Here is a 55,065-nt window from a genome sequence, read left to right as displayed (position 1 = left end):
GGGCTTCCCGCCAGTGTCGTGCCGCCCTACTGGCACCGCCACCCCGAACTTCTCTGGGAACTGTCGGCGCTGCACCTGCACTGGCTGTGCGCATACGATCCAGAGCAGAACGGCTCGGCACCCCTCGGCTGGCACCGCGACTTCGCGGATGCTCGCGCCCGCCTTCGTGATTGGGTGGCGGCCTGCGGCACGCGGCTCGACCGGGACCGCCCGACTCGTCAGACGAGCTGGCCAGGCGAAGACCCCGCACAGCCCATCGAAGATTCACCGATCACGGATCGTGACGAGGACTTCGTGCGGTTCGTGATCGACATGGTGAACGCACGCCAGGAGGCAGAGGATGCCTTCTTCGCGGGCGTCGATCCGGAGACCGGCGAGGTGTGAGACATGGCGCGCCGCTATGAACGGAAGACGGGGCAGCGCCAGCAGAGCGAGCGCGAGCTGACGATCCGGGCCGAGTTCCACGAACCGCCTGACTTGGACAAGCTCTGCGAGCTGCTGATCCGCCTCGCCCTCCAGCAGTCGGGCTCGTGCCGCTCGCAAGCCGCGACGCGACCGAAGCGCCCTCGTGCCAGGGCGAGCGCGTCGTCGTAGAATGTAGGCATCCGTCGCGGATGGCGGATGTTGTGGTCCTAGCGCTTCGCCTCGGCGGGGCAAAGTAAACGTGGCCGATTCGGCCTAGTCATACAGCCTTCGGGCTCTTCTCACGATCAACATCCGCTCTCACAAGTCCGCGTCGGCAGGACCAGTGACTGTGGAGAAGAGCCATGACGATCATCGACGCGGACCGAACCGCGATAGACAGCCTCGTAGCGCCCACCCCGTTCCCCGGATCGTTCGCCGTCTCCTACCTGCGGGTCTCCACCAAGGAGCAGGCAGAGAAGGGCGGCCAGGCGGAGGGCTTCTCGATCCCCGCGCAGCGCGAGGCGAACCAGCGCAAGGCCGACCAGCTCGGCGCAACGATCATCGAGGAGTTCGTCGACGCGGGCGAGTCCGCGCGCAAGGCCGACCGGCCCGAGCTGATGCGGATGATCCAGTACGTCGCGAAGCACAAGACGAACTACTGCATCGTCCACAAGGTCGACCGGCTCGCCCGGAACCGTGCCGATGACGTGACCATCCACCTCGCACTCAAGGACGCCGGCGTCACGCTGGTCTCGGCCACGGAGAACATCGACGAGACCCCATCGGGGATGCTGCTGCACGGCATCATGTCCTCGATTGCCGAGTTCTACTCCCGCAACCTCGCCACTGAGGTCGTCAAGGGCCTGTCGCAGAAGGCCGCGCAGGGCGGCACCGTGACGAAGGCACCCATTGGCTACCGCAACGTCGGCGTGCGCGACGAGTTCGGGCGGGAGGTACGTACCGTCGAGATCGACGAAGAGCGTGCGCGATTGGTCCGGTGGGCGTTCCAGGTGTTCGCATCCGGTGACTGGACGACGAGCCAGCTCCACCAGGAACTCGTGGCGCGCGGCCTCACGACTGCGGCGTCGCCGCGGCGACCATCCCGACCCATCGCGAAGTCGTCGGTGCATCGGATGCTGACGAACCCGTATTACAAGGGCAGCGTCCGCTATCAGGGCGTGACCTACGCGGGAGTGCACGAGGCGATCGTCCCCAACGAGGTGTGGGATCAGGTGCAGACCGTGCTCGGCACGCATCGCTCGGCTGCGGATGCGACGCAAGTCCATGAGCACTACTTGAAGGGGACGGTGTTCTGCGGGCAGTGCGGGTCGCGGTTGCTGGTGTGCAACGCGAAGAGCAGTCAGGGCACGATCTACCCGTACTTCGTCTGCGCCAGCCGTCACGGTGGCAGAGGTACCTGCACCCGGCAGGCGATGCTGATCGAGCAGGTCGAACGACTCGTCGAGCGCTTCTACGTCAAGGTGCAGATCGACCCGGAAACGATCGAGGCGGTTTCGGGGATGATTCATGCGAGGTTCGACGAGATGATGGCCGAAGGAGCCGCCGAACTCGCCGACCTCGCGTCCCGGAGAACCCAGCTCGAAGGCGAGCAGCAGAAGCTGCTCCAAGCCCACTACGCCGGAGCCATCCCGCTCGACCTCCTCAAGAGGGAGCAGGACCGGATCACCGCGTCGCTGGAGACCATCGAGCACCGGATCACCGCGCACCACGGCCACTACGCCGACGCGAGAGCGAACCTCGACGACTCACTGAAACTGCTGTCCAACGCCGCCGACATCTACGAGCACGCCGACGACGCGAACCGTCGGCTCCTCAACCAGGCGCTGTTCAAGACGATCTACATCGACGAGGACAACGACGTGCGCGTCGGCTACCGCAACCCGTACGACGGGCTGAGCATCCCCGGCCTTCATGCCGACGCACTGAGCTGGGCCGCCGAAGCGAAGAAAATGGCCCAGGTGGGAACCGCGACCAAGGGCGGACCCTTGGTCGCAAGTTCACACCTGACCCATTTGGGGTGAGTAACGGGGCTTGAACCCGCGACCTCCTGGACCACAACCAGGCGCTCTACCAGCTGAGCTATACCCACCATGCGCCCGCCGGAACAGGCAACCCCACGAGTCTATTACATGTTCGAGGTGAACTCCGACACCGTGCGGGCGGCGATCTCCTTCGCATCATCGCTGGAAGGTCCCGGTTCGTCGACGAAGACGGCTTCGCGGTAGTAACGCAGCTCGCGGATCGACTCGAGGATGTCCGCCAGCGCGCGGTGCCCGCCGTCCTTGGCAGGTGCCTGGAAGAACACCCGCGGGTACCAGCGGCGGGAAAGCTCCTTGATGCTGGAGACGTCGACGTTCCGGTAGTGCAGCCACTGGTCGACCTGTGGCATGTACTTCGCGAGGAACATCCGGTCGGTGCCGATCGTGTTGCCGGCGAGAGGCGCGCGGCGCTCCAGCGGGACGAAGCGGCGGATGTAGGCCAGCGTCTGTTCCTCCGCCTCCTCGAGGCTGATCCCGTGCGGGATCTCCTCGATGAGCCCGGAGGTCTCGTGCATCGCGGTGACGAAGTCGTTCATGTGCGCGAGGGCGTCCGCGCTCGGACGGATGACGACCTGGAAGCCGGGGTCGAGCGGACGCAGCTCGAAGTCGGTGACCACCACCGCGATCTCGACCAGTTCATCGATGGCGAGATCGAGTCCCGTCATCTCGCAGTCGATCCAGACGAGGCGGTCGTTCTCGGAAGCAGTCACCATGTCGCCATCCTATCGACGGCCCCGACATCCGCCGGGGGAGCGCGGTACGGTAGAGATGTCCGCCTCCGTAGCTCAGGGGATAGAGCAGGAGCCTTCTAATCTCTTGGTCGCAGGTTCGAATCCTGCCGGGGGCGCCAGTGATCGCCGGTCACGTCGACCGGAGGTCAGCAGTGTCGCAGCGCGTCGACGGCGTCGTCCGCGCGCCAGAACTCGCCGATCAGCCGGAAGCCGCCCGTCGCCAGATGGAGCCGCTCCGCCCGGTACCGGAGGCCGAGAGGATCGGCCACCACGCGCAGGTGGCCGAGGACGTGCTCGCGGCTGTCCTGTACGCGCCACAGGTGATCGGCGGCACGGACGAGGTGCTCTCGCCGGGACGCGAGCGGCGGGGCTACGAGGGGGATTCCGGGAGCAGGGATCGAAGCGGTGGTGGTGGCGGTCATGGTCTCTCCTTCCATGGTTCGAACATACGACCGACCACCGACATTGGCCCGCGCATCGATATCCGGCGGTGACCTGGCTTCTTCTGCACGGATGACGGTTGCCTTAGCCCGTCCACAGATCGCGCGATCGTGCCCCTGCAACCTGCTCCGCGAGGTGCACGCTGGAGGGCATCCGGCCGCTGAGCCGGCAGCGAGAGGACGAACGCATGATCGACACCGTGACCATCGTGGGGAGAGTCGCGACGGAGCCCACCCCGGGGCGGACGAGTGCGGGGGTGCCCGTCACGAACTTCCGGCTGGCGAGCACGCACCGGCGCTTCGACGCAGCGAGCGGCTCGTGGGTGGATGCGGGGACCAACTGGTTCTCGATCGCCGCCTTCCGCCAGCTCGCGGAGCATGCGCGCGCATCGCTCAGGGTCGGCGACAGCGTCATCGTCTCGGGACGACTGCGCGTACGACCGTGGGAGAGCAATGGCAAGCAGGGGACGAGCGTCGACATCGACGCCGACACGATCGGACACGATCTGCGGTGGGGGACCACCGCGTACCGACCGAGCACCCGTCCGTCTCCCACGGATGTGGAGGTGAGCGGGGACGTCCCGACGACCGATGAGGAAGGGCGCGACGCGTGGGAGCAGCCGGCGGAGGGCGAGGCGGCCTAGACTCTGCTCGTGCTCCGATCGGTCCTGAACTCCCGCGCTGCGGCGCTCGTGCTCGTCGCCGGTCTCTCGGCAGCCGTCCTCGCCGGATGTGCCCCGGAGCCGGAGGTGACGCCGACCCCGACCGGGACGGCCAGTGCCACGCCGACACCGCCGGCCGCGCCTGCTCTGGTGCCGGGCGGGAGCGCCGCAGACAACCTTCCCGTGTTCACCGCAGTGGCCGAACAGGTGTGGGGCACGGAGCAGCGTGCGGAGGGGCGGGCATACGTCGACGGTCTCGTCGCGGCGGGATTCGATCGGGACGCCATGCAGCTCACGCCGGACCAGTCCACGGTCGGGAACCCGGCGGAGAGCATCCAGTTCTCGGTCCGCTGGGGCGAGGAGGAGTGCCTGATCGGACAGGTCGGGCCCTCCACCGGCGCCGTCGTGACCACCGTCATGCCACAGCTCGCCGGCGGGCGCTGTCTGGTGGGCGTGACGCGGCCGATCGACTGGTGACCCGCGTACACAGATAAGCCCGCTCACGGCCGGTAGGCTGGAGTGTCGATCTTCGACGCCAACAGAAGGAGCGGTTTTCGGTGGCTGAGTACATCTACTCCATGGTTCGTGCCCGCAAGGCGGTGGGTGAGAAGCTCATCCTGGACGACGTCACGATGGCGTTCCTGCCGGGCGCGAAGATCGGCATGGTCGGCCCCAACGGCGCCGGAAAGTCGACGATCCTCAAGATCATGGCGGGGCTCGACACGCCCTCCAACGGTGAGGCCAAGCTCTCGCCGGGCTATTCCGTGGGCATCCTCATGCAGGAGCCCGAGCTCGACGAGTCGAAGACGGTCCTGGAGAACATCCAGGACGGCATCGCCATCAAGGCCAAGGTCGACCGGTTCAACGAGATCTCCGCGCTGATGGCCGACCCGGACGCCGACTTCGATGCGCTGCTCGCGGAGATGGGTACGCTGCAGGAGGAGATCGACGCGGCGGACGGCTGGGACCTCGATTCCCAGCTCGAGCAGGCGATGGACGCCCTGCGCACCCCGCCCGGCGACGCGGCCATCGCTCCGCTCTCCGGTGGCGAGAAGCGCCGTGTGGCGCTGGCCAAGCTGCTGCTGCAGAAGCCCGACCTGCTGCTCCTCGACGAGCCCACCAACCACCTCGACGCGGAGAGCGTGCTCTGGCTCGAGCAGCACCTCCAGTCGTACAAGGGCGCCGTGATCGCGATCACCCACGACCGGTACTTCCTCGACCACGTGGCCGAGTGGATCGCCGAGGTCGACCGCGGTCGCCTCATCGGCTACGAGGGCAACTACTCGACGTACCTGGAGAAGAAGGCCGAGCGCCTCGACATCCAGGGCAAGAAGGACGCCAAGCTCGCGAAGCGCCTCAAGGACGAGCTCGACTGGGTCCGCTCCAGCGCGAAGGGCCGCCAGACCAAGTCGAAGGCCCGTCTCGCCCGGTACGAGGAGATGGCGGCCGAGGCGGAGCGGACGAGGAAGCTGGACTTCGAGGAGATCCAGATCCCTGCCGGTCCTCGACTCGGCAACGTGGTCATCGAGGCGAAGAACCTCAAGAAGGGCTTCGACGGGCGCTCGCTCATCGACGGCCTGAGCTTCAGCCTCCCGCCGAACGGCATCGTCGGCGTCATCGGTCCGAACGGCGTCGGAAAGACGACCCTGTTCAAGACCATCGTCGGTCTCGAGCCCCTGGACGGCGGAGACCTGAAGATCGGCGAGACCGTCAAGATCAGCTACGTCGACCAGTCGCGTTCGTCGATCGACCCGAACAAGACCCTGTGGGAGGTCGTGTCCGACGGACTCGACTTCATCACGGTCGGCAAGACCGAGATCCCGTCCCGTGCCTACGTGTCCAAGTTCGGGTTCAAGGGTCCGGACCAGCAGAAGAAGGCCGGCGTGCTCTCCGGTGGTGAGCGCAACCGTCTGAACCTCGCGCTCACCCTCAAGGAGGGCGGCAACCTGCTCCTCCTCGACGAGCCGACCAACGACCTCGACGTCGAGACCCTGAGCTCCCTGGAGAACGCGCTGCTCGAGTTCCCCGGCTGCGCCGTGGTCATCACCCACGACCGGTGGTTCCTCGACCGGATCGCGACGCACATCCTCGCGTACGAGGGCACGGACGAGAAGCCCGACCAGTGGTACTGGTTCGAGGGCAACTTCGAGGCCTACGAGCAGAACAAGATCGAGCGCCTCGGGCCGGACGCGGCCAAGCCCCACCGCTCGACCCACCGCAAGCTCACGCGCGACTGAGCCGGTCATGAGCACCGACTCGCCGGGTTCCCGCCTGCACATCCCGATCCAGCTCCGCTGGGGCGATCTGGATGCGTTCAACCACGTCAACAACACCTCGATGCTGAAGCTGCTCGAGGAGGCGCGCGTCCGCGCGTTCTGGCGGGCGGGACCCGGCGAGCAGGCGCCGTCCACGGCCGTCCTCGACTCCGGGATCGAGGAAGGCATCCTGACGCTCATCGCGCGGCAGGAGATCGAGTACCTCGCTCCGGTGCCGTATCAGCGCCGCCCGTTGGAGGTGCAGATGTGGTTCGGGAAGCTCGGTGGCTCGAGCGTCGAGGTCTGCTACGAGGTGCACAACGACCCGGCCGCCGAGCCGCGTGAACTCTACGCGCGGTCCACGGCCGTCATCGTGCTCGTCGACGCGGGCACGGGACGGCCGACACGCCTGACGGCGGAGATGCGCGAGGCATGGGAGCCGTACGTCGGCCCCTCCATCGAGTACGCCCACCGCTGAGCGCCGGTCAGCGATCCTCCGGGACGCGGATCATGATCTCCTGCGCGACGCTCGCGACCAGCGCGCCCTCACGGGTGTACACCCGCCCCGTGGCCAGACCGCGACCGCCCCGGGCGCTCGGCGACTCCTGCACGTAGAGGAGCCATTCGTCCACGCGGGCCGGACGATGCCACCACATCGCGTGGTCCAGGCTCGCGACCTTCAACCCGGGCAGCGACCATGACACTCCGTGGGCGCGAAGGATCGACTCCTGGATCGTCATGTCGCTGAGGTAGGCGAGCGCGGCCCGATGCAGCCGCTGGTCGTCGGGGAGCGGGGCACGCAGCCGCATCCACACCGCCTGCCGAGGAACGCGTTCGTCGTCGTTCGGCAGGTAGAGCGGGGAGTCGACGTGGCGGATGTCCGCGGCGCGCTCGCTCAGCATGCGCCGTGCACCGCCGGCGAGGCCCGGCACCCGGTCCTCATCGGGCACGAGGTCCTCGGGGACAGGGATACCGGCGGGCATGGGCTCGGCGTGCTCCACTCCGGGGTCGGCGTCCTGGAACGAGGCGATCATCGAGAAGATCGGGACGCCGTTCTGGTATGCCTGAGTCCGACGGGTGGAGAACGAGCGGCCGTCGTGGATGCGGTCGACGGCGATGGTGATGCCCTGGCTCGCGTCGCCGGGGCGGAGGAAGTACCCGTGCATCGAGTGGACGGCCCGGTCCTCCGGCAGCGTGCGCTCCGCGGCCACGAGGGTCTGCGCGAGCACCTGACCGCCGTAGATGCGGCCGCTCGGCATCGGGTGCGACGAACCGGTGAAGATGTCCTCGGTGGTCCGCGCCTGGGTGGCGTCGAGGTCGAGGACGTCGAGAAGACGCTCCACGGTCTGGATGGCGTGCTCGTCGGCGCTCATGTGTTCCCCTCCGCGGCCCCGGGTCGCCGCTCGTTGGTAGTTTAGAACGCGTGACCCCTCAGCTCCTGCTCGCCGATCCGGACACGGCGAAGGATGTCCTCACGTTCACGGGCCGCGCGGCCCGGGTGTCTGACGAAGGGGTTCGCCTGCAGGCCCATCACGGCGTCCTGGCGCTCACGACGGCGGTCCTCGCACCTCAGGGGCTCTTCGACCAGACGCCGACGATCCTCGCCATGCGCATCGTCCGTGCCGATCCGGAGCTCGAGTGCGACCTCGTGATCGACGCCCTGAGCCCGACGGACGACCCGCAGCGCCTCGGGCTGCCCGAGACCGCCCTCTCGCCCGCATGGGCCGGCGTCGCGCCCCCGCGGCAGGGCTGGCTCGCGGAATCCGTCCTGCCCGCCTCCATCATCGCGCAGCGTGCACAGTGGGGCATCTCCGCGGTCGCCCACGGTGCGGGACCGGGGTCGGGTGAGGAGGCCGTGCGCGCGCTTCGCGCGGCCATCTGGGGCGAGCCGGACGACGACCTCGGCGGATTGCCGCGGGGCGTGGCGTTCGCCGCGGACGCGCTGGGCTTCATCTCCGGTGAAGAGGACGTGACCGTCACGCGGTCCGGCCGCTGGACGAGGCTCGCGTTCCGCCGCGGCCACGTCCTCGCACGGGGCCCCGTCGCCACCGGACTGACGGGGGTGCGGGCCACCGGCTCCACAGCCTGACGTGACCGCAGGCAGGACCAGGGAACAGTGCCGGTTCAGCCGAGCGCAGCCGCCGCGCGTCCCGCCTGACGGCCGGAGAACAGGCACCCGCCGAGGAATGTCCCCTCCAGGGCGCGGTAGCCGTGCGCGCCCCCGCCGCCGAAGCCGCTGGCCTCACCGGCGGCGAAGAGGCCAGGAATCGGTGCGCCGCCTACGTCCAGGGCACGACCGTCGAGATCGGTGTTGATCCCGCCGAGGGACTTCCTGGTCAGCACGTGCAGCTTGACCGCGATCAGCGGTCCTGCGGAGGGATCCTGCAGCCGGTGCGGCGCCGCGGTGCGGATGAGCTTGTCCCCGCGATAGGCCCGCATCGAGCGCAGCATGCCGATCTGCGCATCCTTGCTGAAGTCGTTCGCCATCTCGCGATCGCGAGCGACCACTTCCCGGCGCACGGCATCGATGTCCAGGAGCTCGCCGCCGGGATGAGCCGCCATCTGCTCCAGCAGCGACTCCAGGTCGTTCTCGACGATGAAGTCCTCGCCCTCGTCGAGGAATGACTGCACCGGTCCCGTCGGCCCCTTCGCGAGGCGGGACTTGAGCAGCAGCGCCACATCCTTGCCGGTGAGGTCGGGGTTCTGCTCGCTGCCGGACAGCGCGAACTCCTTCTCCACGATCTGCCGCGAGGTCACGAACCAGGAGTGGTCGTGGCCCGTCCGCCGCAGGTGCTCGAGCGTGCCGAGGGTGTCGAAGCCGGGGAAGAGCGGAACGGGGAGCCGGTGTCCGGTCGCGTCGAGCCACAGCGACGACGGCCCTGGCAGGATGCGGATGCCGTGCTGCGGCCACACCGGGTTCCAGTTCGTGATGCCCTCCACGTAGTGCCACATCCGGTCGCCGTTGATGAGGCGGGCGCCGGCGGTGGCGCTCACGGCCTGCATCGAGCCGTCGACATAGGCGGGCACGCCGGAGAGCATGTGCGCCGGGGGAGTGCCGAGGCGCGGGGGCCAGGCCGCGCGGACGAGGTCATGGTTTCCGCCGATGCCCCCCGAGGCCACGATCGTCGCCGTCGCGTCGATCTCGAAGGCGCCGATGACCTCGCGCGAGGAGGGGATGCCGCGTGCGGCACCATCCGACGCCAGCACGCTCCCGCGCGCGCCGGTCACGCGTCCGTCGGTGAGGATGAGCTCCTCGACGCGGTGTCTGGCGAGGACGGTGAGTCGTCCCTCGCGCTCACCCTGCTCGACGGCGGCCGCAAACGGGGCGACGATCCCCGGCCCGGTGCCCCACGTGATGTGGAAGCGAGGGACCGAGTTGCCGGGGCCGAGGGCGCCGTAGCCGCCCCGCTCAGCCCACCCGACCACCGGGAAGAAGCCGACGCCGCGGGCACGGAGCCACGAGCGCTTCTCGCCGGCCGCGAACTGCAGATAGGCCTCGGCCCAGCGCCGTGGCCACTCGTCCTCGGGTCGGTCGAATCCCGCGGTACCGAACCAGTCCTGGGTCGCGAGCTCGAGCGAGTCGCTGATGCCGAGGCGGCGCTGCTCCGGGGAGTCCACGAGGAACAGCCCGCCGAAGGACCACCACGCCTGCCCGCCGAGGTTCGTGCGGGGCTCCTGGTCGACGATGACGACGCGGCGCCCGGCCTCGAGGGCTTCCGCGGCCGCGACGAGACCCGCCAACCCCCAACCGATCACCAGGACGTCTGCGGTCGGGGGTGTGGTCGTCATGGGTTCTCCGTTGATTCCTGACGGGAGCGGGTCTCCAGGGTCGTGCGCCCCTGGGGTGCCGTGCCGATGCCGGACGGCTCGAATGTGTTCACCATGGCATAGGCGGCGCGCTCCAGGTAGTCCCAGAGGGTGGTTTCGTGCAACGGGGACAACTGCGCCTCGTCGAGAGCCGTGCGCATGTGACGGAGCCAACGATCGCGTGCGTCGGGATCCACATGGAACGGCATGTGCCTCATCCGCAGCCGGGGGTGCCCTCGGGTCTCGCCGTAGGTGGTCGGGCCGCCCCAGTACTGCTCGAGGAACAGCAGCAGCCGCTCCTCCGCGGGACCGAGGTCTTCCTCCGGGTACATCGGCTTGAGCACGGGATCGAGGGCGACCTCGCGATAGAACACCGAGACGATCTTCGCGAACGTCTCGCGGCCGCCGACCTCGTCGTAGAACGTCACTTGTCTGCACTCCCGTCGCCGCCGGTGTTCTTCTTGCGTCGCCAGATGCCGCGGTCGGGGATGACGGGCACCCCGGTGACGGCGTTGGGGCGCGTCTTCGGCGGGTTGGCGCCCCGGACGCGGCGCGCACCCTCCAGTCCGGTGGGCACGACGTCCGCGAGACGCGGCACGTCGATCTCCTTCTCCAGCAGAGCGGCCCGGAGGCGGCGTCGGAGCTCCTGTGCCACGTCGTCCCGCGCGTTCGCCCTGGTCTTGATGACGGCCCGGACGACGAGCGCATCCCCGTCGATGGACTCGAGGCCCCACAGCTCCGGCTTCTCCACGATGCGCGTGCGCCACTTCGGGTCCTTCGCCAGTCCCTGCGCGGTCTCCAGAAGGATCTGCTCGACCTGCTCGAGGTCGGAATCCGGGGCGACACCGATGTCGACGATCGCCCGCGCCCAGCCCTGCGACATGTTCCCGATGCGGGTGACCTCGCCGTTGCGGACGTACCAGAGCGTCCCGTTCACGTCCCGCACCTGGGTCACGCGCACGCTGACGTATTCGACGACGCCGCTCGCCAGCCCGAGGTCGACGACGTCTCCGATGCCGATCTGGTCCTCGGCGACGAGGAAGATCCCGTTCAGCACGTCCTTGACGATGTTCTGGGCGCCGAAACCCAGGCCGGCGCCGACCGCTGCCGTGAGGAGGGTGAGCGATCCGAGGAGAGCGTTGTCGATCGCGTTGACGATGAGGATGATCGCGATGATGACGAGCATCACGTTCACGATGTTCTGCAGGATGGTGCCGAGCGTTCGGGTGCGCTGCACGAGGCGCATGTCCGCGAGCGGGGAGCGTTCCAGCGCCTGCGTGTCGTCGACGGCGGCCTTGTTCTTGGCGGTGTCCACGATGCGGTGCACGACGCGGGTGATCACCCGGCGCAGCACGAGCGCGATGAGGACGCAGGCGCCGATGATCATCGCGATCTTGAGGAGCTTGCCGCCGACCGTGGTCAGCACGGCGAGCATGTCCTGCACCCACGGCGGGAGTTCGGCGGGCGTCGGCGCGGGGGTCGTCTCGGCGGAAATCAGCATCGTCTCGATGGTACCGAGCGGGCCTCTGCGCCGGCTGGAAGAGCGGCGGCAGAGGCCCGTGTCGTGTCGGTGGCGGAGGGTCAGTCCTCGGCGTCGCGGGACTGCGCGGCGAGAGCGCGCTCCACGTCCGCGAGGTTCTCCAGAACGAGACGGCGCAGCGCGGGCGGCGCGTCCTGGTGCGCGGAGAGCCATCCGCGCGTCGCGTCGCGCAGGGCGACGTCCGCGAGCGCGGTGGGGAACAGCCCGACGACCAGGTACTGGGCGATCTGGTAGGTCCGCGACTCCCACACCGGCAGGAGCATGTCGAAGTACTGCGACACGAAGGCACCGAGCACCTCGGCACCCGCCGGGTGGACGAAACCGAGGGCTGCGGAGCGGACGATCGTGTTCGGGGCGTCGTCGCGCGCGATCAGCGCGTCCCAGGCCTGCTGCTTCGCTGCGGCGTCCGGAAGAGCCGCGCGCGCCTGCGCGGCGAACTCCGCGCCCTTGGCCGTGTTGTCGGCGGCCAGCGCGGCGTCGATGGCACCGGCGTCGGTCGCGCCGATCGTCGCAAGGCCGACGAGGAGCTGCCAGCTCAGGTCGGCGTCCACGTCGAGTCCGGGGAGCGTCTCCTCGCCCGAGCGCAGACGGCCGACGATGCCGGCGTGCTCCGGCGTCACCAGGTTGTTCGCGAAGGCGGTGACGAACTGGAGCTGGCTGTCGCTGCCGGCCTCCGCCGACTCGGCGAGCGCCCAGAGACCGTCGGCCACCTTCAGCCGTGCGGTTTCGCGCTCCGCCGGAGCGACGTAGAGCGTCGCGGCCGTCCGCAGCTGCGCGAGCGTGGTCCGGACCGTGGTGGACTCGGTCTCCCGACCGATGTTGCCGAGGACGAGGTCGATGTAGTCGGATGCGGGCGTCTCCGCGTCGCGGGTCTGGTCCCAGGCCGCACCCCACACGAGCGAGCGGGCGAGGGGGTCGTGGATGTCGGCGAGGTGGGCGATCGCGGTCGCGAGCGACTTCTCGTCGAGACGGATCTTCGCGTACGCGAGGTCGTCGTCGTTGAGGAGGATGAGATCGGGGCGAGCCAGGCCCTGGAGCTCGGGCACCTCGGTGCGGTCACCGTCCACGTCCACCTCGATGTGGTGGGTGCGCGTGAGCGCGCCGTCCTGCAGCGAGTAGAAGCCGATGCCGAGACGGTGCGGACGGATGGTCGGGTAGTCGGCCGGAGCCGTCTGAGTGATGGCGAAGCGCGAGATCTTCCCGTTGTCGTCCTCGGCCACGACCGGCTCGAGAGTGTTGACGCCGGCCGTCTCCAGCCACTTCTTGGACCAGGTGCCGAGGTCGCGACCGCTCGTGGCCTCCAGCTCGGACAGCAGGTCGCTGAGCTCGGTGTTACCCCAGGAGTGCTTCTGGAAGTACTGCGAGACACCGGCGAAGAACGCCTCGATGCCGACCCACGCGGCGAGCTGCTTCAGGACGGAGCCGCCCTTGGCGTAGGTGATCCCATCGAAGTTCACCTGCACGTCCTCGAGGTCGTTGATCTCGGCGACGATCGGGTGGGTCGAGGGGAGCTGGTCCTGGCGGTAGGCCCAGGTCTTCTCCATGGCGTTGAACGTGGTCCAGGCTTCGGTCCACTCGGTCGCCTCGGCGGTCGCGATGGTCGAGGCCCACTCGGCGAACGACTCGTTCAGCCAGAGGTCGTTCCACCACTTCATGGTGACGAGGTCGCCGAACCACATATGCGCGAGCTCGTGCAGGATCGTGACGACGCGACGCTCCTTGACGGCGTCCGTGACCTTGCTGCGGAAGACGTACGTCTCGGTGAACGTCACGGCGCCCGCGTTCTCCATGGCGCCGGCGTTGAACTCCGGCACGAAGAGCTGGTCGTACTTGGCGAACGGGTACGGCACGCCGAACTTCGACTCGAAGTAGGCGAAGCCCTCTCGGGTCTTGTCGAAGATGTAGTCGGCGTCGAGGTGCTGCCAGAGGCTCTTGCGGCCGTAGACGCCGAGCGGGATCACCCGGCCGGACGCGCTGGTGAGCTCCGAGAAGGTGGCCTCGTACGGTCCTGCGACGAGAGCCGTGATGTAGGAAGAGATCCGGGGCGTGGGCTCGAAGCCCCAGGTGGCCGAGACGCCGTCGTCGTGGACGATCGGCTCGGGCGTGGGGGAGTTGGAGACGACCTTCCACTCCGCGGGAGCGGTCACCGTGAACTGGAAGGTGGCCTTGAGGTCGGGCTGCTCGAAGACGGCGAACACGCGACGGGAGTCGGGCACCTCGAACTGCGAGTAGAGGTACACCTCGCCGTCCACCGGGTCGACGAAGCGGTGCAGGCCCTCGCCGGTGTTCGTGTAGAGGCAGTCGGCGTCGACGACGAGGACGTTCTCCTCCTGCAGACCGGCGAGCGCGATCCGGGAGTCTGCGAAGACCTCGCGCGGGTCGAGCTGCTCTCCGTTGAGCGAGATCTCGCGCACGTCACGGGCGATGAGGTCGATGAAGGTGAAGCTGTCGGGGGACGCGGAGAAGCGCACGACGCTCCGGGAGCCGAAGACCTCGGCGCCCTTGGTCAGATCGAGGGCGACCTCATAGGAGTGCGTGTCGACGACGTCGCGGCGCTCCTGCGCTTCGGTTCGGGTGAGGTTCTCTCCAGGCAAAGCTGTACTCCCAGGGGTGAGGGGATGTAACCGGGGTCGGCGCAGTTGGCGCCGACGGCAACCATGACAGCCTACGCCAGAGCGACGCGCGCGCCGTCGATCCTCACGGACCGGGGATAGTCACGGTCGTGCGGACGCTCGTCGTCCGCGGAGGTGGGAAGATGGAGGGGTGACCGCGATCGAGCCGAATGTCGTTCCCTTTGCCTCGCCCGCCGCTGCCGGCGGCGACCCCTATGTGACCACGCCCGTCGCCTACGACGCCATCCTCTTGGCGAGCTTCGGCGGCCCGGAGGGTCAGGAGGACGTGATCCCCTTCCTCCGGAACGTGACGCGCGGTCGGGGCATCCCGGATGAGCGTCTGGAGGAGGTCGCGCACCACTACCGTCACTTCGGCGGGGTGAGCCCGATCAACGGTCAGAACCGTGTGCTCAAGGACGCGCTGGAGAAGGCGCTCGTGGCCCGGGGGATCGACCTCCCCGTGTACTGGGGCAACCGCAACTGGGGTCCGTACCTCGAGGACGTGCTGCCCGAGGCGTCCGCGAACGGTCACACGACCCTCCTCGCCTTCGCCACGAGCGCGTACAGCTCGTTCTCCAGCTGCCGCCAGTACCGCGAGGACTTCGCTCGCGTACTGACGGACACCGGCCTCGGCGAGACGGTCACCATCGACAAGATCCGTCCCTTCTACGACCACCCCGGCTTCGTCGAGGCCTTCGAGGCGGGCGTGCGGGAGTCGGTGCAGGGCTATCTCGACCAGGGCTTCGCGCCGACCGAGATCCAGGTCCTCTTCTCCACGCACAGCATCCCGACCGCCGACGCCGAGCGCTCCGGCGCCCGCGACATCGACTGGGGCGAGGGCGGGGCCTACGCCGCGCAGCACCTCGCCGTGTCGGAGTGGACGATGGAGCAGGTGCGCGCCGCCATCCCGGGAGCCGCCGACGTGCCGTGGGAGCTCGTCTACCAGTCCCGTTCGGGCCCCGCGTCGCAGCCCTGGCTGGAGCCCGATGTCTGCGACGTGATCGCGGAGCTCCCGGTGCGCGGTCGTAAGGCGGTCATCGTGGTCCCCGTCGGCTTCATGAGCGACCACATGGAGGTCCTCTGGGATCTCGACACCGAGGCCGCCGAGGCCGCGGAGGAGGCGGGCCTCGCCTTCGTCCGCACGCCGACGCCCGGCGTCCGCGAGGCGTTCGTGGAGGGCATCGTCGATCTCATCGAGGAGCGCCTGCAGGGTCGCCCGAACGCGGAGCGTCCGCACGTCACCGATCTGCCCGGCGCGTTCGACGTCTGCCGTCCCGGGTGCTGCGAGAACGTGCGCGCGGGGTTCAAGCCCGCGGCAGCCGGCATCGCCCCCTGAGTCCCGGACACCGGATCCTAGGATGGAGACCATGCGCATCCACATCGCCACCGATCACGCCGGACTCGAGTTCTCGACGCGGCTGCAGGAGCATCTCCGCGCCGCGGGGCACGAGGTGATCGACCACGGTCCGGTGGAGTACGACGCGCTCGACGACTACCCGGCCTTCTGCATCCGGGCGGCGCAGGCCGTCGTCGTCGATCAGGCGACAGGGGTGCCGGCGCTCGGTATCGTCTTCGGCGGCTCGGGCAACGGCGAGCAGATCGCCGCGAACAAGGTCGCCGGGGTCCGCGCGGCGCTCGTCTGGAACCTCTCCACGGCCGAGCTCGCGCGGGAGCACAACGACGCGAACGTCATCTCCATCGGCGCGCGTCAGCACACCTACGACGAGGTCACGGCGTTCATCGACAGGTTCATCGCCACGCCGTTCTCCGGCGACGAGCGGCACGTCCGGCGCATCGGACAGATCGCCGACTTCGAGCGCGACGGCTCGCTCCTCCCGGACCCCCGGGCCTGACATGCCCGAGGGACATTCCGTCCACCGCATCGCGCGGCAGTTCGATCGCAACTTCGTCGGCAAGACGATGAGCGCCTCCAGCCCGCAGGGACGTTTCGCCGAGGGCGCCGCCGTGCTCGACGGGCGCCAGGCCGTGAGCGTGCAGGCCGTCGGCAAGCAGATGTTCCTCGAGGCGGAGGGCGACCTCTGGCTGCGTGTGCACCTCGGCCTCTACGGCGCGTGGGACTTCGCGGGGGAGATCCTCGTCGATCCCACCATCGCGTCGGCCAACGGACGGATGGGGCAGACCAATCAGCGCGGCACCACACTCGACGAGGCGATCCTCGACGACGCGGGGGAGAACTCCCTCGCCTCGATCGGGGCTCCGCGGCGCGCCAGGGTCCACGTGCGGATGTCCGAGCAGACCAAGGGGCTGACCGACGAGGTCGACGAATGGCCTCCGCCCGTGGTGTGTCAGGTGCGTCTCCGTCTCATGACCGACATCACCGTGGCCGACCTGCGCGGTCCCACCGCGTGCGTGCTGCAGACGCCGGAGGAGATGCTGGCGACCGTGGCCAAGCTCGGCCCCGATCCGCTCGTCGGCGATCCGGCGGAGAACGAGGAGCGGTTCGTCCGCGCCGTGCGGAAGAAGCCCACCCCGATCGCGCTGCTGCTGATGGACCAGGCGGTCGTCAGCGGCATCGGCAACGTGTACCGCGCCGAGATGCTCTACCGGCAGCGGCTGAACCCGCACACGCCGGGCCGCGACGTCCCGGAGGACGTCGTCAGGGCGCTCTGGCACGACTGGGTGCGGCTGCTGGCCATCGGTGTGGAGACCGGTCAGATGATGACCATGGACGGACTGTCTCCTGAGCAGTACCGCGCCGCGATGGCCAGCCGCGACGACCGCCACTGGGTCTACCACCGCGCCGGCCTGCCGTGCCGGGTGTGCGGGACCGAGATCGCCCTGGAGGAGATCGGCGCCCGCAAGCTGTACTGGTGCCCGCGCTGTCAGGCCTGAGGGCGGGATCCCCGGGGCTTCCGCCGCTCTAAGCTGGGATCCATGCGACAGAATCCGAGCTTCACGCTCGCCGATGTGGCCGAGATCCGCCGCGTCATCGACGCCAACCCGTGGGCGACGGTGGTGAGTGCGCCTGAGGATGGTCTGGTCGCCTCGCACTATGCCGTCCTCCTCGACGACGACCGCGATGATCTGACGGTCGTGGGGCACGTGGGCCGCCCGGACGACGCCATCCACGGTCTGGGGGACCGGGAGATCCTGCTTGCCTTCCAAGGGCCGCACGGGTACGTCTCGCCGGGCTGGTACGGCGACGTCCCCGCCGTCCCCACCTGGAACTACACCGCGGTGCACCTGTCGGGCGTTCCCGAGATCCTCAGCACCGCGGAGAATCTCCGTGTGCTCGATGCCCTCGTCGCGCGGTTCGAGTCGCGCCTGCCCGACCCGCGCCTGATGTGGGAGCGTCCGAACGACGCGGCCTTCATCGAGAGACTCGAATCCGGAACGGTCGGCTTCCGCCTCACCCCGACGAAGGTCGTCGCCAAGCGGAAGCTGAGCCAGAACAAGCCCGCGGAGACCATCGAGGCGGTGATCGCGGCGCTGCACGCCGAAGGGCCGTACGAGAACGCCGCCCTCGCCGCGGAGATGCGTCGTGCACAGGACGCACGGACGGGTGGCGGCGCGTGAGCGCCCTCGGAGTCGAGGTCGGAACGGTCCGTGCCGTCCGCCCCGTGGGTCCGGGGCGGGAGTTCCTGCTGGACGATGAGCCGGTCGACCTCCACCTCGCCGACGGGCACATCGTCGACATCGCACCGACCGGAGCGCTGCCCGCCCGTGGAGAGGTCATCGAAGCGGACGGTGCCTGGGCGGTCCCCGGGCTGTGGGACAACCACGTGCACACCGTGCAGTGGGCTCTGGCGGCGGAGCGCGTGCCCTTGGACGAGGCGGACTCGGCCGCAGCGGCCGCGAGACTGATGCGCGACGCTCCGGTCCTCCCCGATGGAAGACGGATCGGCACGGGGTTCCGGGACGCGCTGTGGCCTGACCGGCCATCCGTGTCCGCGCTCGATGCCGAAACCGGCGTCGTGCCGACCTACCTGATCAACGCGGACGTGCACAGCGTCTGGCTGAACTCGGCGGCCTTGGCGCGCGAGGGCTTCCGCGGGGACGACGGTCTGCTCCGCGAGGAGGACGCGTTCGAGATCTCCCGACGCCTGAATGCCGTCGACCCTGCCCACAGCGATGAGGCGGTCATCCGTGCGGGGGCGGCGGCCTCAGCGCGTGGCGTGACCGGTATGGTCGACTTCGACATGGCGTGGAACGCCGATGCCTGGCCGCGACGGATCCTCGCGGGCTTCGCCGCGCACCGTGTCGAGTTCGCGTTCTATCGGGCGGATCTCGATCGGGCGATCACCGCGGGCCTCCGGACGGGGGAGCGCCTCGCGGTGTCGGATCCGACCGGGCTGGTCGGATCCCTCGTGCGGGTCGGGTCGTTGAAGGTCATCAGCGACGGCTCGCTCGGCACCCGTACCGCGGCCTGCTCACATTCCTACCCCGGCGACCCCGCGAACTACGGGGTGCTGACTGTACCTCCGGACGAACTCACGGCGCTGCTGACCACGGCGGCGGGAGCCGGGATCGAGGTCGCCGTGCACGCGATCGGCGATCGCGCCGTGACGGCGGCCCTCGACGCCTTCGGCGCCTCCGGGGCCACGGGATCGATGGAGCATGCGCAACTGGTGCGGCACGCGGATCTGGCTCGATTCGCCCGGCTCGGGGTGCGTGCGAGCGTCCAACCCCAGCATGCGGTGGACGACCGCGACCTGGTCGAGCACCACTGGGCCGGTCAGACGGCCATCGGCTATCCGCTCGCTTCGCTGCGGGCGGCAGGCGCGGAGGTGCGCTTCGGGTCCGATGCGCCGGTCGCCCCCCTGGACCCCTGGCACGCGATCTCCGCGGCCGTCTGGCGGACCGACGACGACCGTGCTGCCTGGCATCCGGAGGAGCGGCTGACGCTGGAGCAGGCGCTCGAAGCGAGTGTCCGCACATCTCTCCGTCCCGGTCAGAGCGCCGACATCGTGATCCTCGGGAGGGATCCTCGCATCGCTGACGCGGCGGGGCTCCGGACGATGCCCGTCACCACGACGCTGCTCGGCGGCCGCCTCACGCACGTCGCCTGAGGCGGCGCGCACACGACGAAGGGCGGCCCCGTATCGGAGCCGCCCTTCGTCGTGAACGTGGTGTCAGGCCGCGATGTGCGACACGAGGAACCAGCGGTCCTTCTCGAGGCCGCGCTGGATCTCGATCGCCACATCCTGGCTCGTGAGGTCGACCTCGTCGAGGCCTTCCACAGCTGCCTTCACATCGACGAGGATCGCGTCGATGTCGGCGATCACGGCGCGGATCAGCTCGTCCGACTGCGCGAAGCCGGCCGGAACGCCGGTGGCGCCGGCCTTCTCGGCGACGGCGTTCACACGCGCGTCGATCGGGAGGCCCAGAGCGACGATGCGCTCGGCGGCGGTGTCGGCGAAGTCACCGGCGTGGGCGACGATCGTGTCGAGCAGCTCGTGCACGCCGACGAAGTTGGCACCGCGGACGTGCCAGTGCGCCTGCTTGCCGTTGACGGTCAGCGCCTGGAGACCGAGGACGACGGGGGAGAGGAACTGCGCCGCACCGGCGGCGACAGTCGGGTCGATGGCGGTGGTGGAAACGGTCTGGGCCTTGCTCATCTTGTGCTCCTCCGAATGAAGTTCTCTGACTGACGAGTACAACGCTACTCAGCCTCAGACATTCCGCAAGGAAGCTGAGGCTCCACTCACTTCCGCGTGATTCCGGGGGAGTGAGGGTAGTCTCGCCTCATGAGCATCGCTGCCGGAGCTTCCATCCTCGCCCTCCCGGATCGCATCCCCGAGCTCGACGACACGGCCTTCGTCGCGGACGGCGCCCGCATCGTGGGCGCGGTCTCCCTCGGACCCGGTGCGAGCGTCTGGTACAACGCCGTGCTCCGCGGTGACTCGGCGCCCATCATCATCGGTCCGGGCAGCAACGTCCAGGACAACGTGTCGATCCACGTCGACGCCGGGCATCCCGTCGTCGTCGGCTCCCAGGTGTCCATAGGCCATAACGCGGTGGTGCACGGCTGCACGATCGGTGACGGCTCTCTCATCGGCATGGGGGCCGTCGTCCTCAGCGGTGCCGTGATCGGAGAGGGCTGCCTGATCGCCGGCGGAGCCGTGGTGCTCGGCGGGACCGAGGTGCCGCCGGGTTCCCTGGTCGCCGGTGTTCCCGCGAAGGTGCGCAGGGCGCTGTCGGACGACGAGCGTGCCTCTCTGGTGGCGAACGCGGCGATCTACCTGGAGCACGCGGCGACGCACGTCCGCGCAACGGAAGCGTAAGGCCCTGCCCCGCTAGGCTGGGCGGTACGGGGCGGTGGCCAAGCTGGTTAAGGCAGTGGGCTCATAACCCAACGATCGTCGGTTCAAGTCCGACCCGCCCTACTACCCGTCTCGTCCGTCGTAATCGTCGCCGCGTTCTCCCGTCTCTCCTCTGGAGGTCTCGACGCCCGTCAGCCTCCGGATCGGAGCAGGAGCCATGACGACCACGAATGTGCCGAACGCGGAGACCCGTCGTCGGATCGAGGACGTGGGGCAGATCGCGTTGCGTCTCGCGATCGCGGCGAGTTTCGCCCTCGCCGTCGCCGACCGCTTCGGGCTCCTCGGCGGCCCGGGGGCTGATGGCGTGTCGTGGGGATCGTGGACGATCTTCCGTGCGTACACGGCGCAGCTCGTCCCTGTCCCCGTCGACCTGGTGGTGGACACGGCGGCCGTGCTGGCGACGGCTCTGGAGACCATCCTCGCTCTGCTGCTGGCCGTCGGGCTGTGGACCCGGCTCGCGGCGGGAGTCGCCGCGCTGCTCACGGTGACGTTCGGCGTGACGATGCTCGTCTTCCTCGGGCCGCTTGCGCCATTCCGATACCCGGTCTTCGTCTTCACGGCCGCCGCGATCCTGCTCGCGGGGCTGAAGCGCTACCGGTGGAGCATCGATGCGCTGCGAAAGGAGGTGCCGGGAGCGGGGAGAGACAACGATGCCCCCGGCACCAGGTAGACGGCGAATGCCTCTACAGACGGACGGACGCGTCGGAAGGGGAAGCGATCCGTCACAGGAGAGATGACGAGGTGACCGTTTCATGACGCCGTTTTCCGCAGGATCACGGCATATTGCGTGTGCCGCGAGAAACCCGTTCGGCCGAACCGCGTAACAGAACGTGCCGTTCTGCATCCCTTTCTGGGGACATCACTCGCGCGGAAGAAGCCAAATGCGCGAGTTCATCGATCATCTGGGGAGTCGAAAGTGCCAGTCATTCAGCATGCAATCAGATCGGGCGCGCGGGGAACGCGCCTGACGACGTTCGTGGGTGCTCTGCTCGCGATCTGTCTGGCGGCCCTGGCGGCCGTCATCGCGACGCCGGCCACGGCCCGCGCTGCGGAGGTCGCGGGGATCACCTCGTTGACCATCACCGAACCCACCGACCAGATCAAGGTCTGGGACCGGATCGCGTTCGAAGCGACCTGGGCAGTGCCGGACACGGCGACCGCGGGAGACACGTTCCGCCTCGCCTTTCCGACGAGCCCGAGCCTGACCGGGGTGCGGGATTCCTTCGCCCTGACGGCGCCGGATGGCCAGACCGTCGGAACGTGCGAGGTGTCGACCGGTGAGCTCGTGTGCACGCTCACGGACTACGTCGACAGCCACACCGACGTCAGCGGCACCCTGCACTTCCGTGCCAGGGCAGACGAGGAGACCACGCTGACGGAGATCCCGTTCACGACGGGCGGCGGAACCGTCGTCCCGGTCGACGTCCCCGGCGGGATCGGACCGGTCCCGGAGTTCCCGGCGCCGTCGACCCCGACCAAGTGGGGCGACGTGACGCTCGATGGTCGGAACATCGCGTGGGGCGTGAACATCCCGTCCTCCGCGCTGGCCGGGGAGGCCCCGACGCTCACCGACAGGTTCACAGCCGGCCTCGTGCTCGATCCCGCGTCCGTCACCGTGGCGTACGTGCTCGCGAAGGACTGGGCGGGAGGCAAGTACACCGTGTCGACGGCGCTGCAGTCGGGCAGCGATTTCACCGTCACGGAGGTCAGCTCCGAGTCGTTCACGGTGACGGTGGACGCGCCGATCGTCGCCGACGCGATTTACGTGCTCCGCTACAAGACGGCACTGCCCACTGACGTCCGTCCCGGTGATGCGTTCCACAACACCGTGACCGGCTCCCGGTGGGTCACCGAGAGCACACCGGTCATCTACTCCCAGGGCGGGGGAGATGGCGAAGGGGTGCTCCCGGTCGGCGGGTTCACCGTGACCAAGGAGGTCAGTGGTTCCGGCGCGGCTCTGGTGCCCGACGACCGCGAGTTCCGGGTGGCCTACTCGTATCAGCGTGCAGGACAGGCGGTGGAGGGCGAGCTCGCCTTGCGGTCCGGGCAGACCGATGGCCTGAAGGATCTGCCGGCAGGCACGGTCGTCACCCTGTCTGAGGTCACGCCTGCGGACGTCGACGGCGTGACCTGGCAGGCGCCGGTCTTCTCCGGCACCGATGTGGCGATCACCGATGGCGGCGCGACCGTCACCATCGCACGGGGCACGACAGTCGCGGTGACGCTCACCAACCCGACGACGGTCACGCCGCCGCCGGTCGGGGGCTTCACGGTGACCAAGAAGGTCACGGGGGCGGGGGCCTCCCTCGTTCCTGCGCACCAGACCTTCACCGTGGAGTACTCGTACGAGCTCGCGGGGCATTCCGTCACCGGTGAACTCGCGCTCCGTGCCGGCGAGAGCGAGGGACTCGCGGATCTGCCGGCGGGAACGGTCGTCACGCTCCGCGAGAAGGCGCCGATCGCCGTGGAGGGCGTCACGTGGAAGAGCCCGCACTTCACCGGCGCAGGAGTCGACGTCGGCGACGACGGCGCGACGCTCACGATCTCCGAAGACGCGACGCTCGGGGTGGTCCTCACCAATGGGACCGCCGTCACTCCGCCGCCCCCTCCGGGTGGTGAGCTCGCCTTGACCGGATCCGAGGGACCCGCCGGCCCGTTCGCCCTGGGAGCGCTGCTGCTGCTTGCGGGACTGACAGCGCTCGGCGTCCGCCATCGGGTGGCGGGTCGCGTCGGTGATTGAGGACTAGGAGAGGCCAGGCAGATCGATCGCGCGACGACTTCTTCGTCGTCGCGTGATCGATCGTGCCATTCGGCGTCTAGTGGTCGTCGAGGAGTTTCCCTCGACGACCACGCCGACGCCGCAGCGCGTCGGAGAAAGGCATCTCTCATGACCAAGACGCTCATTGCCCGTGCCTCTGCCGCCCTCGGCGTCGCGGCCGCTCTTTCGCTCGGTGGAGCGACGCTCGCTCCCGCCGCTCACGCGGAGGCGACACCTGCGGACCCGGCCGTGTCGAAGCCGCTGAGCACGGGCGTGCTCGCGCAGCGCGTCGGGCCTGCCTGTCTCTACTTCCAGTACACGTTCAACATGAGCCCGACCGATCCCCAGGTGGGGGACACCGTGACGTACACCATGCAGTTCCTCAACAACGGCGAGGTGGACTCCACGAAGAGCGCGCTCACGTTCCGCCTGGACGGCCTCCTCGACGACTCGACCTGGGCAGCGTCGACGCTGGAAGCGACCTCCGGCCGCCCTTCCGCGGCGGAGAACGCCGTCACGTGGAACGGGCCGCTCGACGCCGGAGACGATGTCGTGCTGCGCTTCACCGGCGTGTGGACGGGCGAAGGCGATGGACTCGCGTTCCCGCGGGTCGAGTCCTACGGCTACGTGAGGTGAAAGCGGGGCGGAGTCCTGTTTTCCACGGTATCCGCGGCGACGTGGCGCGCTCGTCGTCGAGAGGCTGAACGGACACCGACCGAAAGGCAGCCATGCAGCTCTCCACGGATTCCGAAGCCATCGTCCGCGCCACCGCCGGCGTCGTCGCCTCACACGCCGACGAGATCACCACCCTGTTCTATCGGCGCATGTTCGAGGCGCATCCGGAGCTGTTGAACGTCTTCAACCGCGCGCATCAGGCGCAGGGCGATCAGCCCAAGGCACTGGCGGCGTCCGTCGTGGCGTTCGCCGTCCACCTCATCGATCCCGACGCGCCGGACTTCTCCCCGGTGATGCGACGTATCGCCCACCGCCACGTCTCGCTGGGGGTGTCGGCCCGTCAGTACACGATCGTGGGCCGCTATCTCCTGGCCGCCGTCGATGAGGTCCTCGGCGAGGCGGTCACACCGGCGGTGCACGCCGCGTGGGATGAGGTGTACTGGCTCTTCGGCTGCTCGCTCATCGCGGAGGAGGCGCGGCTCTACGCGGAGGCGGGCACAGACCCGGACCACCCGTGGCGGCCGCACCGCGTCATCGAGCGGGTGGAGGAGGCCCGTGACGTCATCTCCCTCGTCCTGGAGCCGGTGGACGGTCAGCGGGCGCCCCATCGGACCGGGCAGTACGTGGCCGTCGCCGTCGACCTCCCGGACGGCACGCGCCAGCCCCGGCAGTACACGATCTCCTCGTCTGCACCCGGGGCAGCGCTGCGCGTCACCGTGAAGCGTGTGCGTGGTGTGGACGGCGCACCGGACGGTCAGGTGTCGACCTGGCTGCACGAGAACGCGCAGGTCGGTACGGTACTCGATGTCTCCCAGCCCGCCGGCGACCTGCTCCTCGACGACTCCGATGACGCGCTGGTCCTGATCTCGGCGGGAATCGGCATCACTCCCGTCGCGGCGATGGTGGACGACCTCGCACAGCGGCGTCCCGACCGGCCGGTGCACCTGTTCCATGTGGACCGGGAGCCGGACACGCACGCCCTCGTCTCTGCCGTGCGCGGTCGTGCGCAGCATCTGAGCGACGTCCGCGCCCTGACCTGGTACACCGCGGGCGTGGAGGAGGGGCCGTCGGTGCGGTCCGGCCGGATGGATCTCGCCGGCATCGACCTTCCGCCGACGGCACGCGTCTTCCTCTGCGGGCCGCTGTCGTTCATGCAAGCCGTTCGGGGCGCACTGACGGCCCGCGGGATCGAGCCGGACCGTATCGACTACGAGGTCTTCGGCCCTGACCTCTGGGCTCGGCGCCCGGAGTCCGGCGCGGCCTGAGAGTCCCGGAGACCTGAGCGTGGCCGTGTCAAGCCCCTCCTCGACGCCACGAGGTGCTGCCATGCTCCCCGAGAGCGGCACCGCGCCGCGGAACGGGAGAGACAATGAGCATCGGCAGCGGAATCGCGCTCTTCGTCATCGGAGCGATCCTCGTGTTCGCGATCAACGTCGACGTGCCGTGGGTCAACCTGGACATGGTCGGCTACATCCTCATGGGTGCCGGCGTGATCATCTTCCTCATCGGCATCGTGCTGCTCGCCCGCCGACGTCGCACGGAGACCGTGTCGCGCACGTACGTCGACCCGGCGACGGGGGAGCCCACGACCCGGCGTTCGGTCAGCTCCAGTTCGGACGAGGGCCTCTGAGCTGACTCATTCGGAAACGAGAAGGGCCGCGGGGAAACCCGCGGCCCTTCTCGTCAGACGACGTCTGCGCCTTCGAGATGTTCCTCGACGAGGGTGATGCCTCCGCTCGAGTTCGCGGAGTGCGCGAGTTCCTCGATCCAGCGACGGCTCAGCTCGGGCGTCTCGGCCTCGTCGAAGACGAACCGGAGCGGGATGGACGGGTGCAGCCACAGCGTGGAGCGGCCGGGGGCGTCGCCCTCGGGGTGGCGCCAGGAGAGGGTGAAGCTCTCGTTGCGCCGCAGCTTGGTGGCGATGACGACCTTGAGGTGCGCGAGTGCGCGGTCTTCGATCTGGATCGGCGTCTGGGTGTCGCCGTAGTACAGGCTGCCCATCGTCAGCCGACCTTCGCGCGGGAGGCGGGGGTGTTCATGGCGCTCCTTCGGAACGTGCAGGGGGAAGACGGCAGACCGCTCCCGGGGATACTTGGACTCTACCCAATTTGCGCACGACATCGTGCGCATCGCCGGGACTCGCCGTCGGGCGCGAACAGAGTATGCGCGCGGTGTCAGTCCGGCGTCACAGGGCCGCCAGGACGGGCGGATTCCCGTACGCCTCGCGATAGGCGATGGCAAACCGGGAGACATTGCTGAAACCCCATCGGCGGGCGACGGCCGACACGGAGGCTCCCTTGCCCTGTCGCAGATCCCGATGCGCGCCATCGAGCCGAGCACGCCTCAGGGCCTCGTTCGGTGTGATGTCGAGTGCGCGGCGGAACGCATACTGCAGGCCACGCGTGGACATGTACGCGGCCGCGGCGACGTCGTCGACCGTGATCGGCAGATGTGCGTTGTCCTCGATGTACGCGAGGGCACGACGCACCGAGGCCGGTGCCGCAGAGCGCTGCGCGGGACGGTGCAGCGACTCGCTGAACGTGGTGGGGAACGCCGACATCGTCAGCAGGAGGGCGTGGCGTTCGAGTTCTGCGGCGATGAGAGGGGCGGCGCCGTCCGGTCCGAACGAGCCGTCGATATAGGAGAACATCTGCTCCCACCGCGCTCCGTCCTCCCGCGTATGCGGAGCGAGCCCGGTGGCCCGGAGCTCGAGGCGGTCGTCGCCGGTGATCTGCCTGATCGAGTCGCGCGCTGCGGTCCGATCGAACACGAGGGCCCGGACCCGGGCCACCTGATTCCATTTCGCTTCCACGCGGACGCCGTCCGTCAGCCACGGCTGGGCGGCGTCCAGTCCCTGCCGCCCCGACCAGATCCGGGCATCGGCGGCATCCACGCGGCACACCAACAGCTGATCCTCGGGCTCGGCGCGGGAGTGCACCTGGGCGGCGAGCTGGTAACGGACCAGCGACATCGAGGGTGCCTCCACCGAGCGCCAATCGAAGCGGAACCGGCGCGGGTCCACGTCCTGCAGGGTCGCCGAGGGCACGAATTGCTGCCAGGTGGTCTCCACCTGCTCGATGTCCGTGGATGTGAACTGCACCGACACTCCTTGCTGCGCCCTCTTCCGGGCGGCCGGGGCTTCTTGGACAGTAGCCCATGCCACTGACAGCACGGTGGGGATGCTCCGCGGGCCCGCGGGCGGGCCGCGCGGTCGGGGCCTCGTAGACTCGGATCATGAGTGTGCCTTCCCCGTATGCGGAGCGATTGAGCCGGATTCCGGTGCAGCGCCATGAGGTGGAGGTCCGCGGCGGATCGACGGCGTACTGGGCGTACGGTCCGGACGACGCCGAGACGACCGTCATCGCGGTCCACGGCTTCCGGGGCGAGCACCACGGTCTCGAGTCTGTCCTGGCGTTCCTGCCCGAACTCCGGGTGCTGGCTCCCGACCTCCCGGGATTCGGGGAGTCCGCGCCGTTGCCCGGTCGCCGCCACGATCTGGCGGAGTACGCGGGATGGCTCACCGAGTTCACGGCGGCCACGGCACCCGGTGCCGTGATCCTCGGCCATTCGTTCGGTTCCATCGTGACCGCCGCCGCCGTCGCCGGAGGGCTGAAGACCCCGCGGCTGATCCTCGTGAACCCCATCGGCGCGCCCGCGCTGGAGGGACCGAAGGGCATCATGACCCGACTGGCGGTGCTGTACTACGCTCTCGGTGCCAAGCTTCCGCCGCGGATCGGCACCGCGCTCCTGCGCAACCGGGTGATCGTCCGTGTCATGAGCGTGACCATGGCGAAGACGCGGGATCCGGAGCTGCGTCGCTTCATCCACGACCAGCACGACACCTACTTCTCGCGGTTCTCCGACCGGGAGGTCCTGCACGACGCGTTCGTCGCGAGCGTCTCCCACGACGTCAGGGAGTTCGCGCCGTCGATCGACGTTCCCACGCTCCTGATCGCCGCCCAGAAGGACGACATCACCCCGATCGAGGCGGAGCGCGCGCTGGTCACTCTCTTCCCGGACGCGTCCCTCGTCGAGATCGCGCACGTGGGTCACCTGATCCACTACGAGACCCCGGCCGAGGCAGCCGGAGCGGTCCGTCGGTTCCTCAGGATTCCCGTCGCGCGAGGCCGATGAGTCCGGCCACCCGGAACGGGATCACCTCGCCCATCGCGAGCGAGGTCTCCGTGCGCTCCACGCCCTCGATCGAGAGGATCCGGGCGTCCGTGTCGAACAGGTGACGCGCGTCGCGGCATGCCACGCGCGCCAACAGGTCGATGGAGCCGCTCAGGCCGTGCGCCTGGACGACCTCCGGGATGCGCGCGAGCTCGTTGATGATCCGGGGAAGCTCGGTCTGGCGGACGCCGATGCTGACGAACGCCTGCAGCGGGAACCCCAGGACATCGGGGGAGAAGGCGCGCTCGTAGGAGAGGAACACGCCGCTCTGCTCCAACCGCGCCATCCGCGCCTGGATGGTGTTCCGCGACAGGCTCATGCGCTCGGCGAGAGCGACGATGGTCACGCGCGGGTCGTCGGCGAGCGCGGCGAGAAGCTCCAGGTCGATCCGGTCCAGTCCAGGCATAGTGCCAAACCCTAGCAGCACGCGACCGGAGAAAAATGAGCAACATGCTCAATCCAGACTGAGTTGCTTGAGCGAGGTGTTCACCGGACGTACCCTCAGACCATGCCGGTGATGACGCCGGCACCATTGCGCGTCGCCCCACGAGGGCCGCCAGGGACGAGGAGGACGATGATGTCGCCGCAGACCACCCCCATTGCGGACACCGCCCAGGATCTGGAGCTGTCGGAGCGCATCCTCGCTCCGGACGGAACCCGTGTCGCCAACGACCGCCTCGACCCGTTCGTCACCGATGTCGACGCCGCGCAGCTGCGGGCACTGCACCGCGACATGGTCATCCTCCGCCGCATCGATGCCGAGGGCGTGGCCCTGCAGCGTCAGGGGCAGCTGGGACTCTGGGCGCCGTGCCAGGGCCAGGAAGCCACGCAGATCGGTACGGCCAGGGCGCTCGATCCGCAGGACTACGTCTTCCCGAGCTACCGGGAGACCGGCGTGATCTACGCGCGCGGCGCGCAGCCGGGGGACTACGTGCGGATGTGGCGCGGTGAAGAGGGGGCGGCCTACGATCCCGCCGCCCTCCGCGTCGCTCCGTTGCAGATCATCATCGGCGCCCAGACCCTGCACGCGGTCGGGTACGCGCTCGGCATCCAGCATGAGAAGGCATCGGAGGTCGCCGTGACCTACTTCGGTGATGGGGCGACCAGCCAGGGGGATGTGAACGAGGCGATGATCTTCGCCGCGTCGTATCAGGCGCCGGTCGTCTTCGTCTGTCAGAACAACCACTGGGCCATCTCCGAGCCGGTCGCCGTGCAGTCGCAGTATCCGATCGCCGGGCGCGCGCCCGGGTTCGGGATCCCGAGCCTCCGTGTGGACGGGAACGACGTCCTCGCCTGCCTGGCGGCGATGCGCTGGGCGTTGGACCACGCGCGCTCCGGGAAGGGCCCGGCCTACATCGAGGCCGTGACATATCGGATGGGCCCGCATACCACCGCGGACGACCCCACCCGGTACCGGGACGAGGCCGAGCTGGAGTCCTGGCGCCGCCGCGACCCCATCACGCGACTGGAGGCGTACCTCCGTGCGACCGGGGACCTCACCGAGGAGCATCTCGCCGAGACGCAGGCGGCTGCGGACGCGGTCGCCAAGGAGATGCGCGCGACCTGCCTCGGCATGGGCACCCGTCCGCCGCTGGCGGTGTTCGACGGCGTCTATGCCGAGCCGCACACGGGCCTGGAACGGCAGCGCGACGAGTACGCGGCATACCTCGCGTCGTTCGAGGGCGAGGCGTGACCATGACCGAACTCACTCTCGGCAAGGCGCTGGGCGCCGGCCTCCGTCAGGCGATGCGCGACGACGAGAAGGTGGTGCTCCTGGGCGAGGACATCGGCAAGCTCGGCGGCGTCTTCCGGATCACCGACGGCCTCCTCGACGAGTTCGGGGCGGCCAGGGTCATCGACACACCGCTCGCGGAGTCCGGGATCGTCGGCACGGCCGTCGGTCTCGCGTTCCGCGGCTACCGCCCGGTCGTCGAGATCCAGTTCGACGGGTTCGTCTACCCCGCCTTCGACCAGATCGTCTCGCAGGTCGCCAAGCTGCACTACCGCACCCAGGGGCGGGTGAAGATGCCGATCACGATCCGGATCCCGTGGGCCGGCGGAATCGGTGCCGCCGAGCATCATTCGGAGTCGCCGGAGGCCTACTTCGCCCACACGGCGGGCCTCCGTGTCGTCGCCGTCTCGAACCCGGAGGACGCCTATCGGAGCCTCCGGCAGGCGATCGCGTCGGACGACCCCGTCGTGTTCTTCGAGCCGAAGCGGCTCTATCACCACAAGGGCGAGGTCGACCTCGAGGCACCGCTCGCGGATGCGCCGCCGATGGGACTCGCCCGGGTCGTGCGCTCCGGTACGGACGTCACGGTCCTCACCTACGGAGCCATGGTGAGCACCGCGCTGCAGGCGGCGGAGGCCGCGGAAGACGAGGGCGTCGCCCTGGAGGTCATCGACCTGCGATCGCTCTCTCCGGTGGACTACGACTCCATCGCCGCCTCGGTGCGGAAGACCGGGCGTGTGATCGTGGCGCATGAGGCCTCCCGGGAAGCCGGCCTCGCCGCGGAGGTCATCGCGAGCGTGACCGAGCTCTGCTTCGAGTACCTCGAATCCCCTCCGCTGCGGGTCACCGGGCATGACGTGCCGTACCCGCCTGCCAAGCTCGAGAAGTACCACCTGCCGGATCTCGACCGGATCCTCGATGCGGTCGATCGCGTGATGGATCGCCCGCACAGCCTGACGGGAGCGGACGCATGATCGCCGAATTCCGTCTCCCCGACCTCGGCGAAGGACTCACCGAGGCGGAGGTCGTGCAGTGGCTCGTCGCGCCGGGCGACAGCGTCGCGCTGAATCAGACCCTCGCGGAGGTCGAGACGGCCAAGGCCGTCGTCGAGCTGCCGTCGCCCTATGAAGGCACGGTGTCGACCCTGCACGCGGACGCGGGAGAGACCGTCGCCGTGGGAGCACCGCTGATCGCCTTCGACATCGAGGCGGACGATCCTCCGGCGGCGCCGTCCGGTGGCGAGGAGGAGGCCTCCGCGGAGAAGGCGCAGCCGAACCTCGTGGGCTACGGAGCCGCCCCGACATCGAGTGGACGCCCCGCGCGCCGGGCGCGGCGCCGGAGTGCCGCCCAGGTGGCCTCGGCGGCCGACACCGCCGTTCTCGAGGCAGCGCCGCACGACGCGACGCCATCGGTCGCGGTCGAGCCCGTTCTGGAGCGACCACGGTCCACCCCTCCGGTGCGCGCCTACGCCAAGCGACGGGGCGTCGACCTCGTCCTCGTCGCCGCGGAAGTCGGTGACCGCGTGATCACGAGGGCAGACGTGGATGCGTACGCGGAGCGTGTCGGAGCGGAGCCGTCACGGCCCGCCGGGACGCCTGAGCGCGAGACCACCGCGGCATCCGGAACCCTTCCGCGCGCGGAGGGGAGGCCGCGGGAGACGCGCGTCCCGATCCGCGGGGTCCGCAAGCACACGGCAGCGGCGATGGTGCAGAGCGCGTTCACCGCCCCGCACGTCACGGTCTTCCACACGGTCGATGTGACCGCGACCATGGAGATGCTTGCACGTCTCCGCGAGGACCGAGCGCTTGCGGAACACCGGATCGGCCCACTCGCCGTCGTCGCGAAGGCCGTCTGTCTCGCTCTGCGCCGTGCTCCGGGCCTGAACGCGCGGTGGGACGAGGAGTCCGGGGAGATCGTCGAGTACGGCTTCGTCGACCTGGGCATCGCCGCCGCGACCGAGCGTGGTCTCATCGTGCCGATGATCCGGGACGCGGAGCGGATGAATCTGGTGGAGCTGTCCGCAGCGATCCGTGCCCTCGCGGAGACCGCGCGTGCGGGAAAGACCTCGCCGGCCGAACTCGCCGGAGGCACGTTCTCGCTGTCGAACATCGGGGTGTTCGGGGTGGACGCCGGAACACCGATCCTTCCGCCAGGGCAGTCCGGGATCCTTGCGGTCGGCGCGGTGCGGCGGCAGCCGTGGGAGTACCGCGGTGAGATCGCACTCCGTCAGCTCATGACGCTGAGTCTGTCCTTCGATCATCGCCTCGTCGACGGGGCCGAGGGCGCGACGTTCCTCAAGGACGTGGCCGACATCCTCGAGGATCCGGGACGGGCGATGCTGCTCAGCTAGCGGCGCGCAGCGCAGCCTCGGCCATCGCGACCAGCACGGTCGCGGTGGCCGTGTGCCGTCTCGTCGCGGCCCGCGTGCTGTGCGGGGTCGAGTTGATGAGACCGAAGCATGCCTGCACGCGCAACCGTAGCTCGTCGCGCTCGAGCGGCTTCGGACGCTCGAGCGCGGCGAGTGCGTCCATCCAGAGCTCGATATAGGCGCGTTGCAACCGGCGGACCTCGGCGCGATCGTCCTCGTCGAGGAAGGCGAGATCGCGATCCTGCACCTGGATGACCTCGGCGTTGCCGAGCGCGAACTCCACATGGAAGCGGATGAGCCCGCGCATGCGCTCGTCGGGTGCGCTCGTCTCCTCGGACTCGCGTCGTCCGCCCGCGACGAGGTCCTGGCTGACCTTCACCAGGACCGCTCCCAGAAGGGCCTGCTTCCCGGCGAAGTGGCGGTACACCGCGGGCCCGGACACACCGACGGCGGCGCCGATGTCCTCCAGGCTCACCCCGCTGTACCCGCGCGCGGCGAAGAGCCGGGCCGCGGCATGCAGAAGGGCGTCGGAGCGTTCTGCCTTGGCGCGGTCACGGGCGGTGGCGGGGCTTGTCATCTCAGTTAATCCTCGCTAACCTGAATCAACGGGTTAGTGAACACTAACCGAGAATGCATGCAGCGCGCCAGGTTCCCCGCCCGGCGCGACGTGGGTCGAGGAGGACGTCACGATGCCGGCAACCCAGGAAGCGCTCGCCCAGCGGCTCCGTGACCGTCTCGCGACCGCAGCGCAGGGTGGCCCCGCGGCCTCCCGCGAGCGACATGTCGCCCGCGGGAAGCTCCTCCCGCGCGACCGCGTCACCCGTCTCCTCGACGAGGACAGCCCGTTCCTCGAGATCGCCCCGCTCGCGGCCGACGGTCTGTACGGCGGGGAGGCGCCGGGGGCCGGTGTCATCGCCGGCATCGGCCTGGTCCACGGCCGGCACGTCATGGTCGTCTGCAACGACGCCACCGTGAAAGGCGGAACGTACTATCCGCTCACCGTGAAGAAGCACCTGCGGGCGCAGGAGATCGCCCTCGAGAACCGTCTGCCGTGCCTCTACCTCGTGGACTCGGGCGGCGCCTTCCTTCCTCGACAGGACGAGGTCTTCCCGGACCGCGAGCACTTCGGACGCATATTCTTCAACCAGGCCCGGCTGTCCGCGCAGGGAATACCGCAGCTCGCGGCGGTCCTCGGATCGTGTACGGCGGGTGGCGCCTACGTTCCCGCGATGAGCGACGAGACCGTCATCGTCCGCGGACAGGGCACGATCTTCCTCGGCGGGCCTCCTCTGGTGAAGGCTGCCATCGGCGAGATCGTCACGGCGGAGGAGCTCGGCGGAGGGGAGCTGCACGCCCGGCGCAGCGGCGTCGTGGATCACCTCGCCGACGACGACGAGCACGCGCTGGAGATCCTCCGCGACATCGTGGCCACGCTGCCGCCGCCGCTCGCCCCGGCCTGGAACGTCGGGGAGAGTCGCGCCCCGGCGGAGATCGGCTCCCTGTACGACGTGGTTCCCGTGGACGTCAACGCCGCGTACGACGTGCGCGAGGTGATCGCACGCCTCGTCGATGGCGACACATTCCATGAGTTCAAGGCCGAGTACGGCACCACACTGGTGACGGGTTTCGCGCGGCTGCACGGCCACCCCGTGGGCATCGTCGCGAACAACGGCGTGCTGTTCAGCGAGTCGGCGCTCAAGGGCGCGCACTTCATCGAGCTCTGCGATCAGCGCGGCATCCCACTGCTCTTCCTGCAGAACATCACCGGGTTCATGGTCGGCTCCGATGCGGAGGCGGGAGGGATCGCGAAGGACGGGGCCAAGATGGTCACGGCGGTGGCGACCACCCGGGTCCCCAAGCTCACCGTCATCATCGGCGGCTCCTTCGGGGCGGGCAACTACTCGATGTGCGGGCGCGCCTACTCGCCGCGATTCCTCTGGACCTGGCCGGCGAGCCGGATCTCGGTGATGGGCGGGCCTCAGGCCGCCTCGGTGCTCGCCACGGTGAAGGACGACCAGCTCGCGGCGCGCGGGGAGGCGTGGACCGCGGAGGAGCGTGCGGCGTTCGAAGAGCCGATCCGGGCGCAGTACGAGGAGCAGGGCGAACCTTACTACGCGACCGCGCGGCTGTGGGACGACGGCATCGTCGACCCGGAGCAGACCCGTGACCTCCTCGGTCTCGCCCTGGACGTCGTCGCCCGCAGCCCCCTGCCCGAGCCGCGCTTCGGCGTCTTCCGGATGTGAGCCCCATGTCGCACTCGCCTTCCCTCTCGTTCTCCTCGGTCCTCGTCGCGAACCGCGGCGAGATCGCGCGCCGCATCATCCGGACCCTCCGCGACCTCGGCATCCGCAGCATCGCGGTCTACAGCGATGCAGACGTCGACGCGCCGCACGTCCGCGAGGCGGACGCCGCCGTGCGGATCGGGCCGGCGCCGGCGGCGGAGTCCTACCTCGACATCGACGCCGTCATCGCCGCGGCCCGCGCTTCCGGAGCGGAGGCCGTGCATCCCGGCTACGGATTCCTCTCCGAGAGCGTCGGGCTCGCGGAGGCCTGTGCGGAGAGCGGCATCGTGTTCATCGGCCCGACGGTCGAAGCACTCCAGATCATGGGAGACAAGGCGCGAGCCCGTGAGCATGTGAGCCGCAGCGGCGTGCCGGTGGTGCCGGGGTTCGACGCCAGGGGCCTCTCGGATGCGGAGATCCGCGAGGAGGCGGAGGCGGTCGGGTTCCCGCTCCTCGTCAAGCCGAGTGCCGGCGGGGGTGGGAAGGGTATGGAGGTCGTCGTCGACAGCGCGGGTCTTCCCGGCGCGCTCAGTTCAGCCCGACGCGTCGCGGCATCCGCCTTCGGCGACGATGCGCTCATCCTGGAGCGTCTCATCCGCCGACCGCGTCACATCGAGGTGCAGGTGTTCGGCGATGCGCACGGCACCGTCGTGGCGCTCGGCGAGCGCGAGTGCACGCTCCAGCGTCGTCACCAGAAGGTGATCGAGGAGGCGCCGTCCGCCGGGATCCCGCCCGCGACCCGCGACCGGCTGCTCACGGCAGCCGTGCGCGCCGCGGAGAGCGTCGCCTACGTCGGAGCGGGTACCGTGGAGTTCCTCGTCGACGCCGATGCTCCCGACGACGTCTTCTTCATCGAGATGAACACCCGGCTGCAGGTGGAGCACCCGGTGACCGAGGAGGTCACCGGACTCGACCTCGTCGCACTCCAGCTCCGCATGGCCGACGGACAGCCGCTCGACGTCGCACCCCGGACGACCGGGCATGCCGTCGAGGCCCGTGTGTACGCCGAGTCGCCGGAGCGCGGGTTCCTGCCGTCGACCGGCACCGTGCTGCTCTTCGACCCGCCTTCCGGTGTCCGCGTGGACGCGGCCGTGGAATCCGGGAGCGTGGTGAGCGGGTTCTACGACCCGATGATCGCGAAGATCATCGCGTGGGCGGAGGACAGGGCGACAGCGCTGCAGCGACTCGACGATGCCCTCGCCCGCACCGTGGTGCTGGGAGTGGAGACGAACATCGCGTTCCTGCGCCGGCTCCTCCGGGACCGTCGCGTGCTCGAGGGCGACCTCGACACCGGTCTCATCGACACCCTGCTCCCGCTCGAGCCGATGAGCCCGTCGGCGGCGCAGGTCGCGGCAGCTGCCGGACTGGTGGACGCTCGTCGCGAGACCGCCGCATCACCGGGCGGCGCCGGATCGCTGTGGCGCTCCCTCCCCGGGTGGCGTCTGGGGGCAGCACCGCACGCGCCCGAACCCTTCACCCTGCTCACCGACGACGACGACGAGATCGTACGCACGACACCGACGCTGCCCCCGTCCGACCGGGTGTGCGCGGCCCGCGATGCCGAGGGCGCGATATGGGTCTGCGAAGGCGGGCGGACGCTGCGGCTCCGCCCCCTGGATCGCCGCGGCCGGATGCGGAGGCGACTCGCCGCCGCGGAGCGGGAGGCCCGCGCCACCGAGCCCGAGGCGCGCGCCCCCATGCCGGGCGGTGTCGTGGCGGTCCATGTCGAGGACGGGGCGGCCGTCCGCGCGGGAGAGCCTCTCGTATCGATCGAGGCGATGAAGATGGAGCACCCCGTGGTCGCGCCGCACGACGGCGTGGTGCGGATGCTGGTCGCGGTGGGCGATCAGGTGCGGCGCGATCAACCGGTCGCCCGCGTGTCGATGACGGAGGAGGACCGATGATGCACGATCTCACCGAAGAGGAGCGCGAACTCGCCGTGATGGCACGCGAATTCGCCGACACGGTGGTCGCCCCGCAGTCCTACGAGGCGGATCGCACCCACACGCTCTCGATGGACGTCGTGCGGCAGATGGGCGAGCTCGGCCTCTTCGGGCTGCCCTTCCCCGAGGAGTACGGCGGGCAGGGCGGCGACTACATGGCGCTCGGCCTCGCCATCGAGGCTCTGGGACGAGTCGACCAGTCGATCGCGATCACCCTCGAGGCCGGCGTGAGCCTCGGGGCGATGCCCGTCTTCCGCTTCGGCACCGAGGAGCAGAAGCGCGAGCTGCTGCCGGATATCCTCGCCGGTCGTGCCCTCGCCGGGTTCGGACTCACGGAACCCGAGGCGGGGAGCGATGCCGGGGCGACGCGGACGACAGCGCGGCTCGACGGCGACGAATGGGTGATCGACGGCTCCAAGCAGTTCATCACGAACTCGGGCACCCCGATCACACGGTTCGTGACGGTCACCGCCGTCACCGGTCAGAACGAGGGGCGCAAGGAGATCTCCACGATCATCGTCCCGAGCGGAACGCCGGGGTTCACGGTCGAGCCGCCCTACGACAAGGTGGGCTGGAACGCCTCGGACACGCATCCGCTGACGTTCGACGGGGCACGGGTGCCGGCGGGCAACCTCCTCGGCGAGCGGGGGAGCGGCTTCCGGAACTTCCTCAGCATCCTGGACGAGGGGCGCATCGCGATCGCCGCCCTCTCGACCGGCGCCGCGGAGGGCTGCCTGGAGGCGGCGGTCGACTACGCCAAGAGCCGCACCATCTTCGGCAGCGCCCTCAGCACGCGGCAGAACGCCCAGTTCACCCTGGCGCGCATGCGGGCCCGCGTCCACACGGCACGACTCGCCTGGCACCACGCTGCCCGCCTCCGCGACGCGGGAGAGGCGTTCGCCGAGCAGGCGGCGATCGCGAAGCTCGTCGCCGGGGAGGCCGCGATGGACAACGCTCGCGACGCCACGCAGATCTTCGGAGGCAACGGCTTCATGAACGAGTTCCCGGTGGCGCGCCACTATCGCGACTCCAAGATCCTGGAGATCGGTGAGGGGACCACTGAGGTCCAGCTTCTCGTGATCGCCAGGGCGCTCGGACTCGCCCGGTAGCGTGGAGGCATGACCATGCGCGAGATCGTGCAGCGCGGCCTGTACTACGAGGAGTTCGAGACCGACGTCCGGTACGTGCACCGCCCCGGTCGCACGGCTACGGAGGCGGACAACGTCCTCTTCACGACCCTGACGATGAACACCCAGGCGCTGCACCTGGACGCCGCGTTCGCCGATGCCCAGGAGCCCTTCCACGCGCGCCTCATGAACTCCATGTGGACGCTGTCGACGATGGTGGGCTCCTCCGTCGCCCAGCTCACGCAGGGGACGCTGGTGGCGCAGCTCGGCCTCGGCGACATCGCCTTCCCGCATCCGCTGTTCGCCGGTGACACGCTCACGACCGAGAGCGTCGTCGTCGACAAGCGGCTCTCGTCGTCCCGCCCCGGTCAGGGCGTCGTGCAGATCGCGCACACCGGCCGCAATCAGGGCGGCACGGTGGTCGCGACGGCCGTCCGCACGGTGCTCGTGCGCTGCCGACCGGAAGGGGAGGCGGTATGACCTTCGAGCTCGGTCCTGCCCTGCTTTTCTGCCCGGCGGACCGCCCCGAGCGCTTCGCGAAGGCGCAGGAGCGGGCCGATGCCGTGATCCTCGACCTGGAGGACGCCGTCCTGCCGGCTGCGAAGGCCGAGGCCCGGAAGAACGTCGTCGCCGCTGACCTCGATCCCGCGCGCGTCATCGTGCGGGTGAACGCCCCGGACTCCGCGGCCTTCGCTGACGACCTCGAGGCCCTGGCACGGTCGCCCTTCCGGACCGTGATGGTGGCGAAGACGGAGAGCGCGGAGAGTCTGGACGCCTTCGGCGCGGACTACTCGCTCCTCGCGCTGTGCGAGACGGCGCGCGGGATCCATGCGGCGCCCGACATCGCCGCGCACCCGGCAGTCGCCGGACTGATGTGGGGAGCGGAGGATCTGGTGGCCTCGCTCGGCGGCACGTCATCCCGGAACGACGAGGGCGGGTACCGGGACATCGCCCGCTACGCCCGTTCCCGGGTGCTGCTGGAGGCCGGCGCGTACGGCAAGGCGGCGATCGACGCCGTGCATGTCGACATCGCCGACACGGCAGGGCTGGAGCAGGAGGCGAGGGACGCGGCGGCCTCGGGGTTCCGTGCGACGGCCTGCATCCATCCGAGTCAGGTCGAGGTGATCCGAGCCGCGTACGCACCGGACCCCGAGATCGTGGCCTGGGCACATGCGGTCCTCGCGGCAGCGGCGGAGGAACGGGGTGTGTTCCGCTTCCAGGGGCGCATGGTGGACGAGCCCGTCCTGCGCCACGCGCGCGCCGTGGTCTCCCGCGCCGGCTGACCGTCCCGTCAGAGGACGGGCGTCTCCTCCAGCAGGCGGAGGTAGCCGGGTGCGGCGACGAACCGGTGCGCGGAGCCGTTGCGCAGCACCTCACCGTCGCGGGGGAGCGTGCCGCCGGAGACGTGGTCGATGACGGCGCGGATCACGCCCCCGTGGGTCACGACGAGCACGGACTCGGCCTGCGGCGCCGACCTCCGTCGCGCGTCCCGTGCGATCCGGTGCAGCGCGGCGATGGCACGGACGCCGACCTCGTGCAGCGATTCCGCCCCGGGCACCTCCGCGTGCCAGTCGCCGTAGGTCGAGATGTAGTCGGGAACGAGCATGCCCTCGCCGTCGCCGAACTCCCGTTCCCGGATGTCGGGGACCACGCCCGCGATCTCCAGCCCCAGGCGCTCCGCGATGATGCCGGCGGTCTCGCTCGCTCGCACGAGCGGGCTCGTGTAGACGGCATGGTGCGTCGTGCCGGCGAGCTTCTCCGCCGCCCACCGTGCGTCCTCGCGCCCCGTCTCGTTCAGCGGGATGTCGGTCGACCCCTGGATGCGGCGGGCGAGGTTCCAGTCGGTCTGACCGTGGCGGATGAGAGTGAGATAGGTCACGAGAGCATCTCCTGGAGGGCGGGGAGCACGTCGCTGGTGCCGGCGGCGATGGTGACATCGGCCCAGGCGTCCGCGCGGGTCGGCTCGCGATTGACGATGATCAGAGGGATGCCACGCCGACGCGCACGGTTCACGAGGCGCACGCCGGAATTCACGACGAGCGAGGAGCCGGCGACGATGAGCGCATCGCTGGAGCGGAGCAGCGACTCCGCGGCGCGGAAGCGGTCCTGCGGCACGTACTCGCCGAAGAACACCACGTCGGGCTTGAGCATGCCGTCACAGACCGTGCAGGTCGGGACGAGGAAGCCCGCGGTGCTCTCCGGCAGCACGTCGCCGTCCGGGGCCAGGGCCACGTTCTCGGGGACGGTGATCCAGGGATTGCGCTCCTCGATCTGCACGGCGATGTCGCGACGATCGAACACCTGGCCGCAGTGCAGGCAGAGCACCCGGCGCATGGTGCCGTGCACTTCGATGACGTGTGAGCTTCCCGCGCGGAGGTGCAGGCCGTCGACGTTCTGCGTGATGACGCCCGAGACGACGCCTCTGGACTCCATCTCCGCGAGGGCGCGATGGCCGGGATTGGGCGCCGCCTGCGCGAACGCCCGCCAGCCGAGATGACCGCCGACCCAGTAGCGACGACGCGCGGCCTCGTCGCCGAGGTACGTCTGGATCGTCATGGGATTGCTACGCGTGCGCGCGCCCTCGCCGCGGTAGGCGGGGATGCCCGAGTCGGTGGAGATGCCGGCTCCCGTGAGGAGGGCGATCCGCTTGCCGCGCAGCAGGTCGGCGGCGTGGGAGAGCTCTGCCGACGGCTCGGCGGTGTTCGTCACGCTCACAGGACCTCCTCGATCGAGTCTACGGGGCGTGGGGCGGAGGGGAACGGGGATGGCAGAGTGGAGCGGTGAACCTCCAGCATGTGATCGACATCGACGACCCGCGGCTGGACGATTATCGCGGCCTCACCGATACCGCCCTCCGCGCCGTGCGAGAGCCCGCGGAGGGACTCTACATCGCCGAGACCGCCAAGGTGATCGAGCGCGCGCTGACCGCCGGACACGAAGCCCGATCGGTGCTCGTCTCGGCCCGGCGCGTCGACGAGGTCGGCCGGATCATCGGGAAGCGCGGCGTGCCGGTGCTCGTGGTGCCGGAGGAGGTCGCGGAACAGGTCACCGGCTATCAAGTGCACCGTGGGGCCCTCGCCGCGATGCACCGCCCGACTCTGGCGCCGGTCGCGGAGGTGGTACGCGACGCACGTCTGGTGCTGATGCTGGAGGACCTCGGCGATCACACCAACGTCGGTGCGGCCTTCCGTGCCGCCGCCGGGTGGGGGCCGATGCGGTGCTGGTGTCGCCGCGCTGCGCCGACCCGCTGTACCGGCGGAGCGTGCGGGTGAGCATGGGCACGGTCTTCCAGGTGCCCTGGACCCGGATCGACGACTGGGATGCGGCCGTGGGCGCCCTCCGTGACGAGGGTTTCGACATCGCCGCCCTCGCTCTCAGCGACGCGGCGGTGGATCTCCGGGTCTACGCAGCGCAGCGGCCGGAGAAGGTGGCGCTGCTCCTCGGCGCCGAAGGAGACGGACTCACGCCGACTGCTCTCGACAGCGCGGACACCGTGGTCACGATCCCGATGGCCGGCGGCGTGGATTCGCTCAACGTGGCCTCGGCGGCCGCCGTGGCACTGTGGGCCCTCGCTCCCGCGGAGTGAGGGCGCGTGTCACTCCTTGCCGGGGAAGATGACCGGAGAGGGCTCTGGGCGCTTCGCCGCGATGTGATCCCCCGACGACTGGTGCCGCAGACGGCGGAGCACCCAGGGCACGAGGTGCTCCCGCGCCCAGCCGAGGTCTTCGCCGCGGGCGGCACGCCAGGTACGCAGCGGCAGCGGTTCCGGCTGCATGGCCTCGAGGTCGTTCGGCACGTTGAGGGCGCGGAGCACCATCCGCGCGACCTCGTGGTGGCCGAGGGCGTTGTAGTGCAGGCGGTCATCGTCGAAGAAGCGTGCGTCCTGCACGACCTTCAGCGCCCACTGGTCCGCGACGATGCAGTCGTGCCGCTCCGCGATCGCGCGGATGTTCTCGTTGTAGATCGCGACCTTGCCGCGGAACGGACGGAACACCGGCGTGAATCCGGTGTCGATGCCCGTGAAGAGGATCACGGCTGCACCGGTGGAGGACAGCCGTGCCACCGCGTCTTCGAGCTGCGCGGCGATGGCGTCCGGGTCGGTGCCGGGGCGGATGACGTCGTTGCCGCCGGCGCAGATCGAGATGAGGTCGGGGCGGAGCGCGACGGCGGGTTCGATCTGATCGGCGACGATCTGCGCGATGAGCTTCCCTCGGACGGCGAGGTTGGCGTAGGCGAAGTCGTCCACCTGCTGGGCGAGCACCTCCGCGACGCGGTCGGCCCAGCCGCGGTGTCCACCCGGGGCCGCCGGGTCCGGGTCGCCGATGCCCTCCGTGAACGAGTCGCCGATCGCGACGAACCGTCGCCACGGGTGCGGGGTCTCGTTCGCGACGTACGGGGTCCTGGTCGATTCCTGATCGCTCATCCGACTCTCCTTCGCCAACGCGTGCGCGCACGGTGGTGACCGCCGCGCAGTGACCGAGCCTACCCGTGCCGCCGCTCCCGAGGGAGGACGCGCGCGGCGCCCCGGCGGATGCCCCGGTGTCGGTGGGAGCGATTATCGTGGAGTCGATGCTCTCTCCGTCCTTCCCTCAGCGCGCCCCGTGGGGAACGGCGAACAAGCTGCGGGCATGGCAGCAGGAGGCTCTGGATGCGTACTTCCAGGCCGACCAGCGCGACTTCCTCGTGGCCGCCACACCGGGCGCCGGCAAGACCACCTTCGCGCTCACCCTCGCGGTCGAGCTGATGCGCATGGGGGAGGTGAACCGGGTCATCGTCGTGGCTCCGACGGAGCACCTCAAGACCCAGTGGGCCGACGCCGCCGCCCGCGTGCACATCCGGCTCGACCCGCGCTTCCGCAACAGCGACTGGGCACCGGCGCGGCACTATCACGGCGTCGTGGTCACGTACGCGCAGGTCGCGGCGAAGTCCTCGGTGCACCGCCACCTCACGGAGGATGCGAAGACCCTGGTCATCCTCGATGAGGTGCACCACGGCGGCGACGCGCTGAGCTGGGGTGACGCGATCCGCGACGCCTACGGGCCGGCGAAGCGTCGACTGTTGCTGTCCGGGACCCCGTTCCGGAGCGACACGGCGCCGATCCCCTTCGTGGAGTACCTCCCTGATGAGTCGGGGGCGCGGGTCTCCAGCACCGACTACGCCTATGGCTACGGGCGTGCCCTTGCGGACGGCGTCGTCCGCCCCGTGCTCTTCCACATGTACGCGGGGAAGATGCGGTGGCGGACGAGTGCCGGCGACGAGCTCGAGACCCATCTGGGACAGGACAACACGAAGGACGTCACGTCGCAGGCCTGGCGCACGGCGCTGGATCCCGAGGGCGACTGGATGCCGGCGGTGCTCTCGGCGGCCGACCGCCGTCTGACCGAGATCAGACACCATATCCCGGATGCCGGCGGACTCGTGCTGGCGACGGATCAGACCGTCGCCAGGGCCTACGCCAAGATCCTGCACAGCATCACGCGCGAGCAGCCGACGATCGTGCTGTCCGACGACGCCACCGCCTCCGAGCGGATCGAGAAGTTCTCCGAAGGCACCGCCCGGTGGATGGTCGCGGTGCGCATGGTGTCGGAGGGCGTCGACGTGCCGCGGCTCGCGGTGGGCGTCTACGCGACCTCCTCGTCCACTCCGCTGTTCTTCGCCCAGGCCATCGGTCGCTTCGTCCGCGCCCGTCGTCGAGGTGAGGCGGCGAGCGTCTTCCTCCCGCACGTCCCCGTGCTGATGAAGCTCGCGAACGAGATGGAGAAGCAGCGCGACCACGCGCTGGATCGGCAGTCCAAGGATGACGACGGTCTCGAGGATTCACTCCTGGAGAGCGCGAACCGAGAGGACGAGGCCTCCGACGCGCTGACCCAGGAGTTCAGCTACCAGGCGATCTCCTCCGTCGCCCACTTCGATCGCATGGTGTTCGACGGCAAGGAGTTCGGCCAGCTCGCGGAGCCGAACACGCCGGAGGAGGAGGAGTTCATCGGCTTCCCGGGTCTCCTCGAACCCGAGCACGTCCACGAGCTCCTCATGCAGCGGCAGGCGCGGCAGTCCCGGCACCGCGAGGTGCGGGAGGCCCAGGCAGAGCCGACGCAGACGACGACGCTCCCTGCGCCGCTGCATCGCACCCTGCGCGAACAGCGCCAGCTCCTGAACAGCCTGGTGGGCCTCTACGCGCGGCAGTCGGGCCAGCCGCACGGTGCTGTGCATGCCGAACTCCGTCGCATCTGCGGCGGACCGGCGGTGGCGCAGGCGACCGTGACGCAGCTGCAGTCCCGCATCGAGGTGCTGCGCAAACGCGTCCGCTCCTGAGCGAGGTCCGGTCGCTGCTTCGGATCCCCGAAATGCTGGCAATCCGTGCCAGGACGCGGCCTGTGCGACACCGCGCGGATAGCGTGGAACGGTTGCCCGGACGCCGGGCACGGTGACACCTGGAGGTTCCATGACAGCCCCTGCCGCAGCCGATTCCACGGCCGCCGATCGACGGCGCTGGGCTCGCTATCTCGTCGAGGAACGGGCGGAGGGCGCCGTGTACCAGCGCCTCGCGTCCCGCCGGTCGGGGGAGGAGCGGGCGATCCTGCTCGGGCTCGCCGAGGCCGAGCGCCGGCATGAGAAGCACTGGCTCGATCTGCTGGGCGGAGAACCGACCCGCCTGCCGCGGGCGGGGGTCCGCTCGCGCCTCCTGGGGTGGATGGCCGGACGCTTCGGCTCGATCTTCGTCCTCGCCCTCGCCCAGAGCGCCGAGGCCCGCTCTCCGTACGACGCCGAGCGCTGGGCCACCCCTGCCATGCGGGCAGACGAGAAGGTCCACCACGAGGTCGTCCGCGGTCTCGCCGCACGCGGGCGTCGGCGCCTCTCCGGTTCCTTCCGCGCTGCCGTCTTCGGCGCGAACGACGGCCTGGTCAGCAACCTCGCGCTCGTGCTCGGCATCGGCGCCACCGGCGTGAGCTCGGGCTTCGTCCTGTTCAGCGGCATCGCCGGGCTCCTCGCCGGTGCGCTGTCCATGGGTGCGGGGGAGTTCGTGTCGGTGCGGTCGCAGCGGGAACTCCTCACCGCGACCGAGGCGAACGAGGATGCGGCGGCGGCCGCCGCCGACCTCGACATCGACGAGAACGAGCTCGCGCTCGTGTACCGCGCCCGCGGCATGGACCAGGGCGAGTCGCTGGCCAGGGCCCGCCGCATCGTCCAGGCGGCGCAGGAGGGTGTCCGACGGGCGGCCACGGGGCCCGTGAGCGTCCAGGGTGCGGACGCCCACGAGGTCGTCGGCAGCGACTGGACGGCCGCGATCTCCAGCTTCCTCCTCTTCGCCTCCGGCGCGATCATCCCCGTCCTGCCGTGGATCTTCGGCATGGAGGGCACCGCGGCGATCGTCCTCGCGCTCGTGCTGGTCGGCATCGCTCTGCTCAGCACGGGAGCGATGGTCGGCGTGCTCTCCGGTGGCCCGCCCCTCCGTCGCGCCCTTCGGCAGCTCGCCATCGGGTTCGGCGCGGCGGCGGTGACCTACGCGCTGGGCCTGCTCTTCGGCGTCGGCGCGGTGTGACGGCGCTGTGGTCCCGCCGCGTGCGGGACCACAGCGCCCCACCGCGACGCACGGGAAACGACGAAGGCCCCGGATCCGTGGATCCGGGGCCTTCGCTCTCTGTGCGCGGAGGGGGACTTGAACCCCCACGCCCTATCGGGCACTAGCACCTCAAGCTAGCGCGTCTACCATTCCGCCACCCGCGCAGGTGTTGGATTTGATCGTTGCCGACCGAAGAATGAGATTAGCACGTTCTCGGAGGCGTCTCGAACCGAGCGTGACGCCCGGGCGTGGCACGCGGTTTCGATAGCCTGAGTCCATGACCGAATCCTCCCTGCCGGAGGTCGCCCGCGTCGCGAGCGACCTCATCCGCTTCGACACCTCCAACTACGGCGGCGGCAACGCGAAGGGGGAGCGGGAAGCCGCCGAGTACGTCGGCGCGTACCTGGAGGAGCTGGGACTCGAGGTCGAGTACTACGAGCCCATCCCGCGGCGCACGAACGTCATGGCACGTGTCCCGGGGCGCGATCGCACCAAGCCGGCTCTCGTCGTGCACGGCCACCTGGACGTCGTTCCCGCGGTCGCCGAGGACTGGACGGTGGATCCGTTCGCCGGCACGGTGCAGGACGGCATGCTGTGGGGCCGCGGCGCGGTCGACATGAAGAACATGGACGCGATGATCCTCACCGCCGTGGCGGACATCCTGCGCGCGGGGGAGCAGCCGGAGCGTGACCTCATCCTGGCCTTCTTCGCCGATGAGGAGAACGGCGGCGTGGAGGGCTCCGCGCTCGTCGTGAAGGATCGTCCGGAGTGGTTCGTCGGCGCGACGGCGGCCATCAGCGAGGTCGGCGGCTACTCGATCTCAGTGGACGACCGCCGGGCGTACCTGCTGCAGGTGGGGGAGAAGGCCCTGATCTGGATCCGCCTCGTCGCCACCGGCCGAGCGGGACACGGCAGTCGCCTGCACGACGACAACGCCGTCACGAAGCTCGCCGAGGCGGTGGCCGCCATCGGCCGCACGCGGTGGCCGGTCCGGCTCACGCCGACCACGGAGGCGTTGCTCGAGGGTCTGAGCGCGTTGAGCGGCCGGAGCGCCGACGACCCCGACGCCCTCGCCGCCGCGGCCGGTCCGGCAGAAGCCTTCCTGCGGTCGACGTTCCGCACGACGACCAACCCGACGGCCCTCACCGCCGGCTACAAGCACAACGTCATCCCGGAGCGCGCTGAGGCCCTGATCGACGTCCGGGTGATCCCCGGGACCGAGGACGACGTGCTCGCCGAGCTCCAGCGCATCGTCGGCGACGACATCCGGATCGAGACCGTGGTGCGCGACATCGGCATGGAGACGCCGTTCGCGGGGGAGCTCGTCGACGCGATGGTGGCAGCCCTGGGTCGGCACGACCCCGGCGTACCGGTCATCCCGTACCTCCTGGGAGCCGGGACCGACAACAAGGCGCTGGCCACTCTCGGCATCACCGGTTACGGCTTCGCCCCGCTGCGTCTGCCGGCCGATCTCGACTTCACCGGGATGTTCCACGGAGTCGACGAGCGGGTGCCCGTAGACTCACTTGTCTTCGGTCAGCGGGTGCTGGCCGATCTGCTGCGCACGTACTGAGCGGCGTCCACGCGCTCCGTGCCGTCCCGAAAGACGAAGGCCTCTCCATGCACCTGCTCGAAGCACTGATCCTGGGAATCGTCCAGGGTCTCACCGAGTTCCTGCCGATCTCCTCCAGCGCCCATCTGCGTGTCGTCGGGACGTTCCTGCCGTCCGGAGAAGATCCGGGCGCGGCGTTCACCGCCATCACGCAGATCGGCACCGAGGCCGCCGTCGTGGTGTTCTTCTGGCGGGACATCGTCCGCATCATCTCCCAGTGGTTCCGATCCCTCGCCGGCAAGGTGCCGCGGAACGATCCGGACGCGCGCATGGGCTGGCTCATCATCATCGGCAGCATCCCGATCGTGCTGCTCGGGCTGCTCTTCCAGGATCAGATCGAGACCGTCTTCCGGTCACTCTGGATCGTGTCGATCATGCTCATCGTGTTCGGCATCCTCCTGGGCATCGCCGACCACGTCGGGGCCAAGCGCCGCAAGCTCGACGACCTGACCTACCCGCACGGCATCGCCTTCGGGCTCGCCCAGGCACTCGCCCTCATCCCCGGCGTCTCGCGGTCCGGCGGCACGATCACCATGGGTCTCTTCCTCGGCTACGAGCGCGCCGCCGCCGCCCGGTACGCCTTCCTGCTCGCCATCCCTGCCGTGTTCGGCAGCGGCTTCTACCAGCTGTTCAAGAGCTGGGGCGAGCCGTCCTTCTTCTCGCTCGGCGACACGGTGGCCGCCACGGGCGTCGCCTTCGTCGTCGCACTGGGTGTGATCGCGTTCTTCATGAACTGGATCTCGAAGCGCAGCTTCCTGCCGTTCGTGATGTACCGGATCCTGCTCGGCGGCGTGCTGCTCGTGCTGCTCGCGATGGGCGTCATCCCCGCCTCGGCCTGAGGCGCGCGCCGTTCAGCGCTTGCGGTCGCCGCGGCCGTCGTCGCGGCGCCGCAGATAGCGCTCGAAGGCCTGGGCGATCGCGTCTCCCGAGGCGTCGGGGGAGTCCCACGTGTCGCGCGTGCGCTCCAGCTGCCGGATGTACTCCGCCATGTCCTCGTCCTCGGACGCGGCGGCATCGATCGACGCCTCCCAGGCCGCGGCTTCCGTACGGAGGTGCCGGCGGTCCACGTCCACACCGGTCAGCTCCTCGAGCCGGTCGAGGAGCGCGAGGGTGACCTTCGGCGACGGGGCGGCCGAGGCGACGTAGTGCGGGACGCTCGCCCAGAGGCTCACGGAGGGGATCCCCGCGTTCTCGGCGAAGTGCTCGAGCACGGTGAGGATGCCGACGGGGCCCTCGTACACCGACCGCTCCAGGGCGTGTGCCTCGCGGACCTGCTCGTTCTGGCTCGACGCGAAGATCGAGATCGGGCGGGTGTGCGGGACGTCGGAGAGCATGGCGCCGAGGGTCACGAAGCCGGTGATGTCGTCGCGCAGGGCGACATCGATGAACTCGGACGCGAACGCCTGCCAGGTGCGCGCGGGCTCGGCACCGGTGAGCAGCCAGAACTCGGGGCCGGGGCCCGGATCACGCGGGCGCCACAGCCCGGCCTCGGGCCACGTCATCTGACGGCGTCCCTCGGCATCGAGTCGGGTCGCCGGCCGGGTGTACTGGTAGTCGAAGTAGAGTTCCGGATCGACCGAGTGCACGAGGTCGTAGCCGCCCGCCGCCTGTAGCGCGCCGACGGCTCCGGTCGCGGCCTCACCGGCGTCGTTCCAGCCGTCGAAGGCGGCGATGATGATGCGTGAACCGAGAACGTCCATGCCGTGCTCCCTTCGAGGTCGAGGATTCGATCCCCCCAGGCTAGCCCGCGTCGAGGGGATGTGGGCGGGCCCGGCTAGCATGGGTTCAGTGAGCAACAAGCCCCGCGCGGTCCTCTGGGACATGGATGGAACACTGGTCGACACCGAGCCGTATTGGATGGCGGCCGAGACCGCGCTGGTGGAGTCGTTCGGCGGCAGGTGGTCCCATGAGGACGCCCTGCAGCTCGTGGGCAGCGGCCTCATCGACAGCGCGATCATCCTCCAGGGCGCGGGGGTCGACATGGCCCCGGAGGCGATCGTCTCCCATCTGACGAGTGCCGTGCAGGAGTCGCTGCGGGCCCAGGGCGTGCCCTTCCGGCCCGGCGCCCAGGAGCTTCTCCGCGACCTCCGTGCCGCCGGCATCCCGACCGGGCTGGTGACGATGTCGCTGCGCCGGATGGCTCTCGACGTGGTCGGGCTGATCGAGTTCGAGGCCTTCGACATCGTCGTCGCCGGAGACGACGTCGACAACCCCAAGCCGCACCCGGAGCCGTACCTCCAGGCCGCCGCGCTCCTCGACGTCGACATCGCCGAGGTCGTGGTCATCGAGGATTCCCCGACCGGTCTCCGCGCGGGCCTCGCCTCCGGCGCTCTGACGCTCGGCGTGCCCCACATCGTCCCGCTCGACGGCCTCGGTGCCCATGAGCTGTGGCCGACCCTCGACGGCCGTGGTGCCGCCGACCTCGTGGAGCTCTTCGGCTCCCGCGCCGCGATCACGGAGGCCACCCGATGACGACCACATCCGCCCCGCGCCCCAGCGGCCCCTTCCGTGAGGGCGACCGCGTGCAGCTCACCGGCCCGAAGGGTCGCCTGCACACCGTGACGCTCCGCGAAGACGGCGAGCTGCACACGCACCACGGGGTCCTCCGGCACCGAGACCTCATCGGGCTCCCCGATGGCTCGGTCGTGGCGAACAGCTCCGGGCACGAGTACCTGGCGCTGCGGCCGCTGCTGCGGGACTTCGCGATGTCGATGCCCCGCGGTGCCGCGATCGTCTACCCGAAGGACGCGGCGCAGATCGTCATGCAGGCCGACATCTTCCCCGGCGCCACCGTGGTCGAGGCCGGAGTCGGTTCGGGCGCCCTGTCGCTGTCGCTGCTGCGAGCCGTCGGCTCTGCCGGACGCCTGCTCTCCTTCGAACGCCGCGAGGATTTCGCCGAGGTCGCCCAGGCGAACGTCGAGACCTTCTTCGGGGAGCGCCCCGACTCCTGGCGGGTCGTCGTCGGAGACCTCGTCGCCGCGCTGCCCGAGGAAGTCGAGCCCGGCACCGTCGACCGGGTCGTCCTCGACATGCTCGCGCCGTGGGAGTGCATCGAGGCGGTCGCGGACGCGCTGACCCCCGGCGGTGTCGTGCTCTGCTACATCGCCACTGCCACACAGCTCTCCCGCGTTGCCGAGTTCATCCGGGGCACCGGCCTCTTCACCGACCCGGAGGCATCCGAGACGATGGTGCGCGGCTGGCACGTGGAGGGGCTCGCCGTCCGGCCGGACCACCGCATGGTCGCGCACACCGGCTTCCTGCTCACGGCTCGCCGGCTCGCTCCCGGCGCCGTGGCTCCGTCGGTGAAGCGTCGCGCCTCGAAGAGCAGCTACGGCGACGAGGACGTCGAACTGTGGACGCCGGGCGCGGTGGGTGATCGCGAGATCACGGACAAGAACCTCCGCAAACGTGCCAGGGAGGCCGGGAAGGCGGCCGAAGGCGCGCGGTTGGCCGCGGCATCGCGCGAATCCGAGCACACGACGGAATAGACTGGAGCGCGTGCGTAAAACGTCCGCCGTTCTGGCCTCTCTCAGCCTCGCCGCCCTCGCCCTGACCGGGTGCAGCGTGACCGCATCGTCCGCTGACGCCTCGTGCGATCGCGACGGGCACGCCAACGGCATCGACAGTGCCGTCACCGTCACCGGCGACGTCGGGTCCGAGCCGGAGGTCGAGATCTTCGCGCCCGTCCGCCTGACGGAGACGTCCTACGCCGACGTCGTGACGGGGGACGGTCGTGCGCTCGTCGACGACGCCCAGCCGCTCATCGCCCAGATCTCCATCTACAACGGTGCGACCGGCGAGCAGATCTTCCAGACGACGTACGACGAGGAGAGCACCCGCGCGTCGACGATCGGCTCCTGGGCCACACAGTCTCCCGGGCTCGCCGACGCCATGGAGTGCGCGACCGGCGGCACCCGCATCGTGGCGGGTCTGACCCCGGAAGACTTCGGCGAGGCGAACCTCAGCGGCTTCGGCATGGGCCAGGACGACATCGCGGTGTTCGTCATCGACGTCGTCGACGCCTTCCTCCCGAAGGCAGAGGGCACCCTGCAGTTCAACGACGCGAAGGGGATGCCGACCGTCGTGCGCGCCGATGACGGCACCCCGGGCATCATCATCCCCGACAGCGCCGCCCCGGACGAGCAGGTCGTCCAGACGCTGATCCGTGGAGACGGCGAGAAGCTGACCGCGGACCAGACGCCGCTCGTCCACTTCACCGCGGTGAGCTGGGACGACAAGTCCGTCCTGCAGAGCACCTGGGGACAGTCCGCCACCGACGGCATCCGACAGATCGCGGCGCCGGTGGCTGACGCGCTCGTCGGGCAGCCCGTCGGCTCCCAGGTCCTCGTCGTGCTCCCCAAGACCGAGACCTCCTCCGCGATGGCCGTCGTGGTCGACATCCTCGGCGTGTCCCCGGTCTCCGCACCCTGATGGCTGCCCGGATCCCTGCCGAAGAGCGCCTGACGAACCTCGTCGTGGCGCTGATGGCGACGGAGATCGGGCTCACCAAGCAGCAGATCCTCGACAACGTCTCCGGCTATCGCCAGCGCGCGGATGCCGGGACACGCTCGGATGCCCTGGAGAAGATGTTCGAACGGGACAAGGACGAGCTCCGTGCGCTCGGCGTCCCGATCGAGACGATCGGCGACGCCGCGGACCCGAACGACCTCCGCGAGGCCAGGTACCGCATCCCGCAGGCGGAATACGACCTGCCAGGAGACATCGAGTTCTCCCCTGCGGAGCTGGCTGTCCTGCGCCTCGCGGGAAGTGTCTGGAGCGCGGAGTCCGTCTCGGGAGACGCGCAGTCCGGAGTGCGGAAGATCCGCGCCCTCGGCATCGACGGCGACGAGCCGATCATCGGCTTCGCGCCGCGCATCACCGCACGCGATGCCGCCTTCGGCCCGCTCCAGGACGCGATCGAACGCCGCAGAGTGGTCACCTTCGACTATCTGAAGCCGGGAGAGGACGCCCCTCGTCGGCGTCGTATCCGCCCGCTCGCACTGGTGGACTACGAGGCGCGCTGGCACGTGTACGGCGTCGACGTCGACATCGAAGAGGACCGGACGTTCCTGCTGAGCCGCATCGTCGGCGAGGTCGTGGTCAGTGCCACGACGTTCGACCCCGCGCTGCGCGAGGGCGCGGGGGAGCGGGCGCTGAGCGGTCTCGAGCGCGTCGCCGCGGAGAACTCGGCGTTGCTGGAGGTCACACCCGGAACCGAAGCCGCACTGCGCCTGGGCCGACGGGCGACCCCCGCCGCCCAGGGCATCCACGTGCCCTTCGTCGATCTGCACATCCTGGCCGATGAGCTCGCCTCTTATGGACCCGAGGTCCGAGTCGTGGAGCCGGCATCGCTCAGGGACGCGGTGATCAGCCGCCTGCGCGCCGTGGTCGAGGCCCACACGGATACGGAGGTGCCCGCATGAGCGCCGCACCCAAGCCCCTCCTCGCCGCAGAGCGCGTGCGTCTCTACCTCACGCTCGTCCCGTACCTGCTCGAGCACGGGCAGGTCTCCCTCGCCGAGGCCGCCGAGGAGTTCGGCGTGACCCCGCGGGAGATGCGGGCGATGGTCGAGAAGCTGACCGTCATCGGCCTTCCCGGCGAGGCGGGCTACTGGCAGCAGCCGCAGGAGATGTTCGACATCAACTGGGATCTCCTCGATCTCGAGGACGTCATCGAGATCACGAACGACGTGGCCCTGCGTCGCGTCCCGCGCTTCACGGCGCGTGAGGCCGCGGCCCTGCTCGCCGGCCTGCAGATGGTCGCCGCCGTGCCGGCCGTATCCGACTCCGGTCTCGTCGCCGGCCTCATCTCGAAGCTCTCGCGGGGAGCCGCCGATGCGCCGGCTGATGTCGTCGTCGCCCCGACCGCGGTGGACGAGGTGCGTGAGGTCGTCGCCCGCGGCCTGCAGAACGGGGTGGCCGTCTCGTTCACCTACCAGGCCCCTGACGCCGAGCCCACCACGCGCACCGTGGATCCGGTGCAGATCCTCATCACGAACGGACAGTGGTACCTGCAGGGCTGGTGCCATATGCGCGAGGCGATGCGCACGTTCCACCTCGACCGCGTCAGCGCACCCACCCTCACCGACATCCCCAGCACGCACGGCGGCGACCGGGTGCCGGAGGCGTTCGCGGGGCTGGAGGAGGAGCGGGAGGTCACCGTCCGTGTCCCGGAGCGCCTTGCTCCGCTGCTCAGCGGTTTCGTGCCCGCCGAGACGCTCCGCACGGGTGATGGGATGGTGACGACGCACCTCCACCTCGCGGACCCTCGCAGCATCAAGCGGCTCGCGGCCCGTTTCGGCGGCGCGATGGAGGTCACGGATCCGGGCATCGCACGGGCTGCCACACGGGAGTGGGCCGCCGCCGGACTCGCGCTCTACCACCGGCCTGATGCCGAGGATTGATCTGTAGACTGGGGCGGAAAGCCCCCCTACGACGGGATTGTCGATATGTTCGCTGGAATGCAAGGCTGGCACCTGCTCATCGTGCTGGCCGTTATCCTCCTTCTCTTCGGCGCTGCCAAGCTGCCGGCTCTCGCGAAGAGCATGGGCCAGTCGGCCCGCGTCTTCAAGGGTGAGATGAAGGCCATGAAGGAAGAGGACGCGAGTCGTGCCGAGTCGGCACCCGCGGAGCCCACGACGGTGAAGGACTCGGGCACCGACCCTGAGACCCCGCCTCGCGCCTGACGGCCGTGGCAGCCATCGAACCGGCCGTGACGCCGACGGCGGAGCGAGATCGGCGGATGTCGCTGGGAGCCCATCTCGTCGAACTGCGGAAGCGCCTCATGTACGCGGCGATCGCTCTCGTCGTCGGCATGGTGGTGGCGTTCCTCATCGCGGATCCGGTGATCCACTTCATCACCGGTCCGATCCGCATCATCTCGGAACAGCGCGGTGATGACTTCAGCGCCTTGAACTTCGGGACAGTGACGTCCGCGTTCGACATGCGCATGCGCATCGCCCTCACGATCGGCCTGTTCCTCTCCGCACCCGTCTGGCTGTGGCAGATCTGGGCTTTCATCATGCCCGGTCTCACCCGCAAGGAGATCCGCTACACGGTCGGCTTCGTCGTCGCCGCGGTGCCCCTGTTCTTCGCGGGGTGCTATCTCGGGGTGCAGATCATGCCGCACGTCATCGAGCTCATGTGGAGCTTCACCCCGGAGGGCGGCACCAACTTCTACTCCGCACAGGAGTACTACGACTTCGTGTTCAAGCTGATGATCGTCATCGGCATCTCGTTCGTCCTCCCCGTCTTCCTCGTCGCGCTCAACCTCGCAGGGGTGATGTCGGGCCGAGCGATCCTGAAGGGGTGGCGGGTGGCCATCCTCATCGCGACGATCTTCGCCGCACTGGCCACGCCCGCGGCGGACGTCGTGAGCATGCTGATGCTGGCCGGCATCCTCATCGTCCTCTTCTTCGCAGCGGCAGGGCTCTCCCTCCTCTTCGACCGGCGCAAGCGCAAGCAGGACACCGCCGCCGGACTCATCCCGGACGCCCCATGAGTTCGCCGTCCGAGCGATACGCGCAGGCGCAGGAGAGCGCGGCGCACCCGGAGACCGCAGCATTCGCCTCGCGCCAGCGCTTCCAGCTCGACCCGTTCCAGCTCGCCGGATGCCACGCGCTGGAGAACGGACGCAGCGTTCTCGTGGCAGCCCCCACGGGTGCCGGGAAGACGATCGTGGGGGAGTTCGCCATCCACCTGGCGATGCAGACCGCGACGGACAAAGCCTTCTACACCACGCCGATGAAGGCGCTCTCGAATCAGAAGTTCCGTGAGCTCGTCGACGTCTACGGCGCGGACGACGTCGGTCTGCTGACGGGCGACACGAACATCAACGGCAACGCCCGCATCGTGGTCATGACGACCGAGGTGCTGCGGAACATGATCTATGCCGACTCCGCGGCGCTGCGCGACCTGCGCTACGTCGTGATGGACGAGGTCCACTATCTGGCCGACCGCTTCCGTGGTGCCGTGTGGGAAGAGGTCATCATCCACCTCCCGCCCCGCGTGCGGCTGGTCTCGCTGAGCGCGACCGTGTC

56 protein-coding genes, 4 tRNA genes and 2 pseudogenes (2 of these 62 running past the window's edge) are annotated in these 55,065 nt (G+C 69.6%); 44 read left to right on the top strand and 18 right to left on the bottom strand.

Translation table 11 applies throughout. The annotated features are described in order from the left end of the window. From AB0N68_RS11535 to AB0N68_RS11525, 3 genes are all read left to right on the top strand, one after another. On the top strand, positions 1 to 384 hold the 3' portion of the coding sequence (locus AB0N68_RS11535) for a hypothetical protein (protein ID WP_448804018.1). The gene continues 180 nt to the left of window position 1, outside the view; the window shows 384 of its 564 coding nt (coding positions 181-564); its start codon lies off the left edge, out of view; it ends in the stop codon at positions 382 to 384. 3 nt (positions 385 to 387) lie between these two features. Next, the gene (locus tag AB0N68_RS11530) at positions 388 to 594 is read left to right on the top strand and encodes a hypothetical protein (protein ID WP_047692296.1); all 207 of its coding nucleotides are present in this window, start codon (positions 388 to 390) and stop codon (positions 592 to 594) included. A gap of 173 nt (positions 595 to 767) precedes the next feature. Next, entirely contained in the window at positions 768 to 2,447 is a 1,680-nt protein-coding gene (locus AB0N68_RS11525) for a recombinase family protein (RefSeq protein WP_363332729.1), read from the top strand. On the opposite strand, the gene AB0N68_RS11520 is transcribed toward AB0N68_RS11525, so the two are convergent. Together AB0N68_RS11520 and orn are read right to left on the bottom strand one after the other, a co-directional pair. Then, a tRNA-His gene (locus AB0N68_RS11520) sits at positions 2,440 to 2,515 on the bottom strand. The two genes, AB0N68_RS11525 and AB0N68_RS11520, sit on opposite strands and share 8 nt — an antisense overlap. Positions 2,516 to 2,551: 36 nt before the next feature. Then, positions 2,552 to 3,178: an oligoribonuclease gene (orn, locus tag AB0N68_RS11515; protein WP_280566295.1), complete on the bottom strand. Its 627-nt coding sequence runs from the start codon at positions 3,176 to 3,178 to the stop codon at positions 2,552 to 2,554. 61 nt (positions 3,179 to 3,239) lie between these two features. Between orn and AB0N68_RS11510 the strand changes: the two genes are divergently transcribed. Then, positions 3,240 to 3,315: transfer RNA gene (locus AB0N68_RS11510), tRNA-Arg, on the top strand. A 27-nt stretch (positions 3,316 to 3,342) separates the two neighbouring features. On the opposite strand, the gene AB0N68_RS11505 is transcribed toward AB0N68_RS11510, so the two are convergent. Further along, on the bottom strand, positions 3,343 to 3,618 hold the full coding sequence (locus AB0N68_RS11505) for a hypothetical protein (protein ID WP_187664023.1): 276 nt from the start codon (positions 3,616 to 3,618) through the stop codon (positions 3,343 to 3,345). 206 nt (positions 3,619 to 3,824) lie between these two features. Between AB0N68_RS11505 and AB0N68_RS11500 the strand changes: the two genes are divergently transcribed. The 4 genes from AB0N68_RS11500 (at position 3,825) to AB0N68_RS11485 (ending at position 7,031) form a co-directional block, all read left to right on the top strand. Further along, positions 3,825 to 4,280 carry a single-stranded DNA-binding protein gene (locus AB0N68_RS11500; RefSeq protein ID WP_187664024.1) on the top strand — a complete coding sequence of 152 codons (456 nt, stop codon included), beginning with the start codon at positions 3,825 to 3,827 and terminating at the stop codon, positions 4,278 to 4,280. A 9-nt stretch (positions 4,281 to 4,289) separates the two neighbouring features. Next, positions 4,290 to 4,775 (top strand): DUF6993 domain-containing protein, encoded by a 486-nt coding sequence (locus tag AB0N68_RS11495; RefSeq protein WP_259951562.1) that lies wholly within the window; start codon positions 4,290 to 4,292, stop codon positions 4,773 to 4,775. A gap of 80 nt (positions 4,776 to 4,855) precedes the next feature. Next, positions 4,856 to 6,535, top strand: coding sequence for an energy-dependent translational throttle protein EttA (gene ettA, locus AB0N68_RS11490; protein ID WP_025103391.1), 1,680 nt, complete (start codon positions 4,856 to 4,858; stop codon positions 6,533 to 6,535). A 7-nt stretch (positions 6,536 to 6,542) separates the two neighbouring features. Then, positions 6,543 to 7,031 (top strand): acyl-CoA thioesterase, encoded by a 489-nt coding sequence (locus tag AB0N68_RS11485; protein WP_187664025.1) that lies wholly within the window; start codon positions 6,543 to 6,545, stop codon positions 7,029 to 7,031. Positions 7,032 to 7,038: 7 nt separating this feature from the next. Here AB0N68_RS11485 and AB0N68_RS11480 read toward each other — a convergent pair whose 3' ends face one another. Further along, complete coding sequence (locus AB0N68_RS11480) at positions 7,039 to 7,926, bottom strand: acyl-CoA thioesterase (RefSeq protein WP_259951561.1); 888 nt, start codon at positions 7,924 to 7,926, stop codon at positions 7,039 to 7,041. 50 nt (positions 7,927 to 7,976) lie between these two features. On the opposite strand from AB0N68_RS11480, the gene AB0N68_RS11475 reads away from it, so the two are divergent. Next, entirely contained in the window at positions 7,977 to 8,642 is a 666-nt protein-coding gene (locus tag AB0N68_RS11475) for a DUF8185 domain-containing protein (RefSeq protein WP_259951560.1), read from the top strand. Between the two features lie 35 nt (positions 8,643 to 8,677). Here AB0N68_RS11475 and AB0N68_RS11470 read toward each other — a convergent pair whose 3' ends face one another. From AB0N68_RS11470 to pepN, 4 genes are all read right to left on the bottom strand, one after another. Then, a complete protein-coding gene (locus tag AB0N68_RS11470; RefSeq protein WP_259951559.1) occupies positions 8,678 to 10,342 on the bottom strand; it encodes an FAD-binding dehydrogenase in 1,665 nt (554 codons plus the stop codon). Further along, the gene (locus AB0N68_RS11465; RefSeq protein ID WP_259951558.1) at positions 10,339 to 10,788 is read right to left on the bottom strand and encodes a globin; all 450 of its coding nucleotides are present in this window, start codon (positions 10,786 to 10,788) and stop codon (positions 10,339 to 10,341) included. The genes AB0N68_RS11470 and AB0N68_RS11465 overlap by 4 nt, the downstream gene beginning before the upstream one ends. Then, the gene (locus AB0N68_RS11460) at positions 10,785 to 11,861 is read right to left on the bottom strand and encodes a mechanosensitive ion channel family protein (RefSeq protein WP_363332724.1); all 1,077 of its coding nucleotides are present in this window, start codon (positions 11,859 to 11,861) and stop codon (positions 10,785 to 10,787) included. The genes AB0N68_RS11465 and AB0N68_RS11460 overlap by 4 nt, the downstream gene beginning before the upstream one ends. Positions 11,862 to 11,941: 80 nt before the next feature. After that, entirely contained in the window at positions 11,942 to 14,494 is a 2,553-nt protein-coding gene (gene pepN / locus AB0N68_RS11455; RefSeq protein ID WP_280566290.1) for an aminopeptidase N, read from the bottom strand. Positions 14,495 to 14,663: 169 nt separating this feature from the next. On the opposite strand from pepN, the gene AB0N68_RS11450 reads away from it, so the two are divergent. Genes AB0N68_RS11450 through AB0N68_RS11430 form a run of 5 tightly spaced genes read left to right on the top strand, consistent with a single transcriptional unit; the run spans position 14,664 to position 19,542 of the window. Beyond that, positions 14,664 to 15,848, top strand: coding sequence for a ferrochelatase (locus tag AB0N68_RS11450; protein WP_268776343.1), 1,185 nt, complete (start codon positions 14,664 to 14,666; stop codon positions 15,846 to 15,848). A gap of 31 nt (positions 15,849 to 15,879) precedes the next feature. Further along, complete coding sequence (locus tag AB0N68_RS11445; RefSeq protein ID WP_136052822.1) at positions 15,880 to 16,365, top strand: ribose-5-phosphate isomerase; 486 nt, start codon at positions 15,880 to 15,882, stop codon at positions 16,363 to 16,365. Position 16,366: 1 nt separating this feature from the next. Then, complete coding sequence (locus AB0N68_RS11440) at positions 16,367 to 17,365, top strand: Fpg/Nei family DNA glycosylase (RefSeq protein ID WP_363332721.1); 999 nt, start codon at positions 16,367 to 16,369, stop codon at positions 17,363 to 17,365. Between the two features lie 42 nt (positions 17,366 to 17,407). Then, complete coding sequence (locus AB0N68_RS11435; protein WP_280566285.1) at positions 17,408 to 18,049, top strand: FMN-binding negative transcriptional regulator; 642 nt, start codon at positions 17,408 to 17,410, stop codon at positions 18,047 to 18,049. After that, positions 18,046 to 19,542, top strand: a complete 1,497-nt coding sequence (locus AB0N68_RS11430; RefSeq protein ID WP_280566283.1) for an amidohydrolase — start codon at positions 18,046 to 18,048, stop codon at positions 19,540 to 19,542. The genes AB0N68_RS11435 and AB0N68_RS11430 overlap by 4 nt, the downstream gene beginning before the upstream one ends. Positions 19,543 to 19,605: 63 nt before the next feature. On the opposite strand, the gene AB0N68_RS11425 is transcribed toward AB0N68_RS11430, so the two are convergent. Continuing rightward, the gene (locus tag AB0N68_RS11425; RefSeq protein ID WP_025103404.1) at positions 19,606 to 20,091 is read right to left on the bottom strand and encodes a Dps family protein; all 486 of its coding nucleotides are present in this window, start codon (positions 20,089 to 20,091) and stop codon (positions 19,606 to 19,608) included. 129 nt (positions 20,092 to 20,220) lie between these two features. Between AB0N68_RS11425 and AB0N68_RS11420 the strand changes: the two genes are divergently transcribed. The 8 genes and pseudogenes from AB0N68_RS11420 (at position 20,221) to AB0N68_RS11385 (ending at position 25,859) form a co-directional block, all read left to right on the top strand. Further along, entirely contained in the window at positions 20,221 to 20,757 is a 537-nt protein-coding gene (locus AB0N68_RS11420; protein ID WP_187664036.1) for a gamma carbonic anhydrase family protein, read from the top strand. Between the two features lie 28 nt (positions 20,758 to 20,785). After that, positions 20,786 to 20,859 (top strand) — tRNA-Ile (locus tag AB0N68_RS11415). Between the two features lie 94 nt (positions 20,860 to 20,953). After that, entirely contained in the window at positions 20,954 to 21,466 is a 513-nt protein-coding gene (locus AB0N68_RS11410) for a DoxX family protein (RefSeq protein WP_280566280.1), read from the top strand. A 306-nt stretch (positions 21,467 to 21,772) separates the two neighbouring features. Further along, positions 21,773 to 23,536 carry a DUF5979 domain-containing protein gene (locus AB0N68_RS11405; RefSeq protein WP_280566278.1) on the top strand — a complete coding sequence of 588 codons (1,764 nt, stop codon included), beginning with the start codon at positions 21,773 to 21,775 and terminating at the stop codon, positions 23,534 to 23,536. A 147-nt stretch (positions 23,537 to 23,683) separates the two neighbouring features. Further along, complete coding sequence (locus tag AB0N68_RS11400; RefSeq protein WP_280566276.1) at positions 23,684 to 24,190, top strand: hypothetical protein; 507 nt, start codon at positions 23,684 to 23,686, stop codon at positions 24,188 to 24,190. A gap of 89 nt (positions 24,191 to 24,279) precedes the next feature. Next, positions 24,280 to 24,657, top strand: a pseudogene (locus AB0N68_RS11395) (globin domain-containing protein); the annotation flags it as partial. Continuing rightward, entirely contained in the window at positions 24,643 to 25,494 is an 852-nt protein-coding gene (locus AB0N68_RS11390; protein WP_311198677.1) for a ferredoxin reductase domain-containing protein, read from the top strand. The pseudogene AB0N68_RS11395 and the gene AB0N68_RS11390, both read left to right, overlap by 15 nt. 104 nt (positions 25,495 to 25,598) lie before the next feature. Then, positions 25,599 to 25,859, top strand: a complete 261-nt coding sequence (locus AB0N68_RS11385; RefSeq protein WP_187664041.1) for a DUF6458 family protein — start codon at positions 25,599 to 25,601, stop codon at positions 25,857 to 25,859. 53 nt (positions 25,860 to 25,912) lie between these two features. Here the strand turns inward: AB0N68_RS11385 and AB0N68_RS11380 are convergent, their stop codons facing one another. Together AB0N68_RS11380 and AB0N68_RS11375 are read right to left on the bottom strand one after the other, a co-directional pair. Beyond that, the gene (locus AB0N68_RS11380; protein WP_060921991.1) at positions 25,913 to 26,230 is read right to left on the bottom strand and encodes a DUF7882 family protein; all 318 of its coding nucleotides are present in this window, start codon (positions 26,228 to 26,230) and stop codon (positions 25,913 to 25,915) included. Positions 26,231 to 26,414: 184 nt separating this feature from the next. After that, on the bottom strand, positions 26,415 to 27,329 hold the full coding sequence (locus AB0N68_RS11375) for a helix-turn-helix transcriptional regulator (protein WP_280566272.1): 915 nt from the start codon (positions 27,327 to 27,329) through the stop codon (positions 26,415 to 26,417). Positions 27,330 to 27,463: 134 nt separating this feature from the next. On the opposite strand from AB0N68_RS11375, the gene AB0N68_RS11370 reads away from it, so the two are divergent. Next, positions 27,464 to 28,363, top strand: coding sequence for an alpha/beta fold hydrolase (locus tag AB0N68_RS11370; RefSeq protein ID WP_280566270.1), 900 nt, complete (start codon positions 27,464 to 27,466; stop codon positions 28,361 to 28,363). Here the strand turns inward: AB0N68_RS11370 and AB0N68_RS11365 are convergent. Further along, positions 28,335 to 28,808, bottom strand: a complete 474-nt coding sequence (locus AB0N68_RS11365) for an Lrp/AsnC family transcriptional regulator (RefSeq protein ID WP_025103414.1) — start codon at positions 28,806 to 28,808, stop codon at positions 28,335 to 28,337. The two genes, AB0N68_RS11370 and AB0N68_RS11365, sit on opposite strands and share 29 nt — an antisense overlap. Positions 28,809 to 28,979: 171 nt before the next feature. Here AB0N68_RS11365 and pdhA point away from each other — a divergent pair, with 171 nt between their 5' ends. From pdhA to AB0N68_RS11350, 3 genes are read left to right on the top strand one after another with little or no spacing between them, the layout of a single operon-like run. Then, positions 28,980 to 30,095 carry a pyruvate dehydrogenase (acetyl-transferring) E1 component subunit alpha gene (pdhA, locus tag AB0N68_RS11360; RefSeq protein WP_280566342.1) on the top strand — a complete coding sequence of 372 codons (1,116 nt, stop codon included), beginning with the start codon at positions 28,980 to 28,982 and terminating at the stop codon, positions 30,093 to 30,095. Positions 30,096 to 30,097: 2 nt separating this feature from the next. Beyond that, positions 30,098 to 31,108 (top strand): alpha-ketoacid dehydrogenase subunit beta, encoded by a 1,011-nt coding sequence (locus AB0N68_RS11355; protein WP_280566268.1) that lies wholly within the window; start codon positions 30,098 to 30,100, stop codon positions 31,106 to 31,108. Beyond that, complete coding sequence (locus AB0N68_RS11350; protein ID WP_280566266.1) at positions 31,105 to 32,484, top strand: dihydrolipoamide acetyltransferase family protein; 1,380 nt, start codon at positions 31,105 to 31,107, stop codon at positions 32,482 to 32,484. The genes AB0N68_RS11355 and AB0N68_RS11350 overlap by 4 nt, the downstream gene beginning before the upstream one ends. On the opposite strand, the gene AB0N68_RS11345 is transcribed toward AB0N68_RS11350, so the two are convergent. Continuing rightward, positions 32,477 to 33,079 (bottom strand): TetR/AcrR family transcriptional regulator, encoded by a 603-nt coding sequence (locus tag AB0N68_RS11345; RefSeq protein WP_280566264.1) that lies wholly within the window; start codon positions 33,077 to 33,079, stop codon positions 32,477 to 32,479. The genes AB0N68_RS11350 and AB0N68_RS11345 overlap by 8 nt on opposite strands. Positions 33,080 to 33,191: 112 nt before the next feature. Between AB0N68_RS11345 and AB0N68_RS11340 the strand changes: the two genes are divergently transcribed. Genes AB0N68_RS11340 through AB0N68_RS11320 form a run of 5 tightly spaced genes read left to right on the top strand, consistent with a single transcriptional unit; the run spans position 33,192 to position 39,137 of the window. Then, entirely contained in the window at positions 33,192 to 34,745 is a 1,554-nt protein-coding gene (locus AB0N68_RS11340) for a carboxyl transferase domain-containing protein (protein ID WP_259951544.1), read from the top strand. Between the two features lie 5 nt (positions 34,746 to 34,750). Next, the gene (locus AB0N68_RS11335; protein ID WP_313362594.1) at positions 34,751 to 36,688 is read left to right on the top strand and encodes an acetyl/propionyl/methylcrotonyl-CoA carboxylase subunit alpha; all 1,938 of its coding nucleotides are present in this window, start codon (positions 34,751 to 34,753) and stop codon (positions 36,686 to 36,688) included. Further along, a complete protein-coding gene (locus tag AB0N68_RS11330; protein ID WP_280565500.1) occupies positions 36,688 to 37,836 on the top strand; it encodes an acyl-CoA dehydrogenase family protein in 1,149 nt (382 codons plus the stop codon). The genes AB0N68_RS11335 and AB0N68_RS11330 overlap by 1 nt, the downstream gene beginning before the upstream one ends. Positions 37,837 to 37,845: 9 nt before the next feature. Next, a complete protein-coding gene (locus AB0N68_RS11325) occupies positions 37,846 to 38,334 on the top strand; it encodes a MaoC family dehydratase (RefSeq protein ID WP_268776331.1) in 489 nt (162 codons plus the stop codon). Beyond that, positions 38,331 to 39,137, top strand: a complete 807-nt coding sequence (locus AB0N68_RS11320; RefSeq protein ID WP_259951541.1) for an HpcH/HpaI aldolase/citrate lyase family protein — start codon at positions 38,331 to 38,333, stop codon at positions 39,135 to 39,137. The genes AB0N68_RS11325 and AB0N68_RS11320 overlap by 4 nt, the downstream gene beginning before the upstream one ends. A gap of 8 nt (positions 39,138 to 39,145) precedes the next feature. On the opposite strand, the gene AB0N68_RS11315 is transcribed toward AB0N68_RS11320, so the two are convergent. Together AB0N68_RS11315 and AB0N68_RS11310 are read right to left on the bottom strand one after the other, a co-directional pair. Further along, entirely contained in the window at positions 39,146 to 39,733 is a 588-nt protein-coding gene (locus tag AB0N68_RS11315) for a histidine phosphatase family protein (RefSeq protein ID WP_060922608.1), read from the bottom strand. Continuing rightward, positions 39,730 to 40,569: a Sir2 family NAD-dependent protein deacetylase gene (locus tag AB0N68_RS11310; protein WP_268776330.1), complete on the bottom strand. Its 840-nt coding sequence runs from the start codon at positions 40,567 to 40,569 to the stop codon at positions 39,730 to 39,732. Before AB0N68_RS11310 ends, AB0N68_RS11315 begins: the two co-directional genes overlap by 4 nt. A gap of 65 nt (positions 40,570 to 40,634) precedes the next feature. Between AB0N68_RS11310 and AB0N68_RS11305 the strand changes: the two are divergent. After that, positions 40,635 to 41,440: pseudogene (locus AB0N68_RS11305) on the top strand (TrmH family RNA methyltransferase). Between the two features lie 9 nt (positions 41,441 to 41,449). Here the strand turns inward: AB0N68_RS11305 and AB0N68_RS11300 are convergent. Further along, on the bottom strand, positions 41,450 to 42,277 hold the full coding sequence (locus tag AB0N68_RS11300) for an SGNH/GDSL hydrolase family protein (RefSeq protein WP_259951537.1): 828 nt from the start codon (positions 42,275 to 42,277) through the stop codon (positions 41,450 to 41,452). Positions 42,278 to 42,423: 146 nt separating this feature from the next. On the opposite strand from AB0N68_RS11300, the gene AB0N68_RS11295 reads away from it, so the two are divergent. Both AB0N68_RS11295 and AB0N68_RS11290 read left to right on the top strand, forming a co-directional pair. Next, positions 42,424 to 44,166: a DEAD/DEAH box helicase gene (locus AB0N68_RS11295; protein ID WP_187664054.1), complete on the top strand. Its 1,743-nt coding sequence runs from the start codon at positions 42,424 to 42,426 to the stop codon at positions 44,164 to 44,166. 130 nt (positions 44,167 to 44,296) lie between these two features. Continuing rightward, positions 44,297 to 45,394, top strand: coding sequence for a VIT1/CCC1 transporter family protein (locus AB0N68_RS11290; RefSeq protein WP_187664055.1), 1,098 nt, complete (start codon positions 44,297 to 44,299; stop codon positions 45,392 to 45,394). A 102-nt stretch (positions 45,395 to 45,496) separates the two neighbouring features. Here AB0N68_RS11290 and AB0N68_RS11285 read toward each other — a convergent pair. Then, positions 45,497 to 45,579, bottom strand: a tRNA-Leu gene (locus tag AB0N68_RS11285). Between the two features lie 113 nt (positions 45,580 to 45,692). Here AB0N68_RS11285 and AB0N68_RS11280 point away from each other — a divergent pair. Further along, a complete protein-coding gene (locus tag AB0N68_RS11280; RefSeq protein ID WP_187664056.1) occupies positions 45,693 to 46,988 on the top strand; it encodes a M20/M25/M40 family metallo-hydrolase in 1,296 nt (431 codons plus the stop codon). Between the two features lie 47 nt (positions 46,989 to 47,035). Beyond that, entirely contained in the window at positions 47,036 to 47,866 is an 831-nt protein-coding gene (locus AB0N68_RS11275) for an undecaprenyl-diphosphate phosphatase (protein WP_280565431.1), read from the top strand. Between the two features lie 12 nt (positions 47,867 to 47,878). Here the strand turns inward: AB0N68_RS11275 and AB0N68_RS11270 are convergent, their stop codons facing one another. Continuing rightward, entirely contained in the window at positions 47,879 to 48,727 is an 849-nt protein-coding gene (locus AB0N68_RS11270) for a PAC2 family protein (RefSeq protein ID WP_060922601.1), read from the bottom strand. Positions 48,728 to 48,815: 88 nt separating this feature from the next. Here AB0N68_RS11270 and AB0N68_RS11265 point away from each other — a divergent pair, with 88 nt between their 5' ends. The 8 genes in view from AB0N68_RS11265 to AB0N68_RS11230 are tightly spaced (at most 56 nt apart) and all read left to right on the top strand, a layout consistent with a single transcriptional unit that may run on beyond the window. After that, positions 48,816 to 49,499 (top strand): HAD family hydrolase, encoded by a 684-nt coding sequence (locus AB0N68_RS11265; protein ID WP_259951533.1) that lies wholly within the window; start codon positions 48,816 to 48,818, stop codon positions 49,497 to 49,499. Further along, on the top strand, positions 49,496 to 50,515 hold the full coding sequence (locus AB0N68_RS11260; RefSeq protein WP_259951532.1) for a tRNA (adenine-N1)-methyltransferase: 1,020 nt from the start codon (positions 49,496 to 49,498) through the stop codon (positions 50,513 to 50,515). Before AB0N68_RS11265 ends, AB0N68_RS11260 begins: the two co-directional genes overlap by 4 nt. Before the next feature lie 10 nt (positions 50,516 to 50,525). Beyond that, on the top strand, positions 50,526 to 51,458 hold the full coding sequence (locus AB0N68_RS11255; protein WP_259951531.1) for an FKBP-type peptidyl-prolyl cis-trans isomerase: 933 nt from the start codon (positions 50,526 to 50,528) through the stop codon (positions 51,456 to 51,458). Beyond that, positions 51,458 to 52,450, top strand: a complete 993-nt coding sequence (locus AB0N68_RS11250) for a helix-turn-helix transcriptional regulator (protein ID WP_187661461.1) — start codon at positions 51,458 to 51,460, stop codon at positions 52,448 to 52,450. Before AB0N68_RS11255 ends, AB0N68_RS11250 begins: the two co-directional genes overlap by 1 nt. After that, positions 52,447 to 53,430, top strand: a complete 984-nt coding sequence (locus AB0N68_RS11245; protein ID WP_259951530.1) for a helix-turn-helix transcriptional regulator — start codon at positions 52,447 to 52,449, stop codon at positions 53,428 to 53,430. The genes AB0N68_RS11250 and AB0N68_RS11245 overlap by 4 nt, the downstream gene beginning before the upstream one ends. 45 nt (positions 53,431 to 53,475) lie before the next feature. After that, positions 53,476 to 53,712, top strand: a complete 237-nt coding sequence (gene tatA, locus AB0N68_RS11240) for a Sec-independent protein translocase subunit TatA (protein ID WP_101845779.1) — start codon at positions 53,476 to 53,478, stop codon at positions 53,710 to 53,712. Positions 53,713 to 53,768: 56 nt separating this feature from the next. After that, complete coding sequence (tatC, locus tag AB0N68_RS11235) at positions 53,769 to 54,527, top strand: twin-arginine translocase subunit TatC (protein WP_259951710.1); 759 nt, start codon at positions 53,769 to 53,771, stop codon at positions 54,525 to 54,527. Next, positions 54,524 to 55,065, top strand: partial view of a DEAD/DEAH box helicase gene (locus AB0N68_RS11230; protein WP_187661463.1) — the 5' portion only. 1,933 nt of this gene lie beyond the right edge of the window; 542 of the gene's 2,475 nt are visible here — the first part of the coding sequence; it begins with the start codon at positions 54,524 to 54,526; the stop codon falls past the right edge of the window. The genes tatC and AB0N68_RS11230 overlap by 4 nt, the downstream gene beginning before the upstream one ends.

Origin of the sequence: Microbacterium meiriae (assembly GCF_040685015.1) — a bacterium.
Taxonomy (GTDB): Bacteria; Actinomycetota; Actinomycetes; order Actinomycetales; family Microbacteriaceae; genus Microbacterium; species Microbacterium meiriae.
Note: the sequence above shows the minus strand (reverse complement) of the source record. Positions and strands in the feature narration are given on the sequence as shown.

Bases quoted from the DNA above. Each gene is read 5' to 3' on its own strand.
- AB0N68_RS11530 (WP_047692296.1), top strand. From the start codon at position 388: ATGGCGCGCCGCTATGAACGGAAGACGGGGCAGCGCCAGCAGAGCGAG.
- AB0N68_RS11525 (WP_363332729.1), top strand. From the start codon at position 768: ATGACGATCATCGACGCGGACCGAACCGCGATAGACAGCCTCGTAGCG.
- orn (WP_280566295.1), bottom strand. From the start codon at position 3,178: ATGGTGACTGCTTCCGAGAACGACCGCCTCGTCTGGATCGACTGCGAG.
- AB0N68_RS11505 (WP_187664023.1), bottom strand. From the start codon at position 3,618: ATGACCGCCACCACCACCGCTTCGATCCCTGCTCCCGGAATCCCCCTC.
- AB0N68_RS11500 (WP_187664024.1), top strand. From the start codon at position 3,825: ATGATCGACACCGTGACCATCGTGGGGAGAGTCGCGACGGAGCCCACC.
- AB0N68_RS11485 (WP_187664025.1), top strand. From the start codon at position 6,543: ATGAGCACCGACTCGCCGGGTTCCCGCCTGCACATCCCGATCCAGCTC.
- AB0N68_RS11480 (WP_259951561.1), bottom strand. From the start codon at position 7,926: ATGAGCGCCGACGAGCACGCCATCCAGACCGTGGAGCGTCTTCTCGAC.
- AB0N68_RS11470 (WP_259951559.1), bottom strand. From the start codon at position 10,342: ATGACGACCACACCCCCGACCGCAGACGTCCTGGTGATCGGTTGGGGG.
- AB0N68_RS11460 (WP_363332724.1), bottom strand. From the start codon at position 11,861: ATGCTGATTTCCGCCGAGACGACCCCCGCGCCGACGCCCGCCGAACTC.
- AB0N68_RS11445 (WP_136052822.1), top strand. From the start codon at position 15,880: ATGCGCATCCACATCGCCACCGATCACGCCGGACTCGAGTTCTCGACG.
- AB0N68_RS11440 (WP_363332721.1), top strand. From the start codon at position 16,367: ATGCCCGAGGGACATTCCGTCCACCGCATCGCGCGGCAGTTCGATCGC.
- AB0N68_RS11435 (WP_280566285.1), top strand. From the start codon at position 17,408: ATGCGACAGAATCCGAGCTTCACGCTCGCCGATGTGGCCGAGATCCGC.
- AB0N68_RS11425 (WP_025103404.1), bottom strand. From the start codon at position 20,091: ATGAGCAAGGCCCAGACCGTTTCCACCACCGCCATCGACCCGACTGTC.
- AB0N68_RS11420 (WP_187664036.1), top strand. From the start codon at position 20,221: ATGAGCATCGCTGCCGGAGCTTCCATCCTCGCCCTCCCGGATCGCATC.
- AB0N68_RS11410 (WP_280566280.1), top strand. From the start codon at position 20,954: ATGACGACCACGAATGTGCCGAACGCGGAGACCCGTCGTCGGATCGAG.
- AB0N68_RS11400 (WP_280566276.1), top strand. From the start codon at position 23,684: ATGACCAAGACGCTCATTGCCCGTGCCTCTGCCGCCCTCGGCGTCGCG.
- AB0N68_RS11385 (WP_187664041.1), top strand. From the start codon at position 25,599: ATGAGCATCGGCAGCGGAATCGCGCTCTTCGTCATCGGAGCGATCCTC.
- AB0N68_RS11380 (WP_060921991.1), bottom strand. From the start codon at position 26,230: ATGGGCAGCCTGTACTACGGCGACACCCAGACGCCGATCCAGATCGAA.
- AB0N68_RS11370 (WP_280566270.1), top strand. From the start codon at position 27,464: ATGAGTGTGCCTTCCCCGTATGCGGAGCGATTGAGCCGGATTCCGGTG.
- AB0N68_RS11365 (WP_025103414.1), bottom strand. From the start codon at position 28,808: ATGCCTGGACTGGACCGGATCGACCTGGAGCTTCTCGCCGCGCTCGCC.
- pdhA (WP_280566342.1), top strand. From the start codon at position 28,980: ATGTCGCCGCAGACCACCCCCATTGCGGACACCGCCCAGGATCTGGAG.
- AB0N68_RS11355 (WP_280566268.1), top strand. From the start codon at position 30,098: ATGACCGAACTCACTCTCGGCAAGGCGCTGGGCGCCGGCCTCCGTCAG.
- AB0N68_RS11350 (WP_280566266.1), top strand. From the start codon at position 31,105: ATGATCGCCGAATTCCGTCTCCCCGACCTCGGCGAAGGACTCACCGAG.
- AB0N68_RS11345 (WP_280566264.1), bottom strand. From the start codon at position 33,079: ATGACAAGCCCCGCCACCGCCCGTGACCGCGCCAAGGCAGAACGCTCC.
- AB0N68_RS11340 (WP_259951544.1), top strand. From the start codon at position 33,192: ATGCCGGCAACCCAGGAAGCGCTCGCCCAGCGGCTCCGTGACCGTCTC.
- AB0N68_RS11335 (WP_313362594.1), top strand. From the start codon at position 34,751: ATGTCGCACTCGCCTTCCCTCTCGTTCTCCTCGGTCCTCGTCGCGAAC.
- AB0N68_RS11330 (WP_280565500.1), top strand. From the start codon at position 36,688: ATGCACGATCTCACCGAAGAGGAGCGCGAACTCGCCGTGATGGCACGC.
- AB0N68_RS11325 (WP_268776331.1), top strand. From the start codon at position 37,846: ATGACCATGCGCGAGATCGTGCAGCGCGGCCTGTACTACGAGGAGTTC.
- AB0N68_RS11320 (WP_259951541.1), top strand. From the start codon at position 38,331: ATGACCTTCGAGCTCGGTCCTGCCCTGCTTTTCTGCCCGGCGGACCGC.
- AB0N68_RS11300 (WP_259951537.1), bottom strand. From the start codon at position 42,277: ATGAGCGATCAGGAATCGACCAGGACCCCGTACGTCGCGAACGAGACC.
- AB0N68_RS11295 (WP_187664054.1), top strand. From the start codon at position 42,424: ATGCTCTCTCCGTCCTTCCCTCAGCGCGCCCCGTGGGGAACGGCGAAC.
- AB0N68_RS11290 (WP_187664055.1), top strand. From the start codon at position 44,297: ATGACAGCCCCTGCCGCAGCCGATTCCACGGCCGCCGATCGACGGCGC.
- AB0N68_RS11280 (WP_187664056.1), top strand. From the start codon at position 45,693: ATGACCGAATCCTCCCTGCCGGAGGTCGCCCGCGTCGCGAGCGACCTC.
- AB0N68_RS11275 (WP_280565431.1), top strand. From the start codon at position 47,036: ATGCACCTGCTCGAAGCACTGATCCTGGGAATCGTCCAGGGTCTCACC.
- AB0N68_RS11270 (WP_060922601.1), bottom strand. From the start codon at position 48,727: ATGGACGTTCTCGGTTCACGCATCATCATCGCCGCCTTCGACGGCTGG.
- AB0N68_RS11260 (WP_259951532.1), top strand. From the start codon at position 49,496: ATGACGACCACATCCGCCCCGCGCCCCAGCGGCCCCTTCCGTGAGGGC.
- AB0N68_RS11250 (WP_187661461.1), top strand. From the start codon at position 51,458: ATGGCTGCCCGGATCCCTGCCGAAGAGCGCCTGACGAACCTCGTCGTG.
- AB0N68_RS11245 (WP_259951530.1), top strand. From the start codon at position 52,447: ATGAGCGCCGCACCCAAGCCCCTCCTCGCCGCAGAGCGCGTGCGTCTC.
- tatA (WP_101845779.1), top strand. From the start codon at position 53,476: ATGTTCGCTGGAATGCAAGGCTGGCACCTGCTCATCGTGCTGGCCGTT.
- tatC (WP_259951710.1), top strand. From the start codon at position 53,769: ATGTCGCTGGGAGCCCATCTCGTCGAACTGCGGAAGCGCCTCATGTAC.